This window comes from Mangrovibacter sp. MFB070 (assembly GCF_000705335.1).
Classification (GTDB): Bacteria; Pseudomonadota; Gammaproteobacteria; order Enterobacterales; family Enterobacteriaceae; genus Mangrovibacter; species Mangrovibacter plantisponsor.
In genome coordinates this window covers 173014-230684 of sequence record NZ_JJMI01000039.1, presented here as the reverse complement: position 1 = coordinate 230684, position 57671 = coordinate 173014, and the positions used below count along the sequence as shown (strand labels likewise).

Annotated in this window: 52 protein-coding genes (2 of these 52 only partly in view); 34 read left to right on the top strand and 18 right to left on the bottom strand. The window is 51.9% G+C overall.

Features of this window, described 5'->3' with window-relative positions; genetic code table 11:
* Positions 1-290: the 5' portion of a spermidine N1-acetyltransferase gene (gene speG / locus DT73_RS19255; protein WP_036113433.1), read on the bottom strand. 271 nt of this gene lie to the left of the window's left edge; only the first 290 of its 561 coding nucleotides appear in the window; the start codon lies at positions 288-290; the stop codon falls past the left edge of the window.
* Between the two features lie 53 nt (positions 291-343).
* On the bottom strand, positions 344-688 hold the full coding sequence (locus DT73_RS19250; RefSeq protein WP_036113430.1) for a DUF1283 family protein: 345 nt from the start codon (positions 686-688) through the stop codon (positions 344-346).
* A gap of 383 nt (positions 689-1071) precedes the next feature.
* Between DT73_RS19250 and DT73_RS19245 the strand changes: the two genes are divergently transcribed.
* The gene (locus DT73_RS19245) at positions 1072-2538 is read left to right on the top strand and encodes a mannitol dehydrogenase family protein (RefSeq protein WP_036113682.1); all 1467 of its coding nucleotides are present in this window, start codon (positions 1072-1074) and stop codon (positions 2536-2538) included.
* Positions 2539-2665: 127 nt separating this feature from the next.
* Here the strand turns inward: DT73_RS19245 and DT73_RS19240 are convergent, their stop codons facing one another.
* Together DT73_RS19240 and ydfG are read right to left on the bottom strand one after the other, a co-directional pair.
* Positions 2666-3355 carry a GntR family transcriptional regulator gene (locus tag DT73_RS19240; RefSeq protein ID WP_036113427.1) on the bottom strand — a complete coding sequence of 230 codons (690 nt, stop codon included), beginning with the start codon at positions 3353-3355 and terminating at the stop codon, positions 2666-2668.
* 88 nt (positions 3356-3443) lie between these two features.
* The gene (ydfG, locus tag DT73_RS19235; protein WP_036113424.1) at positions 3444-4193 is read right to left on the bottom strand and encodes a bifunctional NADP-dependent 3-hydroxy acid dehydrogenase/3-hydroxypropionate dehydrogenase YdfG; all 750 of its coding nucleotides are present in this window, start codon (positions 4191-4193) and stop codon (positions 3444-3446) included.
* Between the two features lie 534 nt (positions 4194-4727).
* Here ydfG and guaD point away from each other — a divergent pair.
* The 9 genes from guaD (at position 4728) to DT73_RS19190 (ending at position 17193) form a co-directional block, all read left to right on the top strand.
* On the top strand, positions 4728-6059 hold the full coding sequence (guaD, locus tag DT73_RS19230; protein WP_036113421.1) for a guanine deaminase: 1332 nt from the start codon (positions 4728-4730) through the stop codon (positions 6057-6059).
* On the top strand, positions 6056-7507 hold the full coding sequence (xdhA, locus tag DT73_RS19225) for a xanthine dehydrogenase small subunit (protein ID WP_036113419.1): 1452 nt from the start codon (positions 6056-6058) through the stop codon (positions 7505-7507). The genes guaD and xdhA overlap by 4 nt, the downstream gene beginning before the upstream one ends.
* Complete coding sequence (gene xdhB, locus DT73_RS19220) at positions 7497-9866, top strand: xanthine dehydrogenase molybdopterin binding subunit (protein ID WP_036113416.1); 2370 nt, start codon at positions 7497-7499, stop codon at positions 9864-9866. The genes xdhA and xdhB overlap by 11 nt, the downstream gene beginning before the upstream one ends.
* On the top strand, positions 9850-10626 hold the full coding sequence (xdhC, locus tag DT73_RS19215; RefSeq protein ID WP_036113406.1) for a xanthine dehydrogenase accessory protein XdhC: 777 nt from the start codon (positions 9850-9852) through the stop codon (positions 10624-10626). The genes xdhB and xdhC overlap by 17 nt, the downstream gene beginning before the upstream one ends.
* A gap of 37 nt (positions 10627-10663) precedes the next feature.
* Positions 10664-12700: a peptidyl-dipeptidase Dcp gene (dcp, locus tag DT73_RS19210; RefSeq protein WP_036113403.1), complete on the top strand. Its 2037-nt coding sequence runs from the start codon at positions 10664-10666 to the stop codon at positions 12698-12700.
* A gap of 336 nt (positions 12701-13036) precedes the next feature.
* Positions 13037-15436, top strand: a complete 2400-nt coding sequence (locus tag DT73_RS19205; protein ID WP_036113400.1) for a type VI secretion system Vgr family protein — start codon at positions 13037-13039, stop codon at positions 15434-15436.
* A complete protein-coding gene (locus DT73_RS19200) occupies positions 15429-16064 on the top strand; it encodes a DUF4123 domain-containing protein (RefSeq protein ID WP_051691476.1) in 636 nt (211 codons plus the stop codon). The genes DT73_RS19205 and DT73_RS19200 overlap by 8 nt, the downstream gene beginning before the upstream one ends.
* Positions 16065-16121: 57 nt before the next feature.
* Positions 16122-16340 (top strand): hypothetical protein, encoded by a 219-nt coding sequence (locus DT73_RS19195; protein WP_036113397.1) that lies wholly within the window; start codon positions 16122-16124, stop codon positions 16338-16340.
* Positions 16341-16551: 211 nt separating this feature from the next.
* Positions 16552-17193, top strand: coding sequence for a glutathione S-transferase family protein (locus DT73_RS19190; protein WP_036113394.1), 642 nt, complete (start codon positions 16552-16554; stop codon positions 17191-17193).
* A gap of 227 nt (positions 17194-17420) precedes the next feature.
* Here DT73_RS19190 and ydfZ read toward each other — a convergent pair whose 3' ends face one another.
* From ydfZ to ftrA, 3 genes are all read right to left on the bottom strand, one after another.
* Positions 17421-17624: a putative selenium delivery protein YdfZ gene (gene ydfZ / locus DT73_RS19185; RefSeq protein WP_036113392.1), complete on the bottom strand. Its 204-nt coding sequence runs from the start codon at positions 17622-17624 to the stop codon at positions 17421-17423.
* Positions 17625-18157: 533 nt separating this feature from the next.
* On the bottom strand, positions 18158-18307 hold the full coding sequence (locus tag DT73_RS26510) for a hypothetical protein (protein WP_160173983.1): 150 nt from the start codon (positions 18305-18307) through the stop codon (positions 18158-18160).
* Positions 18308-18852: 545 nt separating this feature from the next.
* Positions 18853-19866 carry a transcriptional regulator FtrA gene (ftrA, locus tag DT73_RS19180; RefSeq protein WP_036113389.1) on the bottom strand — a complete coding sequence of 338 codons (1014 nt, stop codon included), beginning with the start codon at positions 19864-19866 and terminating at the stop codon, positions 18853-18855.
* A 68-nt stretch (positions 19867-19934) separates the two neighbouring features.
* Here ftrA and DT73_RS19175 point away from each other — a divergent pair, with 68 nt between their 5' ends.
* The 10 genes from DT73_RS19175 (at position 19935) to urtE (ending at position 33648) form a co-directional block, all read left to right on the top strand.
* The gene (locus DT73_RS19175; RefSeq protein ID WP_036113386.1) at positions 19935-20354 is read left to right on the top strand and encodes a rhodanese-like domain-containing protein; all 420 of its coding nucleotides are present in this window, start codon (positions 19935-19937) and stop codon (positions 20352-20354) included.
* A gap of 140 nt (positions 20355-20494) precedes the next feature.
* Positions 20495-21598, top strand: coding sequence for a cobalamin-independent methionine synthase II family protein (locus DT73_RS19170; protein WP_036113383.1), 1104 nt, complete (start codon positions 20495-20497; stop codon positions 21596-21598).
* Between the two features lie 339 nt (positions 21599-21937).
* The gene (gene atzF, locus DT73_RS19165; RefSeq protein ID WP_036113380.1) at positions 21938-23752 is read left to right on the top strand and encodes an allophanate hydrolase; all 1815 of its coding nucleotides are present in this window, start codon (positions 21938-21940) and stop codon (positions 23750-23752) included.
* 9 nt (positions 23753-23761) lie between these two features.
* Positions 23762-27385: an urea carboxylase gene (uca, locus tag DT73_RS19160; protein ID WP_036113372.1), complete on the top strand. Its 3624-nt coding sequence runs from the start codon at positions 23762-23764 to the stop codon at positions 27383-27385.
* 55 nt (positions 27386-27440) lie between these two features.
* Positions 27441-28133: a GntR family transcriptional regulator gene (locus DT73_RS19155; protein WP_036113369.1), complete on the top strand. Its 693-nt coding sequence runs from the start codon at positions 27441-27443 to the stop codon at positions 28131-28133.
* A gap of 43 nt (positions 28134-28176) precedes the next feature.
* A complete protein-coding gene (urtA, locus tag DT73_RS19150) occupies positions 28177-29448 on the top strand; it encodes an urea ABC transporter substrate-binding protein (protein WP_036113366.1) in 1272 nt (423 codons plus the stop codon).
* Positions 29449-29504: 56 nt separating this feature from the next.
* The gene (gene urtB, locus DT73_RS19145) at positions 29505-31070 is read left to right on the top strand and encodes an urea ABC transporter permease subunit UrtB (protein WP_235234550.1); all 1566 of its coding nucleotides are present in this window, start codon (positions 29505-29507) and stop codon (positions 31068-31070) included.
* The gene (urtC, locus tag DT73_RS19140; protein WP_036113359.1) at positions 31070-32143 is read left to right on the top strand and encodes an urea ABC transporter permease subunit UrtC; all 1074 of its coding nucleotides are present in this window, start codon (positions 31070-31072) and stop codon (positions 32141-32143) included. The genes urtB and urtC overlap by 1 nt, the downstream gene beginning before the upstream one ends.
* On the top strand, positions 32143-32940 hold the full coding sequence (urtD, locus tag DT73_RS19135; RefSeq protein ID WP_036113356.1) for an urea ABC transporter ATP-binding protein UrtD: 798 nt from the start codon (positions 32143-32145) through the stop codon (positions 32938-32940). The genes urtC and urtD overlap by 1 nt, the downstream gene beginning before the upstream one ends.
* A 9-nt stretch (positions 32941-32949) precedes the next feature.
* Positions 32950-33648, top strand: coding sequence for an urea ABC transporter ATP-binding subunit UrtE (urtE, locus tag DT73_RS19130; RefSeq protein WP_036113351.1), 699 nt, complete (start codon positions 32950-32952; stop codon positions 33646-33648).
* Positions 33649-33660: 12 nt separating this feature from the next.
* Here urtE and DT73_RS19125 read toward each other — a convergent pair whose 3' ends face one another.
* A complete protein-coding gene (locus DT73_RS19125) occupies positions 33661-34896 on the bottom strand; it encodes an MFS transporter (protein ID WP_051691475.1) in 1236 nt (411 codons plus the stop codon).
* 198 nt (positions 34897-35094) lie between these two features.
* Here DT73_RS19125 and eamA point away from each other — a divergent pair, with 198 nt between their 5' ends.
* Positions 35095-36006 (top strand): O-acetylserine/cysteine exporter, encoded by a 912-nt coding sequence (eamA, locus tag DT73_RS19120; protein ID WP_036113348.1) that lies wholly within the window; start codon positions 35095-35097, stop codon positions 36004-36006.
* A 62-nt stretch (positions 36007-36068) separates the two neighbouring features.
* On the opposite strand, the gene marB is transcribed toward eamA, so the two are convergent.
* From marB to marR, 3 genes are all read right to left on the bottom strand, one after another.
* Positions 36069-36290 carry a multiple antibiotic resistance regulatory protein MarB gene (gene marB / locus DT73_RS19115; RefSeq protein WP_036113345.1) on the bottom strand — a complete coding sequence of 74 codons (222 nt, stop codon included), beginning with the start codon at positions 36288-36290 and terminating at the stop codon, positions 36069-36071.
* A 106-nt stretch (positions 36291-36396) separates the two neighbouring features.
* The gene (gene marA, locus DT73_RS19110) at positions 36397-36798 is read right to left on the bottom strand and encodes an MDR efflux pump AcrAB transcriptional activator MarA (RefSeq protein ID WP_036113342.1); all 402 of its coding nucleotides are present in this window, start codon (positions 36796-36798) and stop codon (positions 36397-36399) included.
* Positions 36799-36815: 17 nt separating this feature from the next.
* A complete protein-coding gene (marR, locus tag DT73_RS19105) occupies positions 36816-37250 on the bottom strand; it encodes a multiple antibiotic resistance transcriptional regulator MarR (RefSeq protein ID WP_036113672.1) in 435 nt (144 codons plus the stop codon).
* Positions 37251-37483: 233 nt separating this feature from the next.
* On the opposite strand from marR, the gene DT73_RS19100 reads away from it, so the two are divergent.
* Positions 37484-38158 (top strand): MarC family NAAT transporter, encoded by a 675-nt coding sequence (locus DT73_RS19100; RefSeq protein WP_036113339.1) that lies wholly within the window; start codon positions 37484-37486, stop codon positions 38156-38158.
* A gap of 69 nt (positions 38159-38227) precedes the next feature.
* Here DT73_RS19100 and DT73_RS19095 read toward each other — a convergent pair whose 3' ends face one another.
* The 3 genes from DT73_RS19095 to DT73_RS19085 all read right to left on the bottom strand — a co-directional run bounded on the left by DT73_RS19095 (position 38228) and on the right by DT73_RS19085 (position 41473).
* Positions 38228-39424 carry a sugar transporter gene (locus DT73_RS19095; RefSeq protein WP_036113336.1) on the bottom strand — a complete coding sequence of 399 codons (1197 nt, stop codon included), beginning with the start codon at positions 39422-39424 and terminating at the stop codon, positions 38228-38230.
* A gap of 168 nt (positions 39425-39592) precedes the next feature.
* On the bottom strand, positions 39593-40540 hold the full coding sequence (locus DT73_RS19090; RefSeq protein WP_036113332.1) for an L-lactate dehydrogenase: 948 nt from the start codon (positions 40538-40540) through the stop codon (positions 39593-39595).
* A 75-nt stretch (positions 40541-40615) separates the two neighbouring features.
* Positions 40616-41473: a LysR family transcriptional regulator gene (locus DT73_RS19085; RefSeq protein WP_036113327.1), complete on the bottom strand. Its 858-nt coding sequence runs from the start codon at positions 41471-41473 to the stop codon at positions 40616-40618.
* Between the two features lie 99 nt (positions 41474-41572).
* Between DT73_RS19085 and DT73_RS19080 the strand changes: the two genes are divergently transcribed.
* The 5 genes from DT73_RS19080 to DT73_RS19060 all read left to right on the top strand — a co-directional run bounded on the left by DT73_RS19080 (position 41573) and on the right by DT73_RS19060 (position 47767).
* Complete coding sequence (locus tag DT73_RS19080) at positions 41573-42961, top strand: aldehyde dehydrogenase family protein (RefSeq protein ID WP_036113325.1); 1389 nt, start codon at positions 41573-41575, stop codon at positions 42959-42961.
* A 284-nt stretch (positions 42962-43245) separates the two neighbouring features.
* Positions 43246-44838, top strand: a complete 1593-nt coding sequence (locus DT73_RS19075) for a methyl-accepting chemotaxis protein (protein ID WP_036113323.1) — start codon at positions 43246-43248, stop codon at positions 44836-44838.
* Between the two features lie 45 nt (positions 44839-44883).
* Positions 44884-45810: a glutaminase B gene (gene glsB / locus DT73_RS19070; RefSeq protein WP_036113321.1), complete on the top strand. Its 927-nt coding sequence runs from the start codon at positions 44884-44886 to the stop codon at positions 45808-45810.
* A 17-nt stretch (positions 45811-45827) separates the two neighbouring features.
* Positions 45828-46220, top strand: a complete 393-nt coding sequence (locus DT73_RS19065; protein ID WP_051691474.1) for a DUF4186 domain-containing protein — start codon at positions 45828-45830, stop codon at positions 46218-46220.
* Between the two features lie 125 nt (positions 46221-46345).
* A complete protein-coding gene (locus tag DT73_RS19060; RefSeq protein WP_051691473.1) occupies positions 46346-47767 on the top strand; it encodes a GGDEF domain-containing protein in 1422 nt (473 codons plus the stop codon).
* A gap of 97 nt (positions 47768-47864) precedes the next feature.
* Here the strand turns inward: DT73_RS19060 and DT73_RS19055 are convergent, their stop codons facing one another.
* Positions 47865-48767 (bottom strand): GntR family transcriptional regulator, encoded by a 903-nt coding sequence (locus DT73_RS19055; RefSeq protein ID WP_036113319.1) that lies wholly within the window; start codon positions 48765-48767, stop codon positions 47865-47867.
* A 191-nt stretch (positions 48768-48958) separates the two neighbouring features.
* Between DT73_RS19055 and DT73_RS19050 the strand changes: the two genes are divergently transcribed.
* From DT73_RS19050 to DT73_RS19020, 7 genes are all read left to right on the top strand, one after another.
* Complete coding sequence (locus tag DT73_RS19050) at positions 48959-50410, top strand: tagaturonate reductase (RefSeq protein WP_036113315.1); 1452 nt, start codon at positions 48959-48961, stop codon at positions 50408-50410.
* Between the two features lie 313 nt (positions 50411-50723).
* The gene (locus DT73_RS19045; protein WP_036113313.1) at positions 50724-51650 is read left to right on the top strand and encodes an extracellular solute-binding protein; all 927 of its coding nucleotides are present in this window, start codon (positions 50724-50726) and stop codon (positions 51648-51650) included.
* 17 nt (positions 51651-51667) lie between these two features.
* Positions 51668-52429 (top strand): molybdenum ABC transporter permease, encoded by a 762-nt coding sequence (locus DT73_RS19040; RefSeq protein WP_036113665.1) that lies wholly within the window; start codon positions 51668-51670, stop codon positions 52427-52429.
* A 335-nt stretch (positions 52430-52764) separates the two neighbouring features.
* Positions 52765-53163, top strand: coding sequence for a DUF350 domain-containing protein (locus tag DT73_RS19035; protein WP_036113309.1), 399 nt, complete (start codon positions 52765-52767; stop codon positions 53161-53163).
* A gap of 9 nt (positions 53164-53172) precedes the next feature.
* Positions 53173-53817: a DUF1190 domain-containing protein gene (locus DT73_RS19030; RefSeq protein ID WP_036113305.1), complete on the top strand. Its 645-nt coding sequence runs from the start codon at positions 53173-53175 to the stop codon at positions 53815-53817.
* Positions 53818-53819: 2 nt separating this feature from the next.
* Positions 53820-54980 (top strand): glutathionylspermidine synthase family protein, encoded by a 1161-nt coding sequence (locus DT73_RS19025; protein ID WP_036113302.1) that lies wholly within the window; start codon positions 53820-53822, stop codon positions 54978-54980.
* 27 nt (positions 54981-55007) lie between these two features.
* The gene (locus DT73_RS19020; protein ID WP_036113298.1) at positions 55008-55523 is read left to right on the top strand and encodes a GrpB family protein; all 516 of its coding nucleotides are present in this window, start codon (positions 55008-55010) and stop codon (positions 55521-55523) included.
* Between the two features lie 326 nt (positions 55524-55849).
* On the opposite strand, the gene DT73_RS19015 is transcribed toward DT73_RS19020, so the two are convergent.
* From DT73_RS19015 to DT73_RS19005, 3 genes are all read right to left on the bottom strand, one after another.
* Positions 55850-56548 (bottom strand): RES family NAD+ phosphorylase, encoded by a 699-nt coding sequence (locus DT73_RS19015; protein ID WP_036113294.1) that lies wholly within the window; start codon positions 56546-56548, stop codon positions 55850-55852.
* Positions 56541-57215, bottom strand: a complete 675-nt coding sequence (locus DT73_RS19010; protein WP_036113662.1) for a hypothetical protein — start codon at positions 57213-57215, stop codon at positions 56541-56543. Before DT73_RS19010 ends, DT73_RS19015 begins: the two co-directional genes overlap by 8 nt.
* Before the next feature lie 156 nt (positions 57216-57371).
* Positions 57372-57671: the 3' portion of a TetR/AcrR family transcriptional regulator gene (locus tag DT73_RS19005; protein ID WP_036113291.1), read on the bottom strand. Its footprint extends 279 nt past the window's final position; 300 of the gene's 579 nt are visible here — the last part of the coding sequence; the start codon falls outside the window, past its right edge — the gene reads right to left on this strand; the stop codon is at positions 57372-57374.

The following is a 57671-nucleotide window of genomic DNA, read 5'->3' as shown; positions in this document are numbered from 1 at the left end:
TTACCCTGAAATTCTGGGGAGATAATTATCTGGAATTCCGCGCGGCGGTGGACATGATTAATCTCCACCAGCTCAACCAGGCCTGCTTTTTGCCCCTGGCATTCCACAACAAAACGGCGTTCACTTTGGTCATGAATATGCTTGTCGTACAAGTCCGATAACTCGACAAAAGCTTCATAAGGCTCTTCAAACCAGTAACGCATAACGCTGGCGTTGTTATCGAGCTGGTGGACAAAGCGCAAATCTTCTCGCTCCAGTGGGCGCAGTTTTATTTCATCAAACCCTGACATGTTTTAATTCCCTGTATTTGAGATGTGCTCCCGGCAGGCGGGAGCGGGAGAGATTATTGAGCTATCTGACGGCCAGTGTTACGGTCCAGGCAGCGCAGTGTGTTCGGCTCCCAGTACGCATTAACATTGGAACTTTTCAGGCAACGGTCACGAGCGTCGAATGCCGCATCTTCCTTATCCCATTCTTTTTCAACCCGGTTGTTAACCTTGTTACGCAAAGACCGCGTATCATTCCATTGTTCTTTATCCATTGCCGCGTTTTGGCGGCTCTGTGCACTGTCACCTGACTCAATAATCAGTTTATCTGTTTGCGATAACGCCGGTGCTGAAAATGCTACAGCACTGGCCAGCAGGGCGACAGGCAGTAATGACGTTAACAATTGTCCTGCTTTATTCATAGAGACTCCTTATTCACAAATCACCGGATCCTTGTTTTGTATTTACGTACAGGAAGGCCCGGGCACCTGTCTCGTAAATTATCACGAGTATATAACATTGTGATGCCAGCTCAACACCACAGGTATATCTCGTTGCAATTCCATACAGGTTAATGATAACCCGAAGACAGGATCAGGTTTTATCACAGGCTGTTACCCACCGGAACCAGACAGGCTTTTCTGGCACTGAAACGCAATTTCATTTTGTTTTGTGATGAATGTCACAATTAACTACCATTCTAGTCTTGTAGTAGGGGAAACATGTCGTACATCATGAAAGCACAGAATCGAGTCTGCCAGGATAAAGCCATCCTGGTTCAATCCGCTTAATGATGAGTTTAATAATGGAAAAGACGTTATTAGCAGCAAAAGCTACCTGCCCGGCCTATGACAGAAGCGCCCTTAAAACCCGCATTGTTCACCTGGGTTTTGGTGCGTTTCACCGCGCCCATCAGGGTGTTTATGCCGATATTCTTGCCGCTGAGCACCAAAGCGACTGGGGTTATTGCGAAGTTAATCTGATTGGCGGCGAACAGCAAATTGCTGATTTACACCGCCAGGATAACTTGTATACCGTCGCTGAAATGTCAGCCGATAACTGGCAGGCACGTGTAGTGGGCGTGGTAAAACGTGCCATGCACGTTTCCGTTGATGGCCTGGACGCGGTTCTGGAAGCCATGTGTGAACCTCAGGTGGCGATTGTCTCCCTGACCATCACAGAAAAAGGGTACTGCCATTCCCCGGCAACAGGTGAACTTAACCTGGACAACCCTCTGATTGCTGAGGATTTACGCCACCCGCAACAACCGAAATCGGCAGCCGGTGTGATTGTTGCCGCTCTGGCATTACGCAAAGCGCGCGGTCTGGCGCCATTCAGCGTGATGTCATGCGATAACATGCCAGAAAATGGCCATGTTACCCGCAAAGTTGTGCTGGCATATGCCCGCCAGGTTGATGCTGCGCTGGCAAGCTGGATTGAGCAGCACGTCACTTTCCCATGCACCATGGTTGACCGTATTGTGCCTGCCGTGACAGCAGATACGCTGGCCAAAATTGAACAGATTACCGGGGTTGCTGACCCGGCCGGGGTTGCCTGCGAACCCTTCCGCCAGTGGGTGATTGAAGATAACTTCGTCGCAGGCCGCCCGGAATGGGAAAAAGCCGGGGCGCAGCTGGTCAATGACGTTATCCCATTTGAAAAAATGAAATTACGGATGCTTAACGGCAGCCACTCATTCCTGGCTTATCTGGGTTACCTTGCCGGTTACCAGCATATTAACGACTGTATGGGTGATGATAACTATCGCCGTGCTGCACATGCGCTGATGCTGCGTGAACAGGCTCCGACACTGCAGGTTCAGGGCGTGGACCTGGCGCGTTATGCGGATTTATTGATTGAGCGTTACACCAACCCGGCACTGCGCCATCGTACCTGGCAAATTGCGATGGATGGCAGCCAGAAATTACCGCAACGCATGCTGGATTCAGTTCGCTGGCATCGTGCGCATAACAGTGATTTCTCACTGCTGGCGTTAGGTGTTGCCGGGTGGATGCGTTATGTCGGTGAGGTAGATGAACAAGGACAGCCCATCGAGGTAATGGACCCGCTGTTGCCTGTTATCCGTGAAGCTACTGCCGCTTCGGCGGAAGATGATTCCCGGGTTAAAGCTTTGCTGGGGATAAGCGCGATTTTTGGTACCGATTTACCTCAGGACCCGGTCTTTGTGGAAGCTGTTACCCAGGCCTGGCGTTCATTGCTGGCGCATGGCGCAAAAGCGACGGTTGCTGCCTGGGCTCAGGCGAATGCCTGATACTGGCATAGTGATTTATGTTTTATCAACCAAACCCGCTGCGGCGGGTTTTTTACGCCCGGAGGAAGAGGAAGACAGCTGGCCAGTAAATTATCTTCAAATAACGCCAGCCAGGCACTCCACGGACTTATTGCTCTTCAGTAAACCAGTCGCGGTTTTCCTGGCGAATTAGCAAAACAGAAGCACTAATCTCAGCCAGGTGCTGATGCATGGTTTCGTCAGCCAGTTGTTCATCATGCTTTTCCAGCGCCCGGAATATCGCCCAGTGTTGCTCCAGCAACATCTCATGAGGCGTAACGTGGTCAAGGCTCATAAACCGCACCCGGTCCATTGCCGCTTTAATATTCTCAATGGTTTCCCATGCCAGGCGGCACTGGGCAACATCACAAAGAATTTGGTGAAAATCGTCATCCAGTTGGAAAAAGTCGTTCAGCTGGTGGCGGTCAATTGCTGTGCGCTGCTGGTTGAGGTTTTGCTCTAACTGGTAAAGCTGTGCATCGGTCACCAGTGTGGCGGCACGGCGCACAACGGCGCGCTCTATCGCTTCACGGACAAAACCGCCACTACGTACCTGGTTCAGGGAGATCTTGTTGACGTAACTCCCACGCTGAGGGCGGATCTGGATCAGTCCATTTTCTGCCAGTTTGATAAACGCCTCACGTACCGGCTGGCGCGAAACATCAAAACGCAGCGACACTTCTTTTTCTGAAAGCGGGGTGCCGGGCGGAATCAGGCAGTGCACAATATCGCGCCGCAAAATGCGGTATATCTGCTGATTGACGGGTTGGGTTGGGTTGAGATGCGTTTCAGCGGCCATGGTTTGTCTTTTGTTAGAGTAAACCCAATGATTTTACCCTGTTTTTGGCGGTTCGCCCATACCCGGCTGGCAAGCCGGGTGGGGAAAATCAGGCTGAGCGATGGACTGTTAACCCACCAAAAGTCTGGCTGACAGGCATCATCTCAAGTGTATTGATATTGACATGCGCAGGCAGGGTGGCAACCCACCAGACAGCCTCGGTGACATCTTCCGGGGTCAGGGCTTGCGTATTCTGGTAGGTTTTATCCGCTTTATCGTCATCACCTTTGAAGCGAACATTGGAAAATTCCGTGCCACCAACCAGGCCTGGTTCAATATCGGTTACCCGCACCCCGGTGCCGTTCAGGTCGGTACGCAGGTTAAGACTGAACTGGCGAACAAACGCTTTGGTCGCCCCATAAACATTGCCACCTGCATAAGGCCAGCTACCGGCAGTGGAACCAATATTGATGACATGCCCACGGTTACGTTCAACCATGCCCGGCAACACTGCGCGTGTCATATATACCAGGCCTTTGGTATTGGTATCAATCATGGTTTCCCAGTCATCCGCGCTGGCTTTATGTGCAGGCTCTAAACCCAGGGCCAGCCCGGCATTATTTACCAGCACATCAATGTCGCGCCATTCGGCTGGCAACGAGCTGATGGCGGATTCAATCGCTGCACGATTACGCACATCAAGTTGAATGGTCAGCACGCTGTCGCCGAGGGCGTCCTGCAATGCTTTTAAACGCTCAGCCCGGCGCCCGGTAGCAATAACTTTATGCCCGTTAGCCACAAAACGACGAGTAATTGCTTCACCAAACCCGGCTGTTGCGCCTGTTACCAGAATAAGCATCTGTATGTTCCTCTACATTTTTGCGTGGTTTTGCCCATGGCAGAACAGGCAGCGGTGGTACAGCCCTGGCGGTATACAGCATCGTGATTTGTCTGCACACACGGTACATGTTGAACAGCAAGTGATTGTTCGGTAACCAGCAAAGCTCACACAACTGCCTGAAACAGAATCTATACCTTAGCACGCGAAACATAAGCTTGAGAACTCTGCCCGGATAACAACAGCATTCCGGTGTTCACTCATGGTGCAACTGAACCATTAAAGTGCAGGGAAGATGCACGAAAAAGTGCGGCAAACAGGCCTGGTAAACTAAAATAACAAATGGCAAACGGTTGCTTTAATATGCAACCGTTTGCGCCTGGGGAAAATAGCCTTCAGTTGCGCAAATGAAATAAAAATATGTAAGCTAATGAATAATAAATGAAATTTATAAAAATAAAATTGGCACTCTGATTGCAGGTTACCTGTGACGATATGGTTATTTAATTCATCTGCATAATAAAAGAGGGGTAACCCTCATTAAAGAGGCTGATTATGGCTGTTAACTATACTCAGGCTGTCCGGGGGCAATTTTTCGATATTACCCAGCCCTCAGACGATCCTGCCGCCATCGCTGAGCATGCCCGTTACCTGGAAGACGGCCTGTTATTAATAGAAGACGGGCATATTGTGGGCCTGTACAACTGGTCTGAAGGTAGGCAATTGCTGCGCAGCACTGATGATGTGGCTGATTACCGCGGGAAACTGATTGTGCCCGGGTTTGTCGATACCCACCTGCATTACCCACAAACAGAAATGATAGGTGCCTGGGGGGAGCAATTACTTAGCTGGCTGGAAACCTATACCTTTCCCGCTGAGCGCCAGTTTGAAAATGAAGCCCATGCCATTCAGATGTCGGCTTTTTTCCTGAATCAATTACTCAGTAACGGCACTACCACGGCAATGGTATTTGGCACGGTCCACCCACAATCCGTGGATGCATTATTTAGTGTTGCCTGGCAACTGGGCATGCGCATGATAGCGGGCAAAGTTATGATGGACCGTAATGCGCCTGACTACCTGACAGAAACACCTGAACAGAGCGAACAACAAACCCGCGAACTGATAACACGCTGGCATAAAAAAGGGCGGCTTAACTATGCGCTCACTCCGCGTTTCGCACCCACTTCTTCACCTGAATTGCTGGCGGTGGTTGAACGCCTGCGTACAGAATTTCCGGATACCTGGCTACAGACACATTTAAGTGAAAACACCCAGGAAGTGGAGTGGGTGAAAAGCCTGTGGCCCGAACAGGAAAATTACCTCGGCGTTTATGACAGCTACCACCTCACCGGGCGTCGTAGCGTATTTGCTCATGCCATCCATCTTGATGACGACGAATGGAACTGCCTGCAGCGTACTGAATCTGCCGTGGCTTTTTGCCCGACATCTAATCTGTTTTTAGGCAGTGGCCTGTTTAATTTGCAGCGTTGCCAGCAACAACGTGTGCGTATTGGTATGGGAACCGATGTGGGCGCAGGAACCACATTCAGCATGTTACGCACGCTGGGGGAAGCCTACAAAGTAGCCCAGTTGCAGTCATTTCGCCTCAGTGCGTGCGAAGCATTTTACTACGCCACTCTGGGCGGGGCGTATGCACTGGATCTGGATAACTGTATTGGCAATTTTATGCCTGGCAAAGAAGCAGATTTCGTTGTGCTTGACCCGCAAGCCACTCCATTGCAGCGCCTGCGCGACAGCCACTGCCGGGATATTTACGAACGGTTATTTGTGCTGATGACTCTGGGGGATGACCGCAATATCTGGCAAACCTGGGTAAACGGCCGGGCAGTATGGTCCAGAGATGAGTGTGAGGTGGCAGCATGATTACTTTTTTACATAACCGTAAACGTACCACGTTGCGAGATATTGACCCCGACACCACGGTACTGAACTGGCTGCGTGGCCCGGCCGGTTGCCCGGGTACCAAAGAAGGGTGCGCATCTGGTGACTGCGGCGCCTGCACGGTAGTGGTTGGCGAGGCGCAACAAGGCAAAATGGTATGGAAAACAGCAAATAGCTGCCTGATGCTGGTAAGCCAGTTACAGGGCCGGCAACTCATAACAGTGGAAGACCTGGCGCGCGGGCAGCAGTTACACCCGGCTCAGCAAACCCTGGCTGACCACCATGGTTCCCAGTGCGGTTTTTGCACGCCAGGAATTGTGATGTCGATGTTTGCTCTGCAGAAAAATGCCCCCGGAGCAGACCGCCACGCGATTGAGCAACATCTGGGGGGGAATCTGTGCCGCTGTACGGGTTACCGGCCAATTATTGAGGCGGCTCACGCTCTGTGCCAGTCACCGGATAACGACCAGTTTCAGGCAGATTCAGCCGCCATCGCGCAACAACTGGCACAAATTACTGCTGAAGAACAGAGCGCTACCAGCGAATTGGCTGGTGACGGCCACCGTTGCCTGATACCAAAAAATATTGCAGACCTTGCCCGCCTGTACCAGCAATACCCGCAGGCTCATTTACTGGCAGGCGGAACAGACCTGGCATTGCAAATCACCCAGTTTTACCGCCCGCTACCCTTGCTGATTAGCCTTAATCATGTGAAAGAACTCAGCACCATTACCGTGACGGATACCATGATAACTCTGGGGGCAACAGCCCGCCTGGCGGACATCGGCCGTGAACTACAGGGGTACATTCCGGCATTCAGTGAGATGCTCACACGCTTTGCTTCCTGCCAGGTGCGTAACCAGGCAACGCTTGCCGGTAACCTGGCAAACGCATCGCCAATTGGCGATGGTGCCCCGATGCTACTGGCTCTGGGGGCCAGCCTGACTTTGCAGTGCGGCGAACAACAGCGTGAACTGTCACTGGATGATTTTTTCCTCGATTACCGCAAAACCGCGCTGGCTCCCGGAGAGTTTATTCGTGCCATCCATATTCCAAGAGTGACAGTGTCACCTTCATTTCAGGCATGGAAGGTGTCGAAACGGCGTGAAGACGATATCTCGACAGTATTTGGCGCATTTAACCTGCACCATCAACAGGGTGTGATCACCGCCGCCCGGGTGGCATTTGGCGGTATGGCGGCCGTGCCCGCCAGAGCACTGGCCTGTGAGGCGGCACTGTGTGGCAAGCCGTTATCAGAAACCACATTAGCGGCGGCCCGCTCAGCGCTGGATAAGGATTTCTCGCCGTTATCAGATTTTCGCGGTACCAGCGGCTACCGCTTACAGGTCGCGAAAAATTTATTGCGCCGTTATTTCATGAGCCAGCTACAAGGTTCAGACCTGGTGGAGGTGAGTCAGTATGTCGGGTAACCCAGTCAGCCTGGATGAACAGGCACTTAAAACACAATTTCTCAAAGCATTTGACCAGGGCGCCGGGCGTAGTCAAAAACATGAAAGTGCGGATAACCAGGTAAGTGGTAAAGCCACTTATGTGGATGACCGACTGGTCTTACCGGGTATGCTCTATTTATGCCCGGTGCTCAGTGAACACGCTCATGCCCGTATTCTTTCCGTTGATACAGACGCCTGTTACCAAGTGCCAGGTGTGGTCAGAGTGTTTTGCTGGCAGGATGTACCCGGTGAGCTGGATATCGGCCCGCTGGCACCGGGCGACCCTCTGTTTGCCAAAGATACCGTGGAATATCATGGCCAGGTGGTACTGACGGTTGCTGCTGAAACTCAGGAAGCCGCCAGAGCAGGCGCACTTGCGGCAGTGGTTCGCTACCAGCCACTTGATGCCGTGCTGGATGTAGAAGAAGCACTGGCCCGCGAACTGTATGTTGAAGCACCCCATGTCCACCAGCGAGGCGATGCTGCAAAAGCGCTTGATACGGCACCCCGGCGTATTCAGGGGCAGTTCCATATTGGCGGCCAGGAGCATTTTTACCTGGAAGGGCAAATCGCGGTGGTACAGCCTGGCGAAGATAACCAGGTTCAAGTGTGGTCTTCCACTCAACATCCTACTGAAGTGCAGAAGCTGGTGGCATCGGTATTGGGTGTCAGCATGAATAAAGTGACCGTGGATATGCGCCGCATGGGCGGGGGGTTTGGTGGCAAAGAAACCCAGGCTGCAGGTATTGCCTGCCATGCTGCTCTGGCCGCCAGCCTGACAGGGAAGCCGGTAAAAATGCGCCTTTCACGGCGTGACGATATGCGTATAACGGGGAAGCGCCACCCGTTTTTTGTCCGTTACGATGTTGGCTTCACTACTGAGGGTATCCTGCATGGCGTGCATATCGATCTTGCCGCCAACTGTGGTTATTCCCTTGATCTGTCCGGATCAATTTGCGACAGGGCGATGTTCCACGCCGACAATGCTTACTACCTGGGCGATGCCCGCATAACCGGTTACCGTTGCCGGACCAATCTGGCCTCCAATACGGCCTATCGGGGTTTCGGCGGGCCACAGGGCATGGTGGCAATAGAACAAATCATGGACAGAATCGCCCGTGAATGCGGTCTGGATCCACTTGTTGTGCGCCAGCGTAATTTCTATGGGGCACCAGGGCGTGATACCACCCATTATGGGCAGCAGGTCACCCATAACCTGGCTGATGTTCTGACAAGCCAACTGGTTGACAGTGCCCGGTATGCCGAGCGCCGGGCAGATATCGCCACCTTTAACCGCACTAACCCGGTACTGAAACGCGGGCTGGCGATGACGCCAGTCAAGTTTGGCATCTCTTTTACCTCAAGTTTCCTTAACCAGGCCGGGGCGCTTATCCTGATTTACACCGATGGCACGGTACAGCTTAACCATGGCGGTACTGAAATGGGCCAGGGGCTGAATACCAAAGTCGCTCAGGTGGTGGCGCAGGTGCTGCAAATCCCCCTGAGTGCCATTCAGGTAACACCCGCCAGCACCGGGAAAGTTCCCAATACATCGCCTACCGCCGCTTCATCCGGGGCTGATCTTAACGGTAAAGCTGCGGAAATTGCAGCCCAAACCCTGAAACAACGCCTGACCGACATGCTGTGCGGCCTGCATCAGTGCACAGCAGGCGAAGTGGTGTTTAATAATGGTGTGGTGCAGGTTCCGGGCAAACACTACGCTTTTGCCGAAGTGGCAACCCTCGGCTGGCTAAACCAGGTGCCACTCTCTGCAACCGGCTTCTATAAAGTACCGGGCATTCATTACGACCGGGCAGCAGGCAAAGGTTCGCCGTTTTATTACTTCTCCTGGGGTATGGCCTGTGCCGAGGTGCTGGTGGATACCCTTACCGGGGAATACCGCTTGTTACGCGCGGACATTCTGCATGATGTGGGGGATTCACTGAACCCGGCGCTGGATATCGGCCAAATTGAAGGGGGCTTTATTCAGGGCGCCGGATGGCTGACAACCGAAGAGCTGTGTTGGGATAAAAACGGGCGTTTGCTGACTGATGGCCCCATGAGTTACAAAATCCCGGCAATCAGCGATATTCCGCCTGATTTAAGAGTCAACCTGCTGGAAAACCACCCGAATCCGCAGCAAACAGTATTTCGCTCCAAAGCCGTGGGCGAACCGCCATTTATGCTGGGGATCGCGGTATGGAGTGCTCTGCAGGATGCCATAGCCAGTGTGGCTGAGTACCGGCTTCATCCGTCTTTGGATGCACCCGCCACCCCGGAGCGGGTGTTGTGGGGCGTAATGGCAATGCAGGAGGCCTGCAATGAACCAACCCGATGACTGGATTGATATTTTGCAACAACTGCGCACAACCGGTACACCTTGTGTATTACTGACCGTTCTGAATGAAAAAGGCTCCGTTCCCCGGGGCGATGGCACCAAAATGGTGGTTACCGCCGGGGAAACCTGGCTGACAATTGGTGGCGGAAACCTGGAGTTCCAGTGTATCGCCCAGGCCCGCACAATGCTCCAGGCACAGCAAACCATGCCCCACCTGGAGCATATTGCGCTGGGAGCCCGTACTGGCCAGTGTTGTGGTGGCATGGCAAGCGTATTATTCGAACCGCTATTGTCCCCGCGCCCGTCGGTGGTTGTCTTCGGCGCAGGGCATGTTGGGCAGGCGCTGGTGAACCTGCTAAGTACGTTGCCCTGCCAGGTCACCTGGGTGGATGAGCGCCCGGGAATGTTCGCAGCCGCGCCATCAGGGGTTATCTGCCGCCAGGTGGATGACCCGAATGACGAAGTCCGGTGTGCGGCACCGGGCAGTTATTTTGTGGTTATGACCCACCATCACCCGCGCGATTTAGCGCTGGCAGAAACCATTCTGCGCCGCGACGATTACCGCTACTTTGGGCTGATTGGGTCACGCACTAAACGCCAGCGCTTTGATTACCGGCTGGAAGGTAAGGGGATTGCCGCTCAGCAACTGGCGAAAATGCGCTGCCCGGTTGGGTTACCGGATGTCAAAGGAAAGCTGCCTGCCGAAATAGCCGTTTCCATTGCCGGAGAATTGATTGCTGTCTGGCAGCAAGATGCCTAAGCTTGGGAAAGAACATCACTGATAACAAGGAGAACCAGTGGACAATCCTTTTTTAACGCCATCATCGCTCCCTTATGGCGCCCCGAACTTTGCCGAAATTCGTGTTGAGCATTACCGGGCAGCTTTTGATGAAGCCGTGAAGCGTAAACGTGCTGAACTGGCGGCCATTCTTGAGTGCTCTGAGGCGGCAACATTCGCAAATACCTGCCTGGCGCTGGAAAAAAGCGGGCAGGTGCTTAACCAGGTCACCGCTGTCTTTTTTGCTATGGCGAGTGCCGATACCAACCCGGTTATTCAACAACTGGAAGAAGACTTTTCAGGTGAACTGGCTGTACTGGCGGATGAAATTTGGCTCAATGGGCAACTGTTTGCACGGGTCGATTCCCTGTACCGGCACCGTGACACACTGGATCTTGACGCAGAATCAGCCCGCCTGCTGGAAGTCACCTGGCAACGTTTTACGCTGTCTGGCGCAACCTTGCCACCAGGCAAACAGGCACGCCTGAGCGCGCTGAACTTGCAGGCAGCACAGCTTTCCAGCCAGTTTAACCGCCGCCTGCTGGCCGCGGATAAAGCCGGTGGCCTGGTGGTGGATAACATCGAGGCACTGTCCGGGTTATCACCCGCTGAACAGGAAAGCGCCCGCCAGGCTGCGGCAGATAAAGGCCTGGGTAACCAGTGGCTGATTCCGTTACTGAATACCACACAGCAACCCGCACTGGCTGAACTGCAGAACCGGGCCACCCGTGAAGCGTTATTCCACAAAGCCTGGTCGCGTGCTGAACAGAATGATGAAAATGATACCCGGGCTATCATTTTGCAACTGGCAGCAGTACGCCAGGAGCAGGCTGCATTACTGGGTTTCGCGGATTACGCCAGTTGGAAAATGGCCGACCAGATGGCACAGCACCCGGCAGCCGCATTGCAGTTTATGAATAACCTGGTACCGGCGGCAAAGCAGCGGGCACAGGCTGAGCTTGCCGCTATCCAGAAAAAAGTGGATGACGAAAACGGTGATTTCGCAGTAAAACCCTGGGACTGGGCCTTCTATGCAGAACAGGTACGCCAGGACACATGGCAACTGGATGAAGCTGCGATTCGGCCATATTTCCTGTTAGACCGCGTGCTGCAGGACGGTGTGTTCTGGGCAGCCAGCCGCCTGTTTGGCATTACCTTCACCCCCCGCCTGGACATCCCGGTTTACCACCCGGATGTGCGGGTATGGGAAATCCACGACAAAGACGGCACCGGGCTGGCACTGTTCTACGGTGATTTTTTCGCCCGTGACAGCAAAGCCGGTGGCGCGTGGATGGGTAACTTCACCGAGCAGTCCACATTGTTGGGCACAAAACCGGTGATTTATAACGTGTGTAATTACGCCAAACCCGCAGCGGGGCAACCGGCGCTTATTGGTTGGGATGATGTCATCACGCTGTTCCATGAATTTGGCCACACGCTGCATGGGTTATTTGCCAGCCAGCGCTATGCAAGCCTGTCTGGTACAAATACCCCACGGGATTTTGTTGAATTCCCGTCGCAAATCAACGAACACTGGGCCAGCTACCCGGAAGTGTTCAGCCATTATGCCCGGCACTGGGAAACCGGTGAACCTATGCCAGAAGCCTTGCGCCAGCGCATGCTGAATGCCGCACTGTTTAATAAAGGCTACGATATGACTGAGTTGCTGGCTGCCGCACTGCTGGATATGCACTGGCATAGCCTGGCAGAAGGTGAGCAGGTGGCTGATGTCGCGGCATTTGAAGCGGCGGCTTTGGCGAAGTCACATATTCATCTGCAGGCGGTTCCGCCCCGTTACCGCTCAAGCTATTTCGCTCATATTTGGGGAGGGGGTTATGCCGCCGGGTACTATGCCTACTTATGGACACAAATGCTGGCTGATGACGGCTTCTGCTGGTTTGGCGAGCAAGGTGGGTTAACCCCGGAAAACGGGCAACGTTTCCGCGATGCCATTCTTTCACGGGGTAACAGTAGTGACCTTGCTGAACTGTACCGCCAGTGGCGCGGGCACGCACCACAGAGTGAACCCATGCTGAAACATCGCGGCCTTGCGTAATCATCAACAGGCCCTTGTTGTAAGGGCCTGAATAATCCCAATAACAGCTTTAATAATATTTATGTAATCCCTGTATTAAGTGCCTGCTGTTAGTTATTTTGTTAATGCTTAATTAAGTTTATTTTATTGGGTAATTAAATAAATCTTCTCTGAATTATATTCATCTCATGAATAACCAATTTTTTCCGGAAAAACTTTCTCTTTCCACTTCACATAAATTAATTATCGGTATGAAATTTTGTGACAGCAGTGAATACTGTTGCGGTATTTTGGCTATGCCCATTTTTTAATAGCAAGAAAATGGGTAAAGGATGCGTATAACTGAAGGGAAGACAGATGGTCACGCAAAAAAATACCGTTTTTTTTAACCACAATCACCATGTTATTTATGTCCGTGGGTGCACATCATTACTGGACGTTCTGGCCTTTGAAGGCAAAGAAATGCTCAGCCAGCCGTTCCATTACCGCATTGAGTTTACTTGTGCCGATAAGGCATTAGACCAGGCGGATTTTCTGCTGAAACCCGCCGGGCTGACACTCCACGCTCCTGTAGTACAGCCCTGGGGGGGATGTAAGCTCGAACCTGCCAGGACTATTCATGGTGTGGTCACAGGTTTTGAATCCCTGGGGTCATCAAGAGATGAAGCGCACTACGCGCTGGTGCTGCAACCAAGAATGGCTTTACTGAGCAACGCAAACAATAATGCTATTTTTCAGGATATGTCTGTACCACAGATTGTCGAAAGCATTCTGCGTGAGCGCCATAATATGCGCGGCCAGGACTTTCTCTTTTCGCTTAAGCATAAATACCCGCGCCGTGAACAGGTTATGCAGTTTGGTGAAAGTGACCTGCGTTTTATTTCCCGCCTGTTAAGTGAAGTGGGGATTTGGTTCCGCTTCACGCCAGATACTCGCCTGAAAATTGATGTAATTGAATTTTTTGACAGCTCTCATGGTTATGAAAAAGGCCTGGTTTTGCCCGATATTCCACCATCAGGGCATAATGATAATGGCGTTGACGCAGTATGGGGAATAGAGCGCTATTACCAGGTTGTGACACAGAAAGTCAGTGTTCAGGATTATCACTACCTGAATGCCGGGGCCGATATGCATGTTCAGGTGGATATTACCCGTGGCGACAGCACAACGTATGGCGAGGCATATCATTGGGGGAGCCATTACAGCGAACCCGGCGACAGGTTTACCCGCCCGTTGCCAGTTGAAACCGGGGTGTTTTATGCCCGGTTACACCACGAGCGTTACCTTAATGGCAAAGCGGGCATGGCAGGGAACAGTAATTGTGCGGTGCTGGCACCGGGCAAGGTTGTTAACCTGGCGGATCCGGCTCAGGAAGGCGGTAGTTTATCGCCAGGCATGCTGGTTACCAGCATAAGCTGTTCAGCACGCCGGGACAGCTGTTTCACAGCACATTTCACCGCACTGCCATTTACTCACGACTACTGCTTTCGCCCCCAACTCATTCCTCACCCGCAGATGTCCGGCACCGTGCCGGCCCGTGTCACCAGTACCACAAAAAATGATATCTATGGCCATATAGATAAGCATGGCCGTTACCGGGTCAAACTGCTGTTTGACCGCGCTACCTGGCCCGAGGGGAGCGAAAGCCTGTGGGTTCGCCAGGCCCGGCCCTATGCGGGGGAGACATTTGGTTTCCATTTGCCGTTACTCGCGGGCACCGAAGTGGCCATCGCATTTGAAAACGGCAACCCGGACCGGCCTTATATCGCCGGGGCGTTGCATAACAGCAGCCATCCTGACCTGGTTACCATCCGAAATTACCGGCGCAATGTACTGCGCACACCAGCGAATAACAAAATCCGCCTGGAAGATGCCAGAAACCAGGAACATATCAAAGTTTCCACTGAGTACGGCGGAAAAAGCCAGCTCAATTTAGGGCATTTGGTGAACAGCGAGCGCCAGGTAAGGGGGGAAGGGTTTGAACTCCGTACCGATTTGTGGGGCGCCATTCGGGCAAAAAATGGCGTATTGATCAGTGCAGATGCCCAGCCATCTGCACGGGGTGAGCAGCGGGAAATGCAGGCGGCAATCAGCCTGCTTAAAGGCGCGCTGCTTGATTTAACGCGCTGGGGCAGTATTGCGCCGGTTCACCAAAATTTCCCGCCAGATACTGCCGGGCTGGAACACCTGGTTGAAGGTGCGGCAGGTTTAAGTTCGCCAGTTGTTGTGCTGAGTGCTCCACAGGGTATCGCTGCCGTTACTCCGGCCTCTGCCTTATTACATTCGGGCAAAAGCCTGCATTTGCAAAGCCAGGGCGAGGTGCAAATAGCCACCTCAGCGCGCCATGCTGTTAACGCTGCTAAGTCAATATCGTTGCTGGCACATCAGGAAGGAATGCGCCTGGTATCGGCAAAGGGCCCTCTTGCGGTGGAATCTCATAATGACACCCTCTCGCTGTCTGCGTTACAGGATATCTCCGCCCGGTCTGTTCAGGGGCAACTTACACTCACTGCCACAAAAGGTATAACCCTGGCCTGTGGCGGGGCCGCCATTCATTTATCGGCTCAGGGCAATATTGAAATTTGCAGCAAAGGGCCACTCCTTCTCAAAGGCGCTCATTGCTGGCTTCCGCCAGAGACGTTTTCTTCTTCATCAACAGGCATGCCAGCTTCTGCGGCAGCTATACCCGCAGCAGTATGTGAAGGTTGCCTTCAACGTGCGCAAGAGCAGGCGACAGGAGTGGTTCTTCGTGGATAACACAGTGTTACCTCAGGCACTGGCAGACCAGTGGCAGGTGCAGGTGCAGTATTTACAAAGCAGTGTTGGCGTGCCGCATATTGATGCCATCATTGATTTATCCGGCGATACGCTACCCTGCTTGGCAACTTTACCTGCATTATCGCCGCAGGCGCAGTGGTCATCTTTATTCGCCGGGTTGCCTGAATCAGCCCTGCAGGACAAGGGCCCGGTGCTGGTGCGCCTGCATAATAATGCGTGGCAACATCAGCAATGGCTCGGTGAGCTGATGCGCTATTACGCGGGCAGGCACCGCTTATTATTGCTGGTATCGCCACTCGCTTTCTCGGTTTTGAAACAACAACTGTGCTCACTGACGCAATTTTTCTGGGGCAACCAGAGCGGTATCTTCCGTTTTTACGACCCACGCATATTCCCTGAACTCTTTAATCATGTCCTGACTCCCGGGCAACAAAACGCGTTCAACCAGCTTGGCTATTTTTGGGGCTGGCTGGATCGCGATAACCAGCAAACCTGGCGAGCCGGAAAATTCCAGCCCCATTCAGATGCGGTTTTCCTGCCCCATGAATTGCAGTTCACCGATAAGCAAATAGATGCGATTGGCTGCATCAGTGATGCCGATACCTGAAAATATCTTTATTGTTGACCCGGTCATGTAAAACCACAGCCAGAAACGGGAGGCACTGTGTTAGACAACTATTTTGGTCCACGGCCAACGCAGGCAGAGCAGCAGCGGTTACTGGCCGTGCAGGCCGCACTGGAACTGGTGCAGGCAACAAGCGCAGTTTCTGGGGAAACTGGCAATTCGACAGCACCAGGTACAGTGCTTAACCTGGCATTGGTGAGCCGGGATATCGCCGGGCTGGCGGATGCGATTCAGGCTGCGCTGGTGGTGCGTGAGTGAACCGCAGAACACCAGAAAAGAAAACGGGAAATGCCGACATCGTCATTTCCCGCAAATAATACTGAGATTGCTTATGGCAGCATTCCTTCGTGTTACACAATTAACTCTACGTGCTGAACATTAAGGCAAGCTTAAGGGGTGTTACAAAAAGTAAAAATATTTGTCATTGATCATATTTTCGCTGTGCAATAGTCATCATTAAGGAGCAAAAATGCTAACGGTATGGGGAAGAAAAACGTCGTCGAATGTCCAGGCGTTAATGTGGTGTATTGGTGAGCTTGGTCTGCCTGTGAACCGCATTGATATTGGCCATCGCTTTGGCGGCAACGATACCGCGGGTTTTTTGGCAATGAACCCGAATGGCACGGTGCCTGTTGTGAAAGATGGCAATAATGACCCTCTGTGGGAAACCGGCGCCATACTGCGCTACCTGGCTTGTGAATATGGTTCCCAGGATTTCTGGCCGCACAGCAGCCGCGAAAGGGCGCAGGTTGATAAGTGGGCAGAGTGGGCAAAGCTAAATATTGCCCTCAATTTTACTGCCCCAGTGTTCTGGCGAGTGGTGCGTACCCCTGCGGCTCAGCGTGATGAAGCCGCTATTGCTGCGGCACTAAAAACCTTACATCACTTTATGGCAATTGCGGAAAAACAACTGCAACACCACGCGTGGCTGGCAGGTGACCAGTTCAGCCTTGCTGATATACAGTTCGGCCACATACTGTACCGTTACTATGATATTGCCATTGAACGCCCGGTGTTTCCGGCAATTGAAGACTGTTACCAGCGGCTACACCAGCGCAAGGCCTGGCTGGACCATGTGCGGGTGTCGTATGAAGAACTCAGGGCAGTGTAGAAAAAAGGAAGAAGCGGGTTCGGTTATTTCAGGTATTGCCATGCATAAACAGCAATAGCGACGGCAATCAAAACCAGTGTGGATTTTCTCATTTAACTCAATGCCTCGTAAAAAGCGGAATCCTGCAATAACAGAGAAAAGAGAGCAAGGGGCGCATTGCCAGTTTCTGCGCTTTGTCACATGAATACTGTTGTAGCAGCCTGTGCCACAACAGTATTCACCACAAATTAGTGCATGCCGAGGCGAATCAGTTCAACAGGTGCGAACTGCCCGTCTGCGCCATCCACTTCTACCGTTGCCTGGCGGCGTAAATCACGAGCACTCAGCCCGTCGGCATGAATCGCTTTAATCACACCCGTAAGGCCAGTGCCATTAATCATTACACGGCTGCCAGTTGTAATTACGTTGCGGTTACGGTCATAGGTCATCATTGTGGTTTTCTCCTCTAAAAACGCGATAAAAACGGATATCGGTATATATCGGCAACAACTATTCTGAGCGCCTTAAAACGCGACATCAATCACAAAATTGGGCGTTTATTGACCTGGGTCAAAAGTTTTATTGCGTGATAGTTAGCATGGCTGGGGCAGCCTTTTGCCTGCAGAGTCATTTTGTTGAATACGGAAAGCATTAATTTTGGGTGAGTCTTCAGGTGCAGCAAAAAAAATCCCCTGGCAAGGCGCTGCAGGGGATAAAGCTACACTCAAGATGAATCGTACATAATTAAAGCATGGTGTGCCGGGTATATTGATAGCCTGCTCAGGCAGCCAAATAACCCGTCAGCCATTCCTCTTTAGTTATTTCTGAAAGCCGGAAATAAATAAAAAGACACAGTATAGGTAAATACAACAATTACTGGTGTTGTTCTGTTTACCAGAAATAAATTCAATAATTCACTGCACAATAAAACTACTTATTTATGTAAATTAAAAACCTGGTGTGGCGAATTTTATTAACTTATTACTCAGGCTATCAACCATGAATCAATGTGCTTTACCATGGCGTAGATAAACTGGTGAACCGTAGAAGATTCGAATAACATTGCTACCCAAACAACAGAAATACAAATCAGGGCAACATCGTAAATATAAAATACCTTATTTATTCTACCCATGTTGATTTCCTCTTTGGCAATGATGCTGGCATATTGTTAGCTGGATTAAACAGCAGTCAGTGAGCAAATTATGGTCAGTAATGCCGGGTAAATATGTGATGATGATCAAATAAAATATTTATACTTTGTTTTTGAATTTTAAGTTTATTTTCCTGATTTACGGTGTTTTTAACTAAAACTCGCCAATATTACTAATTGATAATTATGGCGGCTTACCACGAAGTGAGTAACCAGGTTCAGTACCAGGAGTAATGCGTTATACCCTCTATTTTTCTTACCCGGTGGTGAAGTGGCAGGCAATAAAAAACGCCCTTTACACATAATGTAAAGGGCGGCTAAGTACAGTGAGACAATTCAGATTGCATTAGTCATTCCATTTGTGGCTGAGGCAGGCGGCGAGTAAACCTGCACCAACAAACAGCACGACAGCGGCAAATACATAACTCAGTTCAATGGACATAATGCGCCTCCAGCCGGTGTGAGTTTGAACTTACGGTGCCTGAACACCGTATTACCTACTATATCGGCTGAAAGTTAAACAAACCTTAGGCTTTGTGAACCTGTTTATCGTGAACGGTAAAGGTTTTTCGGTAATGGCGTGGGGAAACATTCAGGTATTGTTGAAAGTAGCGCCGCATCACACTGGCGGTGCCGAAGCCCACGGCCTGAGCAATGTATTCAACCGGTTTATCACTCTCTTCCAGCAGTTGCCTGGCTTTTTGCAGCCGTTGTTGTAATAGCCAGCGCGCAGGAGTGGTGCCGGTGGCATCCGCAAAGCGCCTGAGCAAAGTGCGTGAACTCATGCCGCAGCGGTTGGCCAGCGCTTCAACACTATGTGAACAGTGCAGATGCTGGTGCAAATAGTCGAACAAATCACCCAGTCGGCTGCTTTCATATTCTTTGGCTACCGGTGCGGGAATAAACTGCGCCTGCCCGCCATCGCGGTGCGGGGGGACAACCAGGCGCTGAGCCACCAGGTTGGCTGCTTGTGGGCCGTAATCTTTACGCACCAGGTGCAGGCATAAATCGATCCCTGCAGCACTCCCGGCCGAAGTCAGACACTGGCCTTCATCTATATACAGCACATGTTCATTAACCCGTATTGCCGGGTAGCGGGCCTTTAATTGAGCGGCATAACGCCAGTGAGTGGTGGCTTGTGCACCATTCAACAGGCCGGTAGCCGCAAGCACAAACACCCCGGAGCAAATTGAAACCAGGCGGCATCCACGGCTTGCAGCCTGGCGCAGGGCATTGAGCAGAGCTGGTGGCACCGGGGTATCAGTACCGCGCCAGCCTGGAATAATAATGGTATCGGCCTGCGCTAACAGCTCAAGGCCACCATCCACCATAATGCGAATGCCGCCTGTGGCACTTAACGGACCTTTATCCAGCGCAGCCACTGCGAAGCGGTACCAGTTTTCCCCCATTTCTGGGCGGGGCAGGCCGAAGACTTCGGTTGCGACAGAAAACTCAAAGGTACACAGCCCCTGGTAAGCCAGTACAACCACCAACGGTTGTTGGGGTGAGGATTTTGTCATATTCAGTGCGTTATTTGGCATGAAGTGGCGTGGCCTGGATTAATGGGACAGTGCAATCTGTGCATACCATACATCACAGGAGTAAATGAATGAATCCCGTTACCCAATATCCGGCCGCACCATCCAGCCAGGCTCAGGCCTGGTTTCACCAGAAACTACAGTTTGAGACAGATTGTGCGGATGTACACAGTGCGCTTTCTCAGGAAGACGACCCGGGGTTCGTGCTGTTGCATGTTGTCGGCGGGGAAGCGCAGTTTGCCCGGCGGCATATACCCGGGGCCGTTCATTTGCCCCATCGCGTTATTCGGCCTGAAGTGATGGCGCGCTGGCCGGAAGGCACACTGTTTGTTGTTTACTGTGCCGGGCCCCACTGCAATGGGGCAGACCAGGCAGCGATGAAACTGGCGGCGCTGGGCCACCCGGTTAAATTGATGATTGGCGGCCTCACTGGCTGGGCAGATGAAGGATTTGCATTTGCGCCAGCGCCCGGTTCGGCTGAACATGAATAATTTTCATGGTGCGTGAAATTTTCTCGTTTGTCGTGCATCCAGGTGCGTGACATTATTTTGGGCATGTAGCCATCCAGATGGCTGTAATTAACAATAACAATTATCACGGGAAGAAACTTTTCTGTGACAAGGAGAAGACAATGCAACGCCCAGAAGCTCCCTTTCGTGCCGAGGTAGTAGGCAGTTTTTTACGCCCTGATTCCATTAAGCAGGCTCGCGAAGCTTTTGCCGCAGGGACTCTCAGCGCAGAAGCATTACGCCAGTGCGAAGATGAAGCTATCCGCCAGGTGGTGGAGCAGCAATGCGCTTGTGGGTTACATGTGGTTACGGATGGGGAGTTTCGCCGGGCGTGGTGGCATTTTGACTTTTTCGACGGGTTACAGGGTGTGGAACGCTTTGAGTCTGACCACGGTATCCAGTTCAACGGTGTGCAAACCAAAGCCCATGGTATTCGGGTCACCGGCAAATTAGGCTTTGGCGACCACCCAATGCTGGAAGATTTCCGTTACCTGAAAAGTATCAGTGGCAACGCGGTCGCGAAAATGACCATCCCCAGCCCAAGCGTACTGCATTTCCGTGGTGGACGCGAAGTCATCGACCGTAACGTTTACCCGGAACTGGATGCTTATTTTGACGACCTGGCAACCACATGGCGTGATGCCATTGCTGCTTTTTATGCTGCAGGATGCCGCTACCTGCAACTTGATGACACCGTGTGGGCGTATTTATGTTCTGATGAACAGCGCAGCCAGATCCGCGCTCGCGGTGATAACCCTGATGAACTGGCGCGCATCTATGCCCGTGTACTGAATACAGCCCTGGCAGATAAACCGGCTGATTTAAAGGTTGGCCTGCATGTATGCCGGGGAAATTTCCGCTCAACCTGGATTTCCGAAGGCGGTTATGAGCCGGTGGCAGAAGTGCTGTTCGGCAGCGTTAATGTTGATGCCTTCTTCCTTGAATACGATAACGACCGCTCCGGTGATTTCGCGCCATTGCGCTTTATTAAGCCCGGCCACCAGCAGGTTGTGCTGGGGCTGATTACCACCAAAAATGGTGAACTGGAAAATCCACAGGCAATTAAGGCCCGTATTGAAGAGGCGGCGCAATATGTTGCTAAAGAGCAAATTTGCCTGAGCCCGCAGTGTGGTTTCGCTTCTACGGAAGAAGGCAACAACCTGACTTCTGCCCAGCAGTGGGGAAAAGTAAACCTGGTGACCCGTGTTGCCAGCCAGGTCTGGTAATACATATTCCTGCCAGTCAGCTTCACACTACACAGCTTCATTAACTACGGCCCGCTCGCGGGCCGTATCTTTCCCCGAACCACTCTCAGTCAAAGCAAATATCAATACTAAGGCAGCGATTCAGCCAGTTTTCTTATGGTTTACTGCGTGGTGCACAGCACCGGGGCGTAAATATCCTGACTTTGTTCAATTCAGGTGCGTTTTGTTCACCGCCAGACCGTGTTTCAACCAGATAATGAATGTGAATTTATCTATCTGTTTGTATTAAATGAATAATTAATACCTGGCATTGCATTTGCAACTGGGATTCCATCTTGTATACCAGATGGGATTCCAGGAATGAGTACAGTTGAATACGGGCAAACACTGGCGGAATGGCGGGCGCAGTACGCGCAAAACCCGCAAATTGTCAGTGATCTTCTTACACGCTATGTAAGCCAGTTTGATAAGGCGGATAACGCCTGGATCTACCTTGCCAGCGAACAGGACATTCTTAGCCAGTGCGCAGTTTTGCTGGATGCACTGGCGGATGGCTCAAAGACACTGGTTGATATGCCACTGTTTGGCGTGCCATTTGCGGTAAAAGACAATATTGATGTAGCGGGGATGCCAACCACTGCAGCTTGCCCGGCATTCCTTTACCACCCTGAAGTTGATGCCACGGTTGTTGCCCGCCTGAAGCGTGCGGGTGCAGTGGTGATTGGCAAAACCAATCTGGACCAGTTTGCCACCGGGCTGGTGGGTACCCGTTCACCTTTTGGCGCTGTGGTTAACACATTTAACCCGGACTATGTCAGCGGGGGATCCAGCTCAGGCTCAGCATCCGTTGTGGCGCGTGGGCTGGCGGCATTTTCGCTGGGTACCGACACCGCCGGTTCTGGCCGGGTACCAGCCGGTTTCAATAATATTGTCGGCCTGAAGCCCACCAAAGGCTGGTTCTCCGCGCAGGGGGTAGTGCCAGCCTGCCGCCTGAATGACACCATTTCTGTATTTGCTCTGACTGTTGATGATGCCTGGCAAGTGGCGCAGGCCGCGGGCGGTTATGATGCCGCTGATGCCTACTCCCGGGCACACCCGGGAACAGCCCCGGCACAACTGAGCCCGGCTCCGCGTTTTGCCGTTCCTGAACAGTGTGAGTTTTATGGTGACGGCCAAAGTGAACAGGCCTGGCAACAGGCCCTGGAACAACTGGTTGCCCAGGGTGTGGAACTGGTTCCCATTGATTTTACGCTGTTCCGCCAACTTGCAGAGCAACTCTATTACGGTGCCTGGGTGGCAGAACGTACTGTTGCGGTAGGGAGCATGTTAGACCAGGGGCCAGAAACTATGGACCCAACCGTGCGCCAGATTGTGGCAAATGGCAAAGACTACACCGCCTGTGACGCCTGGCAGGCGGAATACACCCGAGCAGAACTGGCACGCAAAATCCAGCAAGTATTAGCAACAGTGGACGCGCTGGTGGTTCCCACTTCACCAACCATTCACACGCTGGCGGAAATGGCTGAAGAGCCGGTTCATTACAACTCGCAGTTTGGTACTTACACCAATTTCACCAACCTGGCAGACCTGAGTGCGCTGGCCGTACCCGCCGGGTTCCGTCAGGACGGTTTACCCTTCGGCATCACGCTTATCGCGCCTGCGTGGTATGACCTTGCACTGGTTGCATTCGCCCGCCAGTGGCAGCAACAACAGGCGCTCACTCTCGGCGCAACTGGCCGCCCATTAACGGCTGCAACACCCATTGCACCCACCTTGCCGGGCAGCTATGTGCGCCTGGCCGTTGTTGGCGCACACCTGCGTGGTATGCCGCTTAACCACCAACTCACCACCCGCGATGCGGTGTTTGTTGAAGAGACTGTTACTGCGGGTGATTACCGCCTGTATGCGCTGGCAGGCCAGGTTCCGGCTAAGCCCGGGCTGGCGCGGGCAGAGCAGGGCAACGCCATTATTGTTGAGTTATGGGATGTGCCGCTGGCGCGTTTTGGCGAGTTTGTGGCTGAAGTTCCGGCCCCGCTGGGGATAGGCAGTGTCACGCTTGCAGATGGCCGGGTCGTGAAAGGGTTTATCTGTGAGCCTCAGGCGCTTGGCGCCGCCACAGATATTACGCAATGGGGTGGCTGGAAAGCCTGGCTTGCTCACCAAAATCGTGCCTGAGGAGGACGCATGTTTAACACGGTACTGATAGCTAATCGGGGTGAGATCGCCTGCCGGGCGATCCGCACATTAAAAAAGATGGGCGTACGCAGTGTTGCTGTGTATTCCGAAGCTGACCGCAATGCGCCGCATGTGCATGAAGCGGACGAAGCTGTCTCGTTGACTGGCGAGAAAGCCAGTGATACCTACCTGAACATTGACAAAATAGTGGCAGCGGCAAAAGCAACCGGTGCGCAGGCTATTTTTCCGGGCTATGGCTTCTTGTCTGAGCGGGCAGAATTCGCCACTGCCTGCGACGAAGCAGGCCTGGTATTTATCGGCCCGACAGCACAACAAATTGCCGACTTCGGCCTGAAACACCGGGCACGTGAACTGGCACAGGCTGCGGGTTTGCCCATGACTCCCGGTACCGGCCTGCTACAAACCCTCGACAGTGCCCTGGTTGCCGCACAAGAGATTGGCTACCCGGTTATGCTCAAAACTACCGCAGGTGGCGGCGGGATTGGCCTGAGTTGCTGTGAAACCCCTGAAGCCCTGAGCGAAACCTGGGCCAGCGTGAAACGCATGGGGGCGCAATTTTTTGGTGATGACGGCGTGTTTCTGGAGCGTTTTATTGCCAAGGCGCGCCATATTGAAGTGCAAATCTTTGGCGATGGTAAAGGCCATGTTGTAGCGCTGGGCGAGCGCGATTGCTCGCTGCAACGCCGTAACCAAAAAGTGGTTGAAGAAACACCCGCCCCGAACCTGCCGCAACGCACCCGGGAAGCATTGCATGCCGCCGCTGTTGCTCTGGGCCAGCAGGTTAATTACCGCAGTGCCGGTACGGTTGAGTTTATCTACGATGCTGCTACTGATGCTTTCTGGTTCCTGGAAGTAAACACCCGTTTGCAGGTAGAACACCCAATAACTGAAATGGTTACCGGGGTGGATCTGGTAGACTCGATGGTTACGCTGGCTGCGGGGAAAGCGCCAGACTGGCAGGCTATGGCCCGGGCACCGCAAGGCGCGGCTATTGAAGTCCGTGTCTACGCAGAAGATGCCTTAAAAAACTTCCAGCCCTCACCGGGCGTGCTGACAGATGTCTTTTTCCCTGAAGGGATTCGGGTTGATGGCTGGGTATCTTCGGGTAGCGAAGTCAGTGCCTTCTATGACCCGATGATCGCCAAAATCATTGTGCATGGGGCAGATCGCCACCAGGCGCTGGCAAAACTCCAGAACGCGCTGGACGCGACCCGGTTACAGGGTATCGCCACCAACCTGGACTGGCTGCGCCAGATTATTACTCTGCCGGAATTTACTGCCGGTGTGATGTGGACCCGTTTGCTGGACAGCGTTGAGTGGCAGCCGCATGTTATTGAAGTGCTGCAACCTGGCACCTGGAGCAGTGTACAGGATTACCCGGGAAGGACTGGCTACTGGGATATTGGTGTTCCGCCGTCAGGCCCAATGGATGATTACGCTTTCCAGTTAGCCAACCGTATTGTGGGTAACCACCCGTCAGCCGCAGGTCTGGAATTTACTTTGTTGGGGCCAACGCTGCGTTTCCATTGTGATGCAGTCATTGCCCTTACCGGAGCAAATTGCCCGGCGACGCTGGATGACAAACCCGTTGCTTTATGGCAACCCATCGTGGTGAAAGCAGGCCAGGTTCTGTCACTGGGCCGCGCCAGCACAGGGTGCCGTACCTATCTGGCTGTGCGTAATGGCCTGGATGTACCGGTTTATCTGGGCAGCCGTTCAACTTTTGCCCTGGGGCAATTTGGTGGACATGGCGGACGCACCCTGCGCGTTGCAGATACGCTGGCGATTTCCCAGCCAGATTTACCGGCATGTACAACGCCTGCGCCCATCGGTTTACCTCAGGTTCCGGAGCCTGCGCTTATTCCCGAGTACGATACCGTGTGGGATATCGGCGTGCTGTATGGCCCTCATGGTGCACCCGATTTCTTTACGCCGGAATCGATGGAAACCTTTTTCAGCAGTGAGTGGGAAGTCCATTACAACTCCAACCGGCTGGGTGTCCGCCTGATGGGCCCCAAACCAGAATGGACGCGTGCCGATGGCGGTGAGGCTGGACTGCATCCTTCCAACGTACATGACTGCGAATATGCCATTGGCGCGATTAACTTCACCGGCGACTTTCCGGTGATCCTCACCCGGGACGGACCAAGCCTTGGTGGGTTTGTGTGCCCGGTCACCATCGCCCGGGCTGAGTTGTGGAAAGTGGGTCAAGTGAAACCCGGCGATAAAATTCGCTTTCACGCCATCAATTTTGAACATGCCCAGTCTCTGGACATCGCCCGCCAGGTGGCAGTCACCAATTTGTGTGCCGCCAGCACTTTGCCGGACCGGCACCCGGCAATCAGCCCGGGGAAAACCAGCAGTGCGGCAATCCTTGCTGAACAACCGGCACAGGGCGATATCCCGGCAGCCGTCTGGCGCCAGGCCGGTGATAACTACATCCTGATTGAGTATGGCGACAACGTTCTCGACCTGGCTTTGCGCCTGCGGGTGCACTTGCTGATGGAAGCCCTGCGCGCCAGCGGCCAGCCGGGTATCGAAGAACTTTCACCAGGCGTGCGTTCACTGCAGGTGCGTTACGACGCCCAGCGCATATCACAAAGCCAGCTAATGGCCTTGCTACTGGAGCTGGAAGCGCAACTGGGCGATGTCAGTAAACTGCGTATTCCGTCGCGTATTGTTTATCTGCCTATGGCCTTCGAAGACAGCGCCACGCTGGGTGCGGTGGAGCGCTATCAGCAAACAGTTCGCCAGCAGGCTCCCTGGTTGCCAAATAACGTGGACTTTATTCAGCGCGCCAACGGTCTGGCGCACCGCGATGAAGTCAAAAACATTATTTTTGACGCCAGCTACCTGGTGCTTGGCCTGGGGGATGTTTACCTCGGAGCCCCTTGCGCAGTACCTGTAGACCCGCGCCACCGTCTGTTGAGTTCCAAATATAACCCTGCACGTACCTGGACGGCTGAGGGCACTGTGGGGATCGGTGGCATGTATATGTGCATCTACGGCATGGATTCCCCGGGGGGCTATCAACTGGTCGGGCGTACCGTGCCTATCTGGAACAAGTTCCTCAAAAACAGCCAGTTTGGTGATGAGCCCTGGTTACTGAAATTCTTCGACCAGGTGCGCTTCTACCCGGTAAGCGAAACCGAGCTTACCGAATTCCGCGATGCCTTCCGTGAAGGCCTTGCCACCGTGCGAGTAGAAGAGAGCACTTTTGATTTTGCTGAATACACCCAGTTCCTGGCGGATAACGCCGTGGATATCGCGGATTTCCGCACTCGCCAGCAGGCGGCTTTCGCCTCTGAAGTGGTGCACTGGCAAAACCAGATGGAAGACGAAACAGTGGCGGAAACCCTGGCCGTCCCTGTGGATGATGAGGAAGTTGGCGGCCACCTGGTGAGCGCAGACCTCAATGGCAATATCTGGAAAATTCTGGTCGAACCGGGCCAGAAAGTGAAACAGGGTGAACCGCTGATAGTGGTGGAAGCCATGAAGATGGAACTGATGGTGGAAGCACCTTGTGACGGCGAAGTTATCCGTATCAGTTGCCAGCAAGGGCGGCCTGTGGCACCAGGCGATGCATTACTCTGGCTGGATAACGCCAGTTAAGTGAAGACGCCGCGGGCACTGGTGGCACCGCGGCAAAAAAGAGAACTGTACCCACATGACAAATATCAACAAAGCCCCGCGAGCCCAGGGGCAGGCGGAACGGATTTATCACCAGCTGAAGCAGGATATTTTTGATTTCCGCCTGCTTCCCGGTGACCGCTTCAGCGAAAGTGAAATCGCTGCGCGGATGGGCGCGAGCCGCACACCGGTCCGCCAGGCTTTGTACGCACTGGAGCAGGAAGGGTATGTCGCAGTCCAGCCGCGCAGTGGCTGGCAGGTAAAACACATTGATTTTGATTACCTGGAATCGCTTTACGACCTGCGAGTCGTGCTGGAACTGGAGGCAGTGAAGCGTTTATGCGCACTGCCGCCCGGTAGCCAGCCAGACATCCTGCTGGCACTGAAAACATTCTGGACGGATTCCCCGCCACTTCCTGACGGCCAGGAAGTGGCTCGCTATGACGAGCAGTTCCATATGGACCTGGTCTTGGCCGCCGGGAACCCGGAGATGGCCCGGGTACACCGGGATGTCACAGAGAAGATTCGCATAGTCCGGCGTATGGACTTCACCAAGACACCTCGTGTGGAGGCAACTTACGCTGAGCACGGTGCTATTTTGCAGGCCATTATGGCGCGCGAAACCGAGGAGGCCCAAAACCGACTACAGCAGCATATTGCACAAAGCCAGAAAGAAGTTCGTACGATAACGCTTCATACGCTGCACCAGGCGCGGCAGCAGAAGCTTTGAAATGCGGCATTGCCGCGGACCTCTATTCATCAGGAGTGAATTTATGCACCGTCGTACTCTGTTAAAAGCTTTTGCCTTATCCGCATCCGTTATCAGCATGGGTTTGGCGTTTAACGCTTATGCCGCTGATACCATCAAGGTCGGTATTTTGCACTCTTTGTCTGGCACAATGGCGATTTCAGAAACGCCACTGAAGAATATGGCGTTGATGAGTATCGATGACATCAATGCCCACGGCGGTGTCCTGGGTAAAAAACTGGAACCCGTGGTGGTTGACCCGGCATCTAACTGGCCATTGTTTGCTGAAAAAGCCCGCCAGTTACTGACCCAGGATAAAGTCGCTGTGGTATTTGGCTGCTGGACATCGGTGTCCCGCAAATCAGTGTTACCGGTATTTGAAGAACTGAATGGCCTGCTGTTTTATCCGGTACAGTACGAAGGTGAAGAAATGTCACCTAACGTCTTTTATACCGGTGCGGCACCTAACCAGCAGGCCATTCCGGCTGTTCAGTACCTGATGAGTGAAGATGGTGGTGCGGCCAAGCGTTTCTTCCTGCTGGGCACTGATTACGTTTACCCGCGCACCACCAATAAAATCCTGCGTAACTACCTGCACAGCAAAGGGGTGCAGGATAAAGACATCGAAGAAGTGTATACCCCATTTGGTTACAGCGATTACCAGACCATTGTTGCCAATATTAAAAAATTCGCCGCAGGCGGGAAAACGGCGGTTATCTCCACCATCAATGGTGATTCCAATGTGCCGTTCTATAAAGAGCTGGCAAACCAGGGTGTGAAAGCGACCGATATCCCGGTTGTCGCTTTCTCCGTTGGCGAAGAAGAACTGCGTGGTATTGACACGAAACCACTGGTGGGCAACCTGGCGGCCTGGAACTACTTCGAATCGCTGGATAACCCAACTAACAAAAAATTTGTCGCTGAGTGGAAGGCTTACGCCAAATCTCACAACCTGCCAAATGCCGACACAGTGGTCACCAATGACCCGATGGAAGCAACCTGGGTAGGTATGCATATGTGGGCACAGGCGGTAGAAAAAGCCGGTACCACCGATGTGGATAAAGTGCGTGCGGCAATGGCCGGGCAAACCTTTAAAGCGCCATCGGGTTACACACTGACCATGGATGCCACCAACCACCACCTGCATAAACCAGTCATGATCGGTGAGATTGAAAGTGACGGGCAGTTCAACGTGGTGTGGCAGACGGATAAACCTGTACGTGCACAACCCTGGAGTCCCTATATCCCTGGGAATGAAAACAAGCCGGATTACCCTGTTAAATCAACGGGTAAATAACGTTTTCTCCTCCCGGAAACGGGAGGAACCCTCGCCTGGAGGAAATCATGAAACCTGTGCATATCATACGCCTGCTACTGGTGCTGGCGTGTTTGCTTTCGCGTGTTGTCTGGGCAACAGACGCCGACACCTTTGTCAGTGCCAACCGTTCAGCGCAGGCCAGCCTGTTGCAGCAGTGGGCAGCAGCACCAGATAAAGCCCGGTTGCCGCTGCTGAAAGCACTGAAGCAGGAAGTGCTGGTGGCAGATGACAATCACCATGCATTCAGCAAACAGAACAGCAACCTGTTGCCCCTGGGCGCTGCAGCCACTCCGGAAGGTGATATTCACCCGGTCAGGTTAACCAACCGCTTGCGGGTTTTGGTCGCAGGTGCGCTGGCAACGCATCAATTATTAAGTGACAACGTCACGGAAAGGCTGCAGGGTGCCAAAAATTTGGTGGATGACAACCAGGGAACACTGATCCCGCTGATTACCCGCCAACTAACCAGCGAAACGGACCAGAGCGTGAAAGCTGCGCTGCAACTGGCACTGGCTAACCTGCAACTGACCAGCCCGGACGCAGCAGTACGGCTGGCAGCAGTAACCAGGCTGGGGCAGGACAGTGACCCGGATGTCCAGGCGCGGCTTCACCCCATGACAGACCCGTCCCATGAGCCCGATGCCCGGGTTCGGGCGGCCGCACAGGCAAGCCTGGATAAAATTCACCACCGCTTGATGCTTGGCGATATTCTCGGCCAGGCGTTCATGGGGATTTCCTTAGGTTCAGTTTTATTACTGGCCGCACTGGGTCTGGCAATTACCTATGGCCTGCTGGGTGTCATCAATATGGCCCATGGCGAAATGTTGATGCTTGGCGCGTACAGCGCCTGGATGGTGCAAAACCTGCTGCACAGTTTCGCGCCGGGGCTGGAAAGCCTGTACCCGGTGGTGGCATTACCCGTGGCATTCTGTGTGACTGGTGGTCTTGGCATGGTGCTGGAACGCACAATTATTCGCCATCTCTATGGCAGGCCGCTGGAAACGTTGCTGGCAACCTGGGGTATCAGCCTGATGCTGATCCAGATTGTGCGGATGGTGTTTGGCGCACAGAACGTCGAAGTGGCAAACCCGGGCTGGTTGTCTGGCGGCATTCAGGTATTACCTAACCTGATCCTGCCATGGAACCGCCTGGTGGTTATCGCGTTTGTGTTGCTGGTGCTGTTCTTTACCTGGCTTGTGTTAAACAAAACCCGGCTGGGTATGAATGTGCGTGCGGTAACGCAAAACCGCGCCATGGCTGCCTGCTGTGGGGTGCCGGTAGGGCGTGTTGATATGCTGGCGTTTGGGCTGGGCTCAGGTATTGCCGGGCTGGGTGGCGTGGCGCTTTCCCAATTAGGGAACGTTGGCCCTGAACTGGGCCAGGGGTACATCATTGATTCTTTCCTGGTGGTGGTTCTTGGCGGCGTGGGCCAGCTTGCCGGAAGTGTGGCGGCTGCATTTGGCCTTGGGATCTTCAACAAAATTCTTGAGCCACACACCGGAGCGGTACTGGGCAAGATATTGATCCTCGGGCTGATTATTTTGTTTATTCAAAAAAGGCCGCAGGGACTGTTTGCTCTTAAAGGGAGGGTTATTGACTGATGACACAGCCAATTACACTAACGCTTTACCAGAAAGCGCCGCGGGTTGCTCAGGTTGCAGGTGCCATTTTGGTGCTGGCACTGTTTATTCTTCCGTTCCTGGCTTTGCTACCGGCGGAAAACCCATTAAGTATTTCGGTATGGACGTTAACCCTGCTGGGTAAAATCCTCTGTTACAGTGTGATGGCGGTGGCACTGGATTTGGTGTGGGGTTATGCCGGGATGCTATCGCTGGGGCATGGGGTTTTCTTTGCGCTGGGGGGGTATGGCATGGGCATGTATCTTATGCGCCAGGCCGCGGGTACGGGCCTGCCTGATTTTATGTCTTTCCTGTCCTGGGACCATCTGCCCTGGTTCTGGATTGGCAGCGAGCATTTTCTCTGGGCGCTGATGCTGATTATTTTGGTGCCTGGTTTACTGGCGCTGGTATTTGGCTACTTTGCCTTCCGCTCGCGCATTAAAGGTGTGTACTTCTCGATTATCACGCAGGCGTTAACCTGGGCCGGAATGTTACTGTTCTTTCGTAATGAAACCGGCTTTGGCGGCAATAACGGGTTTACCGGTTTCACCACGCTGTTAGGGTTTTCTGTTACCGCCACCAGCACCCGGGTTGGGTTGTTTATTGCTTCACTTATCCTGCTGCTCGCAAGCCTGGGTGCAGGGTTATGGCTGGCGCGCAGCAAGTACGGGCGGGTGTTAACGGCGGTACGTGATGCAGAAAACCGCCTGATGTTTTGCGGCTATGATCCGTTGGGCTTCAAATTATTAGTCTGGACACTTTCCGCCGTACTGTGCGGCCTGGCCGGGGCGCTGTATGTACCACAAGTCGGAATTATTAACCCCAGCGAAATGTCGCCGACAAACTCGATTGAAGCGGCTATCTGGGTTGCCCTTGGTGGGCGGGGAACACTCATTGGCCCGGTTATTGGCGCGTTTCTGGTGAACGGCGCCAAAAGTATTTTTACCGTGGTTTTGCCGGAATACTGGCAAATCTGCCTCGGGCTGCTTTTTATTCTGGTGACCCTGTTCTTACCGCGCGGTGTGGTGGGCTTACTGCGCAAAGGAGATAAATGATGGCGATGCAGGATACGCTTTTTACCCGGCAGCTACCGGCAGACCAGTTTCGCGAACAAACAGACCCGGTACTGCAACTGGAAAATATCAACGTCAGTTTTGATGGCTTCCAGGCGCTGACCAATCTGTCTATGCGTATTGGTGTTGGTGAGTTGCGTTGCGTGATAGGCCCGAACGGTGCCGGGAAAACAACATTAATGGATGTGATTACCGGGAAAACCCGGCCTCAGAGCGGGCAGGCGGTGTATGACCAGTCGGTTGACTTGCTCAAACTAAATTCTGTGGAGGTTGCCCGTAAAGGTATAGGCCGCAAATTCCAGAAGCCCACGGTATTTGAAGCCCTCAGCGTGTTTGAAAACCTGGAAATAGCGCAGAAAACACATAAAGGCGTGTGGGCCACGCTCAGGGCGCGGCTCAATAGCGAGCAGCGTGACCGCATCGACAGCGTGCTGGCGTTATTACACTTATCGCAGGAGCGCCATCGTGCGGCAGGCGCGCTGTCTCATGGGCAAAAACAGTTTCTGGAAATAGGTATGTTGCTGGTACAGGAGCCGCACTTACTGCTGCTGGATGAACCTGCGGCAGGCATGACAGATGCGGAAACTGAATATACCGCAGAGCTCTTTCGTGGCCTTGCAGGCCAGCACTCTTTAATGGTGGTTGAACATGATATGGGCTTTGTTGAAACCATCGCGGACTCTGTGACTGTATTGCATCACGGGCAGGTACTTGCCGAAGGCTCACTGGCTGAAGTGCAGGCCAACGAGCAGGTGATTGATGTTTATCTTGGCCGCTAAGGGGGCAGCATGCTGGATGTGAGTAACCTGCAACAGTACTACGGTGGCAGCCATATTTTACGTGGGGTAACGTTCAGTGCCCGGCCTGGTGAGGTCACCTGCCTGCTGGGGCGTAATGGCGTGGGTAAAAGTACATTGCTGAAATGCCTGATGGGGCTTATCCCGGCCAAATCGGGGCAGGTAACATGGAATGGGGCGGATATTACCCACCGTAAGCCGTATCAGCGGGTCAACGCGGGTGTGGCTTATGTTCCCCAGGGACGTGAAATTTTCCCGCGCCTTACTGTTGAAGAAAACCTGCTGATGGGCCTGTCCCGTTTCCCGGCTGGCAAGGCAGGACAAGTGCCGGAAGAGATTTATCAGTTATTCCCCGTGCTGAAAGAGATGAAACAGCGCCGTGGTGGTGATTTGTCTGGTGGCCAGCAACAACAACTGGCTATTGGGCGCGCGCTGGCCTGTAAACCGGGGTTGTTGATCCTTGATGAACCGACAGAAGGTATTCAGCCTTCAGTGATTAAAGAAATCGGCCAGGTTATTCGCACCCTTGCTGCCCGCGGGGATATGGCTATCTTACTGGTCGAGCAATTCTACGATTTTGCCGCAGAGCTTGCTGACCAGTATTTGGTGATGTCGCGCGGTACCATTATCCAGCAGGGTTCAGGGGCGCAAATGGAAGCCGAAGGTGTACGCGGGCTGGTGGCAATCTGATTTCTGCGGCCATTATTCACTGGCAGGGTGCGCAGCACGGGGTGTGTTGCGCACTTCCATCCCGAGCAACATTAACCACCAGGCGGCACAAATCGCCACAATAAAGGCACAAAACAGCACGGGGGCAGGAAACCAGGTCAGCATATAGCCGGTGACCAGTGGGTTGGCTGCCGCCCCAAGGTTGCCAATATTCTGCGCGGAAAAGTAACTGGCTTTCATGCCTGGCGGTGCAATATGGTCAATCAGCATATATTCGCCGGGTACGTAAATCAGTTCGCCAAAGGTAAAAATAACCGCCGCAACCCCCCAGACAACCAGGTTATTCCCGGCATATAAAAAGCCCAGCAGGCCAAGGCTGAAACAAACCGAGCCAATAAACATCCATCCTTTTAAGCGCGACGGACGCAGTTGTTTCCCCACCCAGTACTGGAAACTGACCACCACCAGTGCGTTGATGGGCAACACCACACTGACCACTTTTTCTGCCAGCGCATTATCGGCAACAACCAGCACATACTGGGACAGAAACGAGACAAATGAACCGCACACCAGTGAGCTGAGAAAACCCGACAGTGTGAAATAACCCAGTGCTTTATCGTGCAGTAACACTGAGAGGGACCAGGAGGCCGGCGTTTTTTCATCTGTACCTGCTATTTCATTGCTGGCCCGGTACGCCGGAGGCTGGGCAGGCACTCGCAAGCCAATTAATACAAATGGCAGTGAAGCGCAGAGAGCCGCGAGCCAGAAGGGCAGATGCACACTGTACAACATAACCATCGTGCCGAGCGGCGGGCCAATGGTCCAGCCAATATTGATGAAGGTGTAATTGAGTGAAAAAATACCCGGCCGCCGCCCCGGTGGTAGTGTGTCGGAAAAATAGCCTTTGAGAACCGATGCAAATACCGAGTATGAGCAGTTGATCACCGCATAAAATGCCACAGTCATCCATGGCGAATGGCTAAGAGGAATGCCAATAAACCCGGTAATAAAGCACCCGGTGGCAATCAACATATAACGTTTTTTATCGAACCGGTCTGCCAGCATGCCAAATGTCAGGCTGAACGCCACACCAATGACCAGGGCAAATGTCATTGCCAGCCCCACCTTATCCACACTCATTGCATACTGGCGGTTCAGGTAAATGGTCATAAAAGGCAGTGTCATACCACGGCCTAAGGTGATGCATAGCGAAGCCAGGAGCAGGATGAGCACCGGCCCATCAGGTAAACGTTTTTTCTTATGTATCATGGGGAGGCAATACGCAGTGTAAAGAAATTTTTAGTTACACAGCAATAACATGCCATCCCGATGCTGTACAGCGCCATAAGGTGTCTGTATGTGCTTTTTGTGCGGGCAAAAATCTGGGTATCGCCATTTTGTTAAATTTCTATTAACCTGGTGTATCAGTAACACAATGATAAAAACAGGAACGAAGGTTAACAGGGTATGACAAAAAAAGATGGATTACTGGCGTTGATGGTGGTGGTTGTCTGGGGGGTGAATTTTGTGGTTATCAAAGTTGGGTTGCATGATATGCCACCCCTGCTACTTGCCGGGTTACGCTTCCTGTTTGTTGCGTTTCCGGCTCTGCTTTTTGTCCGGCGCCCCAAAGTCCCTTTTCGCTTGCTGGCCGGGTATGGCCTGACCATAAGCTTCGGGCAGTTTGCGTTTTTATTCACCGCCATTAAGTTTGGCATGCCGGCAGGCCTCGCCTCACTGGTTCTTCAGGCGCAGGCATTCTTTACCATTTTGCTGGGTGCCATCTTTTTCAACGAGCGGTTAAGTGTGAAACAACTGGCAGGTATTACGCTTGCGGTGCTGGGCATACTGGTGCTTATTGAAGGCAGCCTGACAGGGGAAAATATTGCGCTGAGTGGTTTTATGCTGACGCTGGCCGCGGCATTCAGTTGGGGATGCGGGAATATTTTTAATAAAAAAATCATGCAGCTGTCACAACCGCCTGCCATCATGTCCCTCGTCGTGTGGAGCGCACTAATCCCGGTGGTTCCATTTTTACTGGGTAGCCTGGTGTTTGACGGCCCACAGGCTATTAAGTTGAGCCTGCAGCATATTGATTTGACGACGATACTGTCGCTGGCGTACCTGGCCTTCCTTGCCACTATTGTGGGCTACGGTATTTGGGGCAGCCTGCTCGGGCGTTATGAAACCTGGCGTATTGCCCCGCTGTCGTTACTGGTCCCGGTTTTTGGCATGGCCAGTGCGGCGTTGCTCCTGGGAGAACACCTGAGCCTGTTGCAGCTTGCGGGCGCAGTACTGATTATGCTGGGGCTGTATATTAATGTGTTTGGCTTACGGTTGCCGCAGGGTGTTCGCCGGGCGCGTTCCTCATCGCTGTAACCAGGGCTGCAGGTGAGGGTTAGCTGCCGATGGCCATTTGGTGGTCATCGGGAGTTAAACGCTTAGCGGTTGGTTTTGTTATGGTAAAACGCCACACCCAGGTTTTCGTTGCGCTCTTGAGCCACATCGCGTTTTGCGCCGTTAAGGCTGGTGTCGCTGGCAGAAGGGAGCAGCATTGCGCCATGCCCTGTTTGCCGGGGAATAAATTCACTGGGTTGTTCTGCCATAACACTGCCCGCCACTAAAACCAGAAGTAGCGCGGCACCTTGTGCTAAATGTTTCATTTGTCCTTCTTACACCTTTACAGGTGGTATAAAAAAAGCGACCAGCAGGCATAACGCCTGTGGCCGGTTTGCGGTCATTGACTTTACGGTGTTGCCTTGCCTGCAATTAGTTCATGCAGTAGTAGTGCCCGTTATGGTTGAGCGGGAACAAAAACTTTCCCTGGGTCGGGGCATTATTCGCAACACGGTATTTGTGCGGCGGAATAGAAAAATAATTCTTAAAGGTTCGCGTCAATGTTTGTTGAGACTCGAAACCATAGCGTTCAGCAAGATAAAGAATTGGCTCATCGCTTTCTTTCAGTTTCTGCGCGATTTCCGTCAATTTACGATTGCGGATATACTGGCCCAGTGAGTGTCCTGTCTCTTTCTTGAACATCCGTTGCAGGTGCCATTTTGAATAGCCGGAGCGCTGGGAAACTTTCTCCAGTGACAGCGGGGATTCCAGGTTATCCTCAATCCAGTCTAAAATGCTGTGTACGGTAATCGCATCATTATTTCGTCTGGACATAGCTTCACCTCATCTGTTTAGAGCAGAATTTTTTTCAGCAAACATTCAAGTTGTGCAATTTCTTCTGCTGTCAGGTTTCTTGTTAATTCTTCATGCAGGTCGTGCCCCACTAAACGGTGGCAGTACTGGCACAACTCACGGCCTTCTTCCGTGAGCTCGACGATGACACACCGTTTGTCGTCAGGGTTCGGGCGACGTGATACCCAACCTTTACATGCCAGGCGATCCAGCATGCGGGTAAGGGCACCCATATCGACCGAGAGTGATTTACTTAAGTCTCCCGGTGTAATGGCCACTTCACAGAAGATGGAGCACAGCACTTTAAATTGCGGTGCAGTCACATCCTGCGGGGAGAGATACTCTGTTAACAGACGGTCTTTCTTTTGATTCACCAGGTGGATCAGACGGCCCAGCGGGATGATTTCATTGAACAGATCGCATGTCGTTTTCACATTCATTGCCCAGGCAAATAGATTAATCACGCGAGATACTATTGCCCAGGCAAGGATAAGTCAATCATATGGCGATCTGGATCACACAAAGTGCTAAAACGCTTAGTCTGATAAAAATATACATGAGTAACAATCATGGGCGAATGCTGTTATTAGCAGCGTATGTGAGCTAGCATTTATCTCTGATTTCATTAGATTAATCGCAAAGCATCAGATGGATAAAGGAACACAGAATGCTCGAACTCGTTAAAGCAGTCGGTATTGGGCTGGTCGTGTTATTGCCTTTGGCAAACCCTCTCACCACGGTAGCGCTGTTCCTTGGGCTGAGCGGGAATATGAATACCCAGGAGCGCCATCGCCAGTCACGCCAGGCCTCAATTAACGTATTTATCATTATGATGGTGGCCTGGTATGCCGGGCAGGTGGTGATGAATACGTTTGGTATTTCGATTCCCGGGTTACGTATTGCAGGTGGGTTGATTGTGGCGTTTATTGGCTTTCGTATGCTGTTTCCGAAAGAAAAGCCTCACGAAATTCCCGAGGCCAAATCCAAATCGGAGGAGCTGGCAAGAGACTCCGGGGCAAATATTGCGTTTGTGCCGCTTGCTATGCCTTCTACTGCCGGGCCCGGGACAATCGCCATGATAATCAGTACGGCATCTACTGTGCACCACACCACGGAGTTTCCCCACTGGGTGCTGGTGGTGGGGCCGCCAGTAACGTTTTTGTGTGTCAGCCTGATTCTGTGGGGCTGCCTGCGGGGCTCGGGTGCGGTGATGCGTATTGTGGGTAAAGGGGGAATTGATGCGATTTCCCGTGTTATGGGCTTTCTGTTGGTATGTATGGGCGTTCAGTTCGTGATTAATGGTGTTCTGGATATCATTCAGCATTATCCGGGGCACGTTTGATTACCAGCTCCAAATAAAACGCCCTGTTAAGCAGGGCGTTTTTACTTTCAGCGTTAAGCTACCAGGGCATTAATGGCTCGGCTGGTGCTCCAGGCTTTGCGGCCAGCGGCGGAAAATAACTACCGACCACACCAGCGCGGCAATGGCTGGTAGCGCACCCAGGTAGCCAATAGCCGACATAGACAAATGCAGGCTTATCTGGTTGCCAAGCAGTGCACCAGCACCAATACCAATATTGAAGATCCCGGAGAACAAGGACATTGCCACATCGGTGGCATCAGGTGCCAGCGCCAGAACTTTAACCTGCATACCCAGGCCGATAATCATAAAGGCGATGCCCCAGAACAGGCTCAGGATGATAAGCGCATTTGATGAAACGGATGCAGGCATCAGCAAGGCCAGGCAGCACACCAAAACCCCGATGGCGCTACTGACCAGGCCTGATGCATGCAGATTGCCAAGTTTGCTGAAAATGATACTGCCGATGATCCCGGCACCACCAAGAATCAACAACAACACAGTGGCGAAATTGGCGCTGAAGCCTGCAACTGTTTGTACAAAAGGCTCAATATAGCTGTAGGCCGTGTAATGTGCGGTAACCACAACCACAGTAAGAACATAAATGCTGACCAGCGCCGGGCGGCGGAACAAAACGGGCAGGCTTTTTAATGAGCCTGAATGCTCACTGGGCATACGTGGTAACAGTTTCATCAGGCACACCAGTGTAACTAACGCGCCAACGCCAATGGCAAAAAAAGTGGTTCGCCAGCTGAAGTACTGGCCAATGACGCGGCCGAGTGGCAACCCCAGTACCATGGCTAATGCGGTGCCGGTTGCCAGAAAGCTTAATGCCTGAGCCCGTTTCCCCGCAGGTGCCAGACGAATCGCCAGGGACGCCGTTATGGACCAGAAAATGGCATGAGCAAACGCGACACCAATACGGCTAATCACCAGCACGGTAAAGTTCCATGCCAGGAAAGAAAGCGCGTGGCTGGCAATAAACAGCAAGAAGATACCAATCAGTAACTTTTTGCGCTCCATCTGGCTGGTTAACAGCATAAAGGGCAACGACATCAGCCCGACTACCCAGGCATAAATTGTCAGCATTATCCCCACCTGAGCGGTGCTCATATTGAAGCTTTCGGCAATATCCGATAACAACCCAACAGGGACAAATTCAGTGGTATTAAAGATAAACGCGGCAATAGCGAGGGTCAGCACCCGTAGCCATGCAACACGGCGGGAAACAGTCATGGATGTGTTCATTGTTTGAGTCTGCGCAGGTGGTCCAATCAACGATGGGGCGATGATAAAACCAACAACGCAGGCGTACAAGCAGAATTGTGAGCTACATCTCTTTTTTACATTTCAATACAAGTGGGTTATCACACAATGGAACTGCCGGGGTTGCTATGTACCCGGCAGCCCTGGCAACTACTGCGGCAGGCGGGCTATGTTTGCCTGAATAATATGGGCGGCTGCGTCAAACTTAGCCTGTTCCTCTTCAGCCAGTTGCAGCTCAATAATTTGTTGCACGCCACTTTGTGCCAGTACGGCCGGAACACCAATGGCGATGCCAGTTTTTCCGTATTCCCCATCCAGTACACAGGAAATCGCCAGAGCCCGGTGGCTCCCGGTAAAAATATTCCGGCAGATTTCGGTAATGGTGCCGGCAATACCAAATTCGGTACAGCCTTTACCCGCATAAATTTCAAACCCCAGTTTACGCACTTTTTCGGCAATGGCGTTTGTGTCCAGCTCCGTGCCAGTACGGCGTTTCCACACATCGCCCACCGGCGAACCGTAAACAGAAGAATGCGACCAGACAGGAAACTGTGCGTCGCCATGTTCACCCAGGATGAAAGCATCAATACTCTGCGGGCCAATATCCAGCGCCTGAGCCAGAGTGCGGCGTAACCTGGTGGTATCGAGCCACACACCTGTGCCAATGACTTGCTGGCGGGGTAACCCGGATAACTGCCACACCTGCCAGGTAATAATATCGCAGGGGTTTGTGGCAATCAGGAAAATGCCGTTAAAACCATTGGACATCATTTCGGGAACTAACTGCTTCATAATACGGGCAGTATTGGTCAGTTCATCAAGCCGGGTTTGCCCGGGCTTGAGCGGCCCACCGGAAACGGTGATGACGGCGATATCCACATCAGCGCAATCGCTGGCATCGCGTTGGGTAATGGTCATCATACCGGGCATATACGCGGCGGCGTCGGACAAATCCTGGCAATGGGCTTCAGCCCGGGTTTTATTCAGGTCAACCAGAACCAGTTCTTCACAAATATTCTGGTTGAGCAACGCCCAGGCAGCGGCAGTGCCAACATTACCTGCGCCAATAATCATTACCTTACGGGGTTTGGTATTCATGTGAGTTCCGCAGAATTTAAACATTCAGCGCTACGTTACACCGCGCCTGGTGTGGCTAAAAATTATTTTTGCTTATCATGAAGGGCCCAGCAGGTTAAGCAATGCGCGCAATTGCGGAGTCAGGCTGTCTTTACGCCAGATTAGCGCTGTTTCGCGCCAGCGCCAGGCTTCACCCACCGGCCAGATATTCACCTGATGCGCACCCGGCATAATGGCCAGCATTGCTCTGGGGATCATAGCCAGGCCTGCACCGGCAATCACGCAGGCCAGGATCCCATGCCATGATTCCATTTCGTAGATATGCCCCGGACGGGCGTTATCAGCCTGAAACCAGGATTCGAAATGATGGCGGTATGAACAGTTGGCCTTGAATGCATACAAACTGGCACCATCCACCTCGCGGGCCCGGTGAACTGGGGGATGGCTCCCGGGGGCAATAATCACCATCTCTTCATTACACAATGGACGGTACTCAAGGGCCGGGTTTTTAAAAGGGACGTCGGTGAATGCCGCCGCTAACCTGCCATTGAGCACTGACTCAATCATGTCGCCGGAAGGGCCTGTGGTGAGCGTCAGTTGTACCGAGGGATAACGCTGGTTAAAACGCGCCAGAAGTTCCGGAATGCGAATGGCCGCGGTACTCTCCAGCGATCCCAGCGGTAACAGACCTGATGGCACATCCCCCGTTACGGAAAAGCGCGCTTCATTCGCCAGCGCGAGCAAGCGTTTACTGTACTGGTAAAAATTTTGCCCGGCAGGGGAAACGCGCAAACGTTGGTTCTCACGAATAAATAAATTCACGCCCAGTTCTTCTTCTAACTGGCGTATACGGGTGGTCAGGTTAGACGGTACCCGGTGCACCTGGCGGGCGGCTTCACTGATACTGCCCGTTTCGACCACACTGACAAACATACTGAGTTGGGTAAAATCCATAGCCTTTCTCTAAACGTGAATGGTTTCTTTATAATTATTCAGTTTTCATAATAACCAGGCAAGACTATTGTGGCCGGGTAGCAAACTAAGGAGCATCTTATGACCGCAATAAATTCCGATAGCCAAACCCGTGCCATCAACCCAGCAACTGGCGCAGTGCTTTCATCACGGCCTTATGCAAGCCAGGCGCATATAGAGCAGGCAATTGCCCAGGCATTCGGTGCCAGCAAAGTATGGGGCAACACGCCACTGGCACAGCGTGCAGCTGCAATTATTCGCCTGGCCAGTGCGCTGGAAAGCCAGGCTCAGGCACTGGCTCAGGCAATTACGCGTGAAATGGGTAAACCAATTCGCCAGGCCAGAGCGGAAGTGGCTAAATGTATTAACCTGTGCCACTGGTATGCAGAACATGGCCCGGTGATGCTGGCGAACCAGCCAACTCAGGTACCTGATCAGCAGGCTGAAATCGCTTTTCGCCCACTGGGGGTTATTCTGGCAGTGATGCCATGGAACTTCCCGCTGTGGCAGGTTTTACGCGGAGCGGTGCCGATGCTGCTTTCCGGAAATACCTATTTGCTTAAACATGCCCCCAACGTTCCTGCCTGCGCCGGGTTACTGGCTCAGGCATTTATTGATGCGGATTTCCCGGTGGGGGCTTTCGCAGAAATTAATGCCAGTAATGACGGTGTCAGTACACTGATTGCCGACCAGCGGGTAGCTGCTGTGGCCTTAACGGGGAGTGCGCGTGCTGGTGAGGCCATTGGTGCTCAGGCAGGCAAGGCACTGAAAAAATGTGTGCTTGAACTCGGTGGCTCTGATCCCTTTATCGTATTAAACAGCGCTAACCTGGATGACGCGGTAAGCGCTGGTGTGGCCGGGCGTTTTCAAAATACCGGGCAAGTTTGTGCCGCCGCAAAACGGTTTATCGTTGAAGCCGGTATTGCTGAGGCCTTTATTGAAAAATTTGTGGCTGCCACCCGTAACCTGGTAGTGGGCAACCCAGAAGACGAGCAAACCGATATTGGCCCGATGGCGCGTTTTGACCTGCGTGATGAACTGCATCGCCAGGTAGAAAACACCCTAAACCAGGGCGCAACCTGTGTTCTGGGGGGCGAGAAACTGCCTGGTGAGGGGAATTATTATGCCCCAACAATACTCACTGGTGTGACACCGGAAATGACGGCCTTCCAGGAAGAAATGTTCGGCCCGGTGGCGGCAGTAACCATTGCCCGTGACGCGGAACACGCGCTGGAGCTGGCAAACCTGAGCCAGTATGGCCTGTCAGCAACAATCTATGGTGATGAACAGCAGGCTTTGCAAATGGCCGAAAAACTGGAGTGCGGCGGGGTATTCATTAATGGTTACAGCGCCAGTGATCCACGGGTTCCTTTTGGTGGCGTAAAACGTAGTGGTTTTGGCCGTGAACTTTCACATTTTGGGCTTTACGAGTTCTGTAATATCCAGACTGTCTGGAAAAATCGCCACTAACGCTAGCTGATTGTGTTTATTACAACTTAATTAAAACGCCGGGAGTCAGCATTTTGCTTCCGGCAAAACCTGCTTCGGTTAATCTCCTGCATTTTACCCGTATATTAACTGTGTAATTTTTATTTATTCATTGATTTTAAATCACTTTTTATGTACCTGGTCAGCCTGCAGACTAATTTTGCGTGTGCTATCTGGCTTGCGCCAGGTTGTCACGAAAACGTCATCTTCCCCCGATACACTCACTGCATATTTCGCTTTATATTCTCTTTTTCTTAAGCTAAATCATGAAGATAAAATTAATAAAGGCATTACTGCCACAGCGATTTCATTTCCGGGGTATGGGTTTGCTCAGTGGCCTGGTTTGTGTCATTGGGCTGTTTTTGCTGGTTCAGGTGATATCCACCACCGGGCTGAGCTTACTGTTGGGCCAGGTGCGTGCTCAGGTTACCCAACAGGCGATTGATCAAAATGCCCAGCGCCAGATGGATGAAGCCCGTATTGGGCTTTTAACAGCCAGTGACCTGGTTAACCGCGCTGGTGTCTGGTTTATGCAGGATAAAGAAACCGGCTCAGTGGGCAGTTGGAACAGCCTGGCAGATGATGCGGCTTCGGCATTAAACGCCAGCCAGCAAGCCTTCAAATCTTTCCAGCAACAGGCACCTGGCACGCAGCAAAATAAGGCGCTTATCCAGAGTTATCAGCAATTTTATGGCGGGCTGAAAGAGCAGGTAGACAGCCTGCGGGAAACACAATCAATAGACAGTTTCTTTGCCGTGCCGGTACAGGCATTTCAGGCGCAATTTAACCAGGATTTTGCGCAATACAAAGCCGGTAGCGACCGGCAACGCCAACAAGGCGACAGGCAGTTACTGGCGGGGCTGAACCAAATGCAGACGCGCTCACTCAGTGCCCTGGCTGTGGTGCTGGTTGTGGCGATTTTTACTGGTAGCGGGTTGTTGTTTTGGGTTATTCGCCCATTACGGCGTTTGCTCCAACACCTTGACCGGCTGGCTGATGGCGATTTATCTGTGCTGCCAGCCACCCCGGTACGTTTTAACCGGGAAGTCAGTGAGCTCTGGCAACGGCTGATGGCGATGCAACAGGGGCTGCGGCAAGTGGTCAATGATGTACATAGCGCAACGCACAACATGGCCGGGCAAATTGCCGCTATGAATGATGAAAACCAGGTGTTATCCCTCCAGGCGACTGAGCAAAGCCACATGCTGACCAAAGTGACCGATGGCATGCGCCAGTTATCAGGCAGTGTGGATGAAAATACCCGTTTCGCGGGTATTGCGAACCAGCGTGCCGACGAAGCCCGTGATATCGCCCGTGGCGGTGACGAAATGATGCAGGCTGTTAACAGCTCTATGCAGGCAATTGAAGGGCGGTCTGACGAAATGCGCGGCATTGTCTCAATGATTGAAACTGTTGCCTTCCAGACAAATATTCTGGCGCTTAACGCGGCTATTGAAGCCGCCCATGCTGGTAACCATGGGCGCGGGTTTGCTGTGGTGGCAAAAGAGGTGGGTATCCTGGCACGTAAGAGTACGCACTCAACACAAACCATCCAGCAATTGATCAACCACTCCCTGGAAGGTATCTCTCAAGGTGCTGGCGCTGTGGCCCGCCTTGAGCAAAACCTTGCGTCAGTGACGCAACTGGTTACGGCGATGACCAGCCTGCTTAATGATATTGCCGCCGCGTCATTGCACCAGGGAGAGAATATCCAGATGGTCACAGGCCAGATAACCGCACTGGACGAAGTGGCTAACCGCACAGCGAGCCTGGTGCAACAAAGCCAGGTGGGTGTAAGGCGCCTTCATGAAGGCCAGCAGCAACTGACCACGGCCGTAGCGCGTTTTCGTTTAGCCTGACCCGGTGTATACTGCCCGCCACTTTTATTGGCAGAGGTGGCGGGCGTGGCGCAACACTTGGATAATCAGTTACTGGCACAGATACTTGATGCTGCGAGGCCTTTAATCGGCAAAGGGAAAGTTGCCAGTTATATCCCCGCTCTGGCCGAAGTTTCGGGGAATAAACTGGGTATTGCCATCACGACAGTTAAAGGGGAGCGTTTTCAGGCAGGTGATGCCAGTGAGCGTTTTTCGATTCAGTCGATTTCCAAAGTGCTCAGCCTGGTGCTGGCAATGACACGCTACGATGAAGACGAGATCTGGTCCCGGGTGGGTAAAGATCCTTCTGGCCAGCCATTTAACTCGTTGGTTCAGCTTGAGCTGGAACAGGGTAAACCACGTAATCCCTTTATTAATGCCGGTGCGCTGGTGGTTTGCGATATGCTGCAAACACGCCTGAGTTCACCGCGTCAGCGCATGCTGGAAGTGGTTCGTCTGCTCTCTGGCGTACCTTCACTCACCTATGATGAGCGTGTAGCCCGTTCTGAGTTTGAACATTCAGCCCGCAATGCTGCGATTGCCTGGCTAATGAAATCCTTCGGCAATTTTCATAATGACGTCACGACAGTGCTGCACAACTATTTTCATTATTGCGCCCTGAAAATGAGCTGTGTGGAACTGGCAGATACATTTATGTTTCTCGCCTGCCAGGGGTGTACACCCGCCTGGCCTTATCCGGTTCTGACACCACAACAAACGCGCCAGGTTAATGCGTTGATGGCAACGAGTGGCATGTATCAAAGTTCAGGTGAATTTGCCTGGCGAGTTGGGATCCCCGGGAAATCCGGCGTTGGTGGCGGCATCATTGCCGTGGTTCCTCATGAGATGTCAATTGCTGTATGGAGCCCGGAACTGGATGACTTTGGTAATTCACTGGCGGGGGCAGCGGTGCTGGAAAATTTGATTGCAGCACTGGGCCGTTCTGTTTATTAAACAATGGCATAAGTAAAATGGAATCCATGGAGTCACTTTTTCAGCGCCTTGGGCGTTCACAGTTTCGCAGCCGTTTTCGGTTGGGTGTGAAAGAACGTGAGTATTGTCTGAAAAAGGGGCCGGAGGTTGTGTGCCAGCACGCAGCAGATTTTATTGCGCAAAGGCTGGCTCCCGCCAGTATTCCTAATGACGGTAAACAAACTCCAATGCGCGGGCATCCCGTTTTTATCGCGCAGCACGCCACGGCGACCTGTTGCCGCGGGTGTCTGGCTAAGTGGTACGGGATCCCGGCAGGAATTCCGCTGACTGAAGAGCAACAGCACGACATTGTCGGTGTTATCTATTATTGGCTGCATTTACAAATGCTTCAGGAACCGGGTGAACCAGTGAACCAGAAAAAAACGCAGTAACAATGGTAATGTAACGAAAATAAATCGGATAAAACTGTTAAAATTTAGGTTATATTCGAGTTGTTTTGATTTGTATAGCGGCGGTGAAAACCGTAAAAGACGGGTTCTTAATTCGAAGTAAAATAATGGCGAAAAATCGGTTTCTTTCCCGGGAAAAGCCGCTCATCAGCGCGGTTTCTCTCTTTGTTATCACCACAGTATTTTACTTTTTCGGTGCCAGTTTACGAGTGGTGGAAGCGTTATCGCTTTTCTGGCCACTCAATGCGGTGCTGGCGGCTGTCTTTATTCGCTATCCTTTTCTGAATAATCCGTTTTATTACGCGCTGTGCTATGCGGCAATGATAATTTACGACGGTGTAACCACATCCTGGGGTACCGCATCGTTGCTGATTAACTTTTCCAACATGGTGTTTATTATTACCGTGGCGGTGCTGGTACAACGTGAAAAACGGCGCGCGACTACGACTTCGCCGCTGCCGGTTCATGCCCTGAGTCTGTTTAATTACTGTATTTTTGCTGCGGCACTCTGTGCCTTATTTGGCGCGGTAGGTTCAATGCCTGTCGATCGCCATGCGTTTTACCCGCTATTTGCAGACTGGTTCAGCGAACAGTTTTCCACTGGGGTGCTGATTTTGCCATGCCTGCTGTCTATGGCCCGCCCGCAATGGCCCAATCTGCGCATGGAAAACCTGTACCCGCTGCTTGGCGTAATTGTATGTATGTTGGCTTCAGTGGGTATTGGTGGTGCCGGAAGCCTGGCATTCCCGCTGCCTGCATTAATTTGGTGTGCCACGCGCTATCCACTGCCTTTTGTATGCCTGATTACACTGATAACCGGGATGACGGAAATTGTGCTGGTGGCGAATTCTATTATCGAAATCCATATGACATCGCCGCTGTATGTCAACCAGATGTTCTCCGCGCGCCTGGGGATTGCCACTATTGCATTATGCCCGTTGATGGTGTCTGTGAGTGTGGAAACCATTAATGCGCTGGTGCGTAAGGCATCGCGCCGGGCGGATTATGATTATCTGACACAAGTGCTCTCACGCTCAGGGATTTACGAGAAGCTGCGCAACGAATCAGACTGTATGGCTCCCAGTAACCGGCAACTGGCGGTGATGCTGCTGGATATCGACCACTTTAAAAATATCAACGACACATGGGGGCATGATTGTGGGGATAAGATCCTTGCTGAGTTTGCCGCAGTTGTGAACAAAGTGGTGGGCGATAAAGGCTGGTTTGCCCGTATGGGTGGGGAAGAGTTTGCGATTGTGTGCCCGGCGATGTCCAATGCTGAGGCCATTGTGCTGGGGCACCAGGTGCGGGAACGGGTGGAGCACCACCAGTTTGCCTGGAAAAACCATACTCACCATATCACGGTGAGCCTTGGCTTATCCTGGACTGCCTGTGCTGCTGCATCGCTGGAAACTTGCTTTAATGCGCAAATGACAGAAGCCGACCGCTACCTTTACCAGGCAAAACAACATGGGCGTAATCAGCTTTGTGCCCAAAATGTTCCTGTTATGAGCCGGGCTGCATCCTGATGTTGTGATGCCAGGTAGCAAGTTGTGACGTGGTAAGTTGTGACACTGTCACTTTTTGTGGGCTTTTCATATCACCTGGCTTGTGGCACACAGCGCTTTAGTTAACCGGCTGTAACGATGCAATCATGTTTACTTTGGCGGTATTCAGGTGATTACGTAATGCCCGTGATGCCGCTAAATCATCGCCACAAATCATAGCGCTGAGAATTGTCATATGCTCATCCACCGCAACAATATTCCGTTGTTTTAAATCACTTTCGTCCCACTGGTAGTGGAAGTGGAAAATAACGGAAATAATCTCGAGCGACTGGTTAAAAAAGATATTGTTTGCTGCAGAGAGCAACAGCGCGTGGAAATCACGGTCCAGTTCGGCAAACATACGGTAATTATCGCCAATCGTGCCACGCATTGTTCTGTGGCGGGCCAGGAGATCTCTTGCCTGCAGCCAACTGGGGTTATCGGCTGGCAGATTCATGAAACGTTGCAAAGAGTGGGTTTCCAGCATTTCGCGCAACTCAAAGAGCTGCTCTGCCCAGGCTTTATCAAACACTTTCATTCGCCACGTACCCCGGCGTTCACTTTCTGTCAGCGAATAACGGCTGAATTTAAGCAAGAATTCACGCACAACTATAGGGCTGACACCTGCCTGTTTTGCCAGCTCAACTTCAGTGAATTGGTCCCCGGCACGTAGCTGCCGTTGGTTAATCATGTGGTAGAACGTGCGTTCAAATATACGCTGCTGCGCTTCGGCGGGCACCCGGGTTTGCTGGTAGCCATCTTCTTCCAGCGGCATGCGGGCAATAATATATTGCCCTTGCTCCACTACCAGAACCTGGCGCAACACAAGGTGTTCCAGAATATGGCGCACAGTTGTGCGACTGATATTGAACATATCAGCCAGTGCGTTTTGCGAAGGTAAGGGCGATGCCAGATGCCCGCGAACCAGGCTTTCAATGAACTGATTAATGACGTTATGGCGCAGGTTTTGCGTCCGGCTCATGAGCAGTATCGTTTCAGTAAGAAAAAAACAATTAAATACCAATTAAAAACCACTTAGTGTGATGTGAATCACATTACCACACAAAGGAAGAGGGTATTTCAGGCCGGATCAGGTGAGATGTGCAACAGAAAGCGTAGCCGGTTATAGCCGGTTTACCAGACTCCATAGTTTGCATAATACAGGACTACATCGTGAAAACCCTTAATCGTCAAGATTTTCCCGGTAACGCTTACCCGGACCGTATCATCCAGTTTGGTGAAGGTAACTTTTTGCGTGCTTTTATCGACTGGCAAATTGACCTGCTGAACGAAAAAACTGACCTCAATGCCGGGGTAGTGATTGTTCGGCCGATTGACAGCAATTTCCCGCCGTCATTGAGCACTCAGGATGGCCTGTATACCACAATTATTCGTGGTCTGAATGACCGCGGTGAAGCAGTGAGTGAATCCCGCCTGATTCGTTCAGTAAACCGTGAGCTGAACGTTTACCAGGACTATGATGAGTTCCTGAAACTGGCTCATAACCCGGATATCCGTTTTGTCTTCTCCAATACCACCGAAGCCGGCATTGCCTGGCATGAAGGGGATAAATTTGAAGACGCACCGGCTGTCAGCTTCCCGGCTAAATTAACCCGCCTGTTGTTTGAACGTTTCAGCCATTTCAATGGTGCGCAGGATAAAGGCTGGGTGCTTATCCCTTGTGAACTGATTGATTATAACGGTGAAGCACTGCGCGAACTGGTACTGCGTTACGCCATTGCATGGAACCTGCCCACGGCATTCAGCCGCTGGCTGGAAGAATCCAATACGTTCTGCTCTACGCTGGTGGACCGCATTGTTACCGGTTATCCACGTGATGAAGCCAGTGCAATTGAAGAATCACTGGGTTACCACGACAGTTTCCTGGATACTGCTGAACACTTCTATCTGTTCGTTATCCAGGGCCCGCAATGGCTTGCCAAAGAGTTACGCCTCGACCAGTTGCCACTCAATGTGCTGATCGTCGATAACATTAAACCTTATAAAGAACGTAAGGTTGCTATTCTGAACGGTGCCCATACCGCACTGGTGCCGGTGGCATTCCAGGCCGGGTTAAATACCGTGGGTGAAGCCATGTCTGATGGTGAAATCTGCGCTTTTGTTGAAAACGCCATTCGCGAAGAAATTATTCCGGTGCTGGACTTGCCGCAGGATGAGCTGGAATCCTTTGCCCGCGCTGTTGTTGGCCGCTTCCGTAACCCGTACATCAAACACCAGTTGCTCTCTATTGCTCTCAACGGGATGACTAAATTCCGTACCCGTATTCTGCCGCAACTGCTGGCGGGGCAGGCAACTACTGGCAAATTACCGGCTCGCCTGACATTCGCTCTGGCTGCGCTGATTGCTTTTTACCAGGGTGAGCGTAACGGTGAAACTTATCCGCTGCAGGATGATGCTCACTGGCTCGACCGCTACCAACAATTGTGGGGCGGTGTGCGTGACAAACAAGTGACCGTTCGCCACCTGGTTGACGCCGTGTTGTCCGACAGTGACCACTGGGAGCAGGATTTAACTAAAGTTCCAGGTCTTGCAGACCAGGTTACCGCCAATCTGGAATCTATCCTGAAGCTGGGTATGCGTTCAGCGGTAAAACCACTGTGCTAATCGTGTAACCATAAGATTTATGCAACCCCGGTGCTGGCAGGCTTGGTTCCGGGGTTTTTTATTCGGTATGCTATAGTTACAACATACTTATTGATATAAGTAAAACCCCGAGCAGTAACACCGCAGCAAGGCTTTGCAGTGTTGTGAAGAGTAACGGGTAAAACATAATAACCTGTTTTTAATATGGTTAATTGAACTGGCTGGTTTTCAGAAAAATATTCAATAAATCATAAATACCTATGCATTTTCTCTTGTCCCTGGTGCTTAACAGGCGAATAATTCGTTATGTTATTAAATATATAGCGAGGGGATAATGAATAAAACATTTCGGCCACTGGCCTTATTAATTGGTTTTTGTATTGTGAGCACTTCTGCTATGGCATCGTCCGATATCAAAGTGACTTACGCAGGTTCTATGGGCAAAGTGATGGACCAAAAACTGGGGCCTGCGTTTGCACAACAGAACCATGTGCAATATCAGGGGCAGGGACAGGGCGCTTATGGCATGGCGCGTTTACTGGCGAGTAAAAAAGTGCAGGCAGACGTGTTTGTTTCCATCACTCCCGGGCCAATGCAAATCCTGAAAGATGCCGGGTTGATTGATACCGCTGTTCCCGTAGCGAGCACCAGTATGGTGATTGCCTGGAACCCGCACAGCCAGTATGCATCCCAGTTTGCTGCTGCCAGTGGTAAAGATGATTCATGGTTAAAAGTGCTGGCCGAACCTGGCGTGAAATTCGGGCGTACTGACCCGGACAGTGACCCGAAAGGCCAGAACATCGTGTTCACCTTGCTGTTGGCCGACAAATATTATCACCAGCCAGGTCTTGGTGAAAAAGTGATGGGCGGAGTGCAAAACCCGGCACAAATTCATATAGAAGGTGGGTTATTAACCCGGCTTGAAGGCGGCCAGGTTGATGCGGCAGCAGGCTACGAGAGCGAAGTGATTTCCGCCAAACTACCTTATGTGGCATTACCAGATGAAATTAACCTCAGTAATCCGGACATGGCTGCAAAATGGTATGACCAGGTGAGTTTCACCATCAAAGACAGTAAGGGCCAGGACAAAGTGTTGCATACGCAACCGTTAGTCTATTACGCCGCTGTTTTGAAAAATGCCCCGGATGGCGTGAAAGAAGGTGAGAAGTTTGTGCAGTTCATGCAGGGTAAACAAGGCCAGTCACTGTTCAAAGAGAGTGGCTATGCTTCACCTAAGGGTTCTGCGCTCTATGCTCAATGATTTTTTTAAGCACAACGATGCGCCGTAATCGTGTTTTTTGGTTGTCTGTACCGGCACTGGCTTTATTGCTGGTGCCATTTATTACGTTAATTACGCAAACACCATGGATGGGGTTTCATCTCGCCTGGGGCGACGGCGATGCGATAACCGTTTCTCTGACTCTGGGTATGGTGGCGATGGCGGTTATTGTTCTGGCCGGTACACCAGTTGCCTGGTGGCTGGCAAAAGAAGGTGGCCGTGTATCCAGAATTGCGGAGTTAATTGTGCTGGTTCCGCTGCTAACTCCACCACTGGCAATGGGCATTTTACTGGTTTCCGCCTGGGGGCCCTACAGCATACCGGGTTTAGCGCTTAGCCGTTTGGGGATGTCATTAGTGAATAACCCGGGGGCATTTGTGTTGGCTCAGGTCTATGGTGGGTTGCCGTATTTTATCATTGCTGCACGCTCTGCTTTTTATGGTGTGCCTCAGTCTATTTTAGAGGCCGGGCAAACACTGGGAGCGGGGCGGTGGCAACGGTTCTGGCATTTAGCTTTACCAATGGCAAGTAAAGGCCTTGCCAGCGCAGTGGCACTGGCGTGGGTAAGGGTAGTGGGCGAGTTTGGTATTGTGATGATTTTCGCCTTTTTCCCCCAGGGAATGCCGGTAAAACTGTATATCAACTTACAAAATGACGGGATCAATGCTGTCTACACACTGGTCTGGTTGCTGTTGCTGTTCACTCTACCATTGCCTTTATATTGCTTTTCACGGGCACGCAATGTATCTGGTGTGAGATAATTGTTATCTCCGGTTTATAATTCCATTTAAACTGTTATTTGTAGTGTTTTATAACAATTGTTTGCCATTACTTGCACAACTCTGAATGTGGGGCTTATTATTAAACAAGATGACTAAGCCCTATACTTTCTTCTTGATAGTTTCCACCTTTGCCTGAGGTGGTTTAAGCTTTACTCTGACCCGCCCCTGGCGGGTTTTTTGTTATTTGAACTCTGAGATGTATCTAAGGTAAATCTCATGATTATTCACCCGAGGTAAGCTACCCTGAGTGGTTTTTATTGATGTGAATTAGTGCCTGAGATAAGATTCATCAAATAATTAAAGGACTATAATATATGCATGTAATTGACTCGCTACTGGCTTTTTGTGCTTATTTTTTCATCGGTTCTGCTCTGGTTGTGTTATTTTTAAATGTTTACTCTAAAATAACTCCACATAATGAGTGGGTGCTGATCAAACAAGGAAATATGGCTGCATCGCTTGCTTTTAGCGGCGTGCTTCTGGGGTATATTATTCCGCTTGCCAGTGCGGCTATCAATTCTGTCAGTATTCCAGATTACTTGCTCTGGGCTGTAGTTGCCTTTATTGTCCAGTTGCTTGTCTACGTAGGTGTCCGGCTCTATATCTCTGAATTAAGTGAAAAAATAACTAATAACCATACTGCGGCAGGTCTGTTTATGGGAGCAGCTGCATTGGCCGGTGGAATTTTAAATGCGGCCTGTATGACTGAATAGTAGCAACTTATGTCTAAGAAAAGAAAAAGTAAACTGAGTAACAAGGGTACCGCACCAGGTCAATACGCAATTAGTTCTACTCGTGGTTCTGGGAATCCGTTCGAAAAAAAGAAAAGCCCCTATGCAGGAACATGCCTTAAATTAGCGATTATGGGCGGAGCGGCTTTTTTCGTTTTGAAAGGATGTACCGATACCGAGTCATCGGATAATGACGGTGATGGCGTATTTTATTCAACAGTACAAGATTGTATGAAAGACAATAATACACTCGATGTTTGTACTGATGCCTGGCTTAATGCTGAGAAATCTTTTGTTGGCGAAGTGCCTGGTAACCTGACGCTTGATCAGTGCCAGCAGCAGTTTGAAACGTGCCGTTTTGATTACCCCAGTTACAGCTGGGCACCAGTAATGGCGGGTTTCTTATTGAGTAAGCATGTTCGCAAGGACAAAGATGAAGATCATACCTACAGCAGTGGCGGGGGGACTTACGCATCACGCCCTGTCTGGAAAACAGCTGATCGCAGTTTTGCCTGGCATGTTGGCCGCGGGGCTGACAGTGAGCGGCGCGGAATGAAATTTTATACACGCAAAGTTGCAACTTTGTCTCGCGGTGGCTTTGGTCGCTCAGCCCACGGTGGGCACTGGGGAGGATAGGGATGTTACGCCACGATGTACCTGTGCGGCAGGGTCTGGATAAACTCGCACACCAGCACGGTTTCGATTTTCATATTATTGATAATGAAATGTACTGGGATGAACGCCGTGCCTACCGGTTTACGCTGCGCCAAATTGAAGAGCAAATAGAACAACCCACCGCTGAACTCCACCAAATGTGCCTTGATGTGGTTGACCGTGCGGTCAACGACCAGCAGATGATGGAGCAACTCGCTATCCCGCCGCTTTACTGGGATGCAATCGCCCAAAGCTGGCACCATCGTGACCCGTCGTTATATGGCCGGATGGATTTTGTCTGGTGTGGACAGGCCCCGGTTAAGTTACTCGAATATAATGCCGATACGCCAACTTCACTGTATGAGTCGTCCTATTTTCAGTGGCTGTGGCTGGAAGATGCCCGCAACAACGGCATTATTCCGCGTAATGCAGATCAGTATAATTCCATTCAGGAAAGGTTGATTGCTCGTTTTGCGGAGCTCTGTTCACCAGAACCGCTGTATTTTTGCTGCTGTGAAGGCAGTAATGAGGACCGTACCACGGTACTGTACCTGGAGGACTGCGCCAGGCAGGCAGGGCAGGAGACACAATTTCTGTATATGGAGGATATCGGGCTGGGCATTGGTGGGGAGCTAACCGATCTTGAGGATCATGTGATTCGCAGGGCATTCAAGCTTTATCCCCTGGAATGGATGATGCGAGATGAAAACGGTCCTTTATTACGTAAGCGACGCCAGCAATGGTATGAGCCATTATGGAAAAGTGTGCTCAGCAATAAAGGCCTTTTACCTCTGTTATGGCGTTTTAACCCAAATCACCCCAATTTGTTGCCCGCCTGGTTTGATGGTGAAAAATCCCTTTCTGCACCAGGTGAAAATGTGGTGCGCAAGCCTTTGTTTTCTCGCGAAGGTGGCAATATCACTGTATTAGACAGCCAACAGCATGTTATTACCCAAACAGATGGCAATTATGGCAGTGAACCTGTTATTTATCAGTCATTTAAACCATTGCCACGTTTCGGTGACAGCTACACGCTTATTGGTAGTTGGGTAATCGACGACGAAGCTGCTGGCATAGGGATTCGTGAAGACAGTTCACTAATAACTAAAGATACCTCACGCTTTGTGCCACATTATATTGGTTGAGCTATACATTTATACATAAGGCAGGCAATGAGAACCATCACTGTTGTGGCATATGATCCCCGGTGGCCTGAAATGTTCACGGCAGAAAGCCAGTTGTTACAGCAGGCATTGCCAGGTGGAATAGCCAAAGCCATTCATCATATTGGGAGCACTTCGGTGCCGGGTTTAGCTGCCAAACCGGTTATTGATATTTTACTGGAGGTGCCAAACCTGGCTGAACTGGATGCGTGTAATACTCAAATGCAGCAAGCCGGCTATATTGCTCGTGGCGAGAACGGCATTGCCGGCCGACGGTATTTTGTTAAAGGTGGTGAGCAACGCAGCCACCAGGTGCATGCGTTTGTTACTGGTGATGAGCAGATTACAAAGCATGTAGCATTCCGCGATTATCTGCTAACCAACCAGCAGGCAACTGAGCAATATGCCAGCGTGAAGTACGCAGCAGCGCAGGCATGTAATAACGATAGTCAGCGTTACTGTGAATTGAAAGCTGGCTTTATTGAACACCATCTGCAGTTGGCAATGTTGTGCCGGAAATGGTAGCCGGGGTAACAGGTCCGCGGGTGCCTGGTTACCGGGAGTAAAATCCTGAAGGTCGAGTTTCGATAGCATTTGTAATAACAGGCTGCAATTGCAACCGGGTGATGAAACGTACAGATAACGCTGTTTAAGGAATTCAACGACCAGGACAATGACAACCGCGAAATGCCAGATTCTGCCTCAATACGCTTTGGTGCGCATAATGTATATTATGTTAAATGATATTTACCATCCATATTAGTTCATAGCTACCTACATACCACGGTTAATCATACAGTTACCCTGCTCATCTGGTACACGCAGAGCCTGGTTACATCTCGCCCCGGCTTTCAGTCACAGCCCGGCACAATCAACACACCCAGTCTGGCAGCCAGGTTCAGCACCTCTTCATAAGTGGCGGCGTCGTTAACCAGGCTCTTAGCGCCTCCAGCCTGGCAAAGCGATGCTGGTTTTATTCTGTCACCAAACAATATCATTGCACGTGCTGTGTCATCCTGCCTTGAAATCCATGACAGGCCTTGTGCGCTTGTGCATTGCTGGTAAAGCTTTTCGGCCCATTTGCGGGTTACCGGGTAGTTATCTTTTTCGGTGTCGATTAATTCTTTGCGGGTGATACCCAGCTTACGTAACGGCACTGTGGCAAGATCAAGCAGTTCCAGGTTCTCAGTGACTTCAAGTGCCGAGAGAACCTGCCCGTTGAGCTTGTTTTTATCGTAAGTTTTGAGTCCTGGTGCAAAAGAGACATCGTGGAATACTGTTTCCATCATGGCACAGTCGCTGGTCACGCCAGCGTACAAGGTAGGAACAGGTTCGCCCTGAGCAGTTGTTATTGGGCTGAAACGCGCATTGCCCCGCAGGCCCGGGTTAAACTGGTCTGCTGCATACTGCTCAAGATGCACCCGGTACAACACCGTTCCTTTATTGAGTAAATACGTTGTTGTTTTTAGCGGGCCAGAATCAGGAAGCGGCGTGCTTTCGGTGGCTTCACCCTGCTCTGCTGTCTTTGTTCCTGCAGGGCGTTTAGCCATGCGCGACACCCAGAACTTCATCCTGAGCGGCATCGATTACCAGGTCTGGCTGTGTGGCCAGCATGTCCTGAGGCCGTTTTCCACCTAAAAAGCTGTTGGCAGAAAGAAACCAGAACGCCATACCCCAGCCATCTTTTTGGCCACCAAACACCTCAATTACCTTACCCAGAGCCTTCAGCGGACGGAAACCTTCGTTTTTGTCCAGACCCCAGGCCGGGAAATAGTCGACACCGTTATGGTGGATGGCGAAAATACGCCCGGCTTTCTTCCATTTATTCGGCTGAGCACTCGGGTTCGCGGTGCTCAATTGTGCCAGGTGCGCCAGCTCGGCAGCATTCAGCCAGTCACCACTTTCCAGAACAGCTTTGCGTGCCTGGATAAGCATTGCTGCTTCTTTGATGATATGTGGTGGTGCGGGTGTTGGTGGCACCAGAGCCTCAGCAAGGCGTTCAAGAGTGGCTCGGCTTTGGTGCTGCTGAAATAAGCCATACATGGAAGACGCCACGTTGGACAAATTTTCAAACAGGTGCTGTGTTCCGATATGATTTTGATGATCAACAGTGATAAGCAGCACTTGCTCAGCCTGTGATTTGGCAAGACTGACTTTCACTTCTTTTGGGGTGCCAATCAGGGTGGAAACCCCAGGGTGCTCTTTCCGGACACTCATGGATGCTCTCCTGTATGGGTTATCAATATTATTTAATAATACCATATCTTCGATAACCTGCACAGGCATCTTCACTGGCTTCTTTTACTACCCAGGGCTCGTTACCGCATATTTACATACTGCCGCTGAGGCCTGTGAAATGGGCAATTTTCCCCTTCACTCTTGTTGCTCCAGCTCGTGTAAATATTTTTTTGTCGCCAGCAGAAAACGTTCAGAAAGATCATCGCTTTCGGTTGCCCGGGACAATATCAGTGCACCAGTCAGCATGGCCAGCTGTGCAAGTTGCTTGTCAGAAGGCCTGGCATTCGGTTCTGCCCCCTGAATAGTGGCAAGCCGTGACGCCATCTTCTTGACACCTTCCCGGTAAATTTCACGCACGGGTTTTTCTGGCGACTTACGCAATACATCCGATGCCAGGGCTGTAACAGCACATCCGCTGCCCGCGCAGTCTCTGTG

Coding starts and splice junctions, on each gene's coding strand:
- guaD (WP_036113421.1), top strand. CDS start 4,728: ATGGCTGTTAACTATACTCAGGCTGTCCGGGGGCAATTTTTCGATATT.
- DT73_RS19170 (WP_036113383.1), top strand. CDS start 20,495: ATGCAACGCCCAGAAGCTCCCTTTCGTGCCGAGGTAGTAGGCAGTTTT.
- ftrA (WP_036113389.1), bottom strand. CDS start 19,866: ATGCCAAATAACGCACTGAATATGACAAAATCCTCACCCCAACAACCG.
- DT73_RS19065 (WP_051691474.1), top strand. CDS start 45,828: ATGGAATCCATGGAGTCACTTTTTCAGCGCCTTGGGCGTTCACAGTTT.
- marB (WP_036113345.1), bottom strand. CDS start 36,290: ATGAAACATTTAGCACAAGGTGCCGCGCTACTTCTGGTTTTAGTGGCG.
- DT73_RS19015 (WP_036113294.1), bottom strand. CDS start 56,548: ATGGCTAAACGCCCTGCAGGAACAAAGACAGCAGAGCAGGGTGAAGCC.
- xdhC (WP_036113406.1), top strand. CDS start 9,850: ATGAACCAACCCGATGACTGGATTGATATTTTGCAACAACTGCGCACA.
- DT73_RS19020 (WP_036113298.1), top strand. CDS start 55,008: ATGAGAACCATCACTGTTGTGGCATATGATCCCCGGTGGCCTGAAATG.
- DT73_RS19085 (WP_036113327.1), bottom strand. CDS start 41,473: ATGGATTTTACCCAACTCAGTATGTTTGTCAGTGTGGTCGAAACGGGC.
- urtA (WP_036113366.1), top strand. CDS start 28,177: ATGCACCGTCGTACTCTGTTAAAAGCTTTTGCCTTATCCGCATCCGTT.
- xdhA (WP_036113419.1), top strand. CDS start 6,056: ATGATTACTTTTTTACATAACCGTAAACGTACCACGTTGCGAGATATT.
- DT73_RS19175 (WP_036113386.1), top strand. CDS start 19,935: ATGAATCCCGTTACCCAATATCCGGCCGCACCATCCAGCCAGGCTCAG.
- ydfZ (WP_036113392.1), bottom strand. CDS start 17,624: ATGATGACCTATGACCGTAACCGCAACGTAATTACAACTGGCAGCCGT.
- DT73_RS19125 (WP_051691475.1), bottom strand. CDS start 34,896: ATGATACATAAGAAAAAACGTTTACCTGATGGGCCGGTGCTCATCCTG.
- urtC (WP_036113359.1), top strand. CDS start 31,070: ATGACACAGCCAATTACACTAACGCTTTACCAGAAAGCGCCGCGGGTT.
- DT73_RS19055 (WP_036113319.1), bottom strand. CDS start 48,767: ATGAGCCGGACGCAAAACCTGCGCCATAACGTCATTAATCAGTTCATT.
- DT73_RS26510 (WP_160173983.1), bottom strand. CDS start 18,307: ATGGGTAGAATAAATAAGGTATTTTATATTTACGATGTTGCCCTGATT.
- xdhB (WP_036113416.1), top strand. CDS start 7,497: ATGTCGGGTAACCCAGTCAGCCTGGATGAACAGGCACTTAAAACACAA.
- ydfG (WP_036113424.1), bottom strand. CDS start 4,193: ATGCTTATTCTGGTAACAGGCGCAACAGCCGGGTTTGGTGAAGCAATT.
- DT73_RS19060 (WP_051691473.1), top strand. CDS start 46,346: ATGGCGAAAAATCGGTTTCTTTCCCGGGAAAAGCCGCTCATCAGCGCG.
- DT73_RS19205 (WP_036113400.1), top strand. CDS start 13,037: ATGGTCACGCAAAAAAATACCGTTTTTTTTAACCACAATCACCATGTT.
- DT73_RS19030 (WP_036113305.1), top strand. CDS start 53,173: ATGTCTAAGAAAAGAAAAAGTAAACTGAGTAACAAGGGTACCGCACCA.
- DT73_RS19245 (WP_036113682.1), top strand. CDS start 1,072: ATGGAAAAGACGTTATTAGCAGCAAAAGCTACCTGCCCGGCCTATGAC.
- atzF (WP_036113380.1), top strand. CDS start 21,938: ATGAGTACAGTTGAATACGGGCAAACACTGGCGGAATGGCGGGCGCAG.
- marA (WP_036113342.1), bottom strand. CDS start 36,798: ATGTCCAGACGAAATAATGATGCGATTACCGTACACAGCATTTTAGAC.
- DT73_RS19025 (WP_036113302.1), top strand. CDS start 53,820: ATGTTACGCCACGATGTACCTGTGCGGCAGGGTCTGGATAAACTCGCA.
- DT73_RS19080 (WP_036113325.1), top strand. CDS start 41,573: ATGACCGCAATAAATTCCGATAGCCAAACCCGTGCCATCAACCCAGCA.
- DT73_RS19045 (WP_036113313.1), top strand. CDS start 50,724: ATGAATAAAACATTTCGGCCACTGGCCTTATTAATTGGTTTTTGTATT.
- DT73_RS19100 (WP_036113339.1), top strand. CDS start 37,484: ATGCTCGAACTCGTTAAAGCAGTCGGTATTGGGCTGGTCGTGTTATTG.
- DT73_RS19095 (WP_036113336.1), bottom strand. CDS start 39,424: ATGAACACATCCATGACTGTTTCCCGCCGTGTTGCATGGCTACGGGTG.
- DT73_RS19010 (WP_036113662.1), bottom strand. CDS start 57,215: ATGAGTGTCCGGAAAGAGCACCCTGGGGTTTCCACCCTGATTGGCACC.
- DT73_RS19250 (WP_036113430.1), bottom strand. CDS start 688: ATGAATAAAGCAGGACAATTGTTAACGTCATTACTGCCTGTCGCCCTG.
- uca (WP_036113372.1), top strand. CDS start 23,762: ATGTTTAACACGGTACTGATAGCTAATCGGGGTGAGATCGCCTGCCGG.
- DT73_RS19040 (WP_036113665.1), top strand. CDS start 51,668: ATGCGCCGTAATCGTGTTTTTTGGTTGTCTGTACCGGCACTGGCTTTA.
- DT73_RS19090 (WP_036113332.1), bottom strand. CDS start 40,540: ATGAATACCAAACCCCGTAAGGTAATGATTATTGGCGCAGGTAATGTT.
- DT73_RS19075 (WP_036113323.1), top strand. CDS start 43,246: ATGAAGATAAAATTAATAAAGGCATTACTGCCACAGCGATTTCATTTC.
- DT73_RS19190 (WP_036113394.1), top strand. CDS start 16,552: ATGCTAACGGTATGGGGAAGAAAAACGTCGTCGAATGTCCAGGCGTTA.
- DT73_RS19035 (WP_036113309.1), top strand. CDS start 52,765: ATGCATGTAATTGACTCGCTACTGGCTTTTTGTGCTTATTTTTTCATC.
- urtE (WP_036113351.1), top strand. CDS start 32,950: ATGCTGGATGTGAGTAACCTGCAACAGTACTACGGTGGCAGCCATATT.
- urtD (WP_036113356.1), top strand. CDS start 32,143: ATGGCGATGCAGGATACGCTTTTTACCCGGCAGCTACCGGCAGACCAG.
- DT73_RS19155 (WP_036113369.1), top strand. CDS start 27,441: ATGACAAATATCAACAAAGCCCCGCGAGCCCAGGGGCAGGCGGAACGG.
- DT73_RS19240 (WP_036113427.1), bottom strand. CDS start 3,355: ATGGCCGCTGAAACGCATCTCAACCCAACCCAACCCGTCAATCAGCAG.
- eamA (WP_036113348.1), top strand. CDS start 35,095: ATGACAAAAAAAGATGGATTACTGGCGTTGATGGTGGTGGTTGTCTGG.